Source organism: Pontibacter harenae (assembly GCF_020907245.1).
Classification (GTDB): Bacteria; Bacteroidota; Bacteroidia; order Cytophagales; family Hymenobacteraceae; genus Pontibacter; species Pontibacter harenae.
Window position 1 is genome coordinate 1 of sequence record NZ_JAJJWH010000005.1, and the last position, 57,408, is coordinate 57,408.

At 44.2% G+C, this 57,408-nt stretch carries 58 protein-coding genes (1 of these 58 only partly in view); 27 read left to right on the forward strand and 31 right to left on the reverse strand.

Translation table 11 applies throughout. The features are described 5' to 3' along the window. The first annotated feature begins 227 nt into the window (after positions 1-227). Positions 228-1,484 (forward strand): cation:proton antiporter, encoded by a 1,257-nt coding sequence (locus LN893_RS03980; RefSeq protein ID WP_229968506.1) that lies wholly within the window; start codon positions 228-230, stop codon positions 1,482-1,484. A 107-nt stretch (positions 1,485-1,591) separates the two neighbouring features. On the opposite strand, the gene LN893_RS03985 is transcribed toward LN893_RS03980, so the two are convergent. Next, entirely contained in the window at positions 1,592-2,446 is an 855-nt protein-coding gene (locus LN893_RS03985) for a PorV/PorQ family protein (protein WP_229968507.1), read from the reverse strand. 197 nt (positions 2,447-2,643) lie between these two features. Here LN893_RS03985 and LN893_RS03990 point away from each other — a divergent pair, with 197 nt between their 5' ends. The 4 genes from LN893_RS03990 to LN893_RS04005 all read left to right on the forward strand — a co-directional run bounded on the left by LN893_RS03990 (position 2,644) and on the right by LN893_RS04005 (position 5,210). Beyond that, complete coding sequence (locus tag LN893_RS03990; protein ID WP_229968508.1) at positions 2,644-3,270, forward strand: magnetosome magnetite crystal formation protein family; 627 nt, start codon at positions 2,644-2,646, stop codon at positions 3,268-3,270. 128 nt (positions 3,271-3,398) lie between these two features. After that, entirely contained in the window at positions 3,399-4,376 is a 978-nt protein-coding gene (locus tag LN893_RS03995) for a hypothetical protein (RefSeq protein ID WP_229968509.1), read from the forward strand. Between the two features lie 157 nt (positions 4,377-4,533). After that, on the forward strand, positions 4,534-4,755 hold the full coding sequence (yidD, locus tag LN893_RS04000; RefSeq protein WP_229968510.1) for a membrane protein insertion efficiency factor YidD: 222 nt from the start codon (positions 4,534-4,536) through the stop codon (positions 4,753-4,755). A gap of 176 nt (positions 4,756-4,931) precedes the next feature. Beyond that, the gene (locus LN893_RS04005) at positions 4,932-5,210 is read left to right on the forward strand and encodes a hypothetical protein (protein ID WP_229968511.1); all 279 of its coding nucleotides are present in this window, start codon (positions 4,932-4,934) and stop codon (positions 5,208-5,210) included. A 64-nt stretch (positions 5,211-5,274) separates the two neighbouring features. Here LN893_RS04005 and corA read toward each other — a convergent pair whose 3' ends face one another. Together corA and LN893_RS04015 are read right to left on the reverse strand one after the other, a co-directional pair. Beyond that, positions 5,275-6,405 (reverse strand): magnesium/cobalt transporter CorA, encoded by a 1,131-nt coding sequence (gene corA, locus LN893_RS04010; protein WP_229968512.1) that lies wholly within the window; start codon positions 6,403-6,405, stop codon positions 5,275-5,277. A 64-nt stretch (positions 6,406-6,469) separates the two neighbouring features. Further along, positions 6,470-7,072, reverse strand: coding sequence for an IMPACT family protein (locus LN893_RS04015; protein ID WP_229968513.1), 603 nt, complete (start codon positions 7,070-7,072; stop codon positions 6,470-6,472). 325 nt (positions 7,073-7,397) lie between these two features. On the opposite strand from LN893_RS04015, the gene LN893_RS04020 reads away from it, so the two are divergent. From LN893_RS04020 to LN893_RS04035, 4 genes are all read left to right on the forward strand, one after another. Then, the gene (locus LN893_RS04020; protein WP_229968514.1) at positions 7,398-7,796 is read left to right on the forward strand and encodes a sugar 3,4-ketoisomerase; all 399 of its coding nucleotides are present in this window, start codon (positions 7,398-7,400) and stop codon (positions 7,794-7,796) included. A 26-nt stretch (positions 7,797-7,822) separates the two neighbouring features. Continuing rightward, the gene (locus LN893_RS04025) at positions 7,823-8,938 is read left to right on the forward strand and encodes a DegT/DnrJ/EryC1/StrS family aminotransferase (RefSeq protein WP_229968515.1); all 1,116 of its coding nucleotides are present in this window, start codon (positions 7,823-7,825) and stop codon (positions 8,936-8,938) included. Positions 8,939-8,945: 7 nt separating this feature from the next. Continuing rightward, a complete protein-coding gene (locus tag LN893_RS04030) occupies positions 8,946-9,908 on the forward strand; it encodes a glycosyltransferase family 2 protein (RefSeq protein WP_229968516.1) in 963 nt (320 codons plus the stop codon). Between the two features lie 176 nt (positions 9,909-10,084). After that, the gene (locus LN893_RS04035) at positions 10,085-11,065 is read left to right on the forward strand and encodes an acyl-ACP desaturase (RefSeq protein WP_229968517.1); all 981 of its coding nucleotides are present in this window, start codon (positions 10,085-10,087) and stop codon (positions 11,063-11,065) included. 110 nt (positions 11,066-11,175) lie between these two features. Here the strand turns inward: LN893_RS04035 and LN893_RS04040 are convergent, their stop codons facing one another. Then, complete coding sequence (locus tag LN893_RS04040; RefSeq protein WP_229968518.1) at positions 11,176-11,457, reverse strand: DUF427 domain-containing protein; 282 nt, start codon at positions 11,455-11,457, stop codon at positions 11,176-11,178. 157 nt (positions 11,458-11,614) lie between these two features. On the opposite strand from LN893_RS04040, the gene LN893_RS04045 reads away from it, so the two are divergent. Continuing rightward, positions 11,615-12,712, forward strand: coding sequence for a vWA domain-containing protein (locus tag LN893_RS04045; RefSeq protein WP_229968519.1), 1,098 nt, complete (start codon positions 11,615-11,617; stop codon positions 12,710-12,712). A 159-nt stretch (positions 12,713-12,871) separates the two neighbouring features. Continuing rightward, positions 12,872-14,392, forward strand: a complete 1,521-nt coding sequence (locus LN893_RS04050) for a sigma 54-interacting transcriptional regulator (protein ID WP_229968520.1) — start codon at positions 12,872-12,874, stop codon at positions 14,390-14,392. A gap of 338 nt (positions 14,393-14,730) precedes the next feature. On the opposite strand, the gene LN893_RS04055 is transcribed toward LN893_RS04050, so the two are convergent. Next, positions 14,731-15,444, reverse strand: coding sequence for a class I SAM-dependent methyltransferase (locus LN893_RS04055; protein ID WP_229968521.1), 714 nt, complete (start codon positions 15,442-15,444; stop codon positions 14,731-14,733). A 469-nt stretch (positions 15,445-15,913) separates the two neighbouring features. Then, on the reverse strand, positions 15,914-16,066 hold the full coding sequence (locus tag LN893_RS20665) for a serine hydrolase (protein WP_369427653.1): 153 nt from the start codon (positions 16,064-16,066) through the stop codon (positions 15,914-15,916). 313 nt (positions 16,067-16,379) lie between these two features. Here LN893_RS20665 and LN893_RS04060 point away from each other — a divergent pair, with 313 nt between their 5' ends. Next, positions 16,380-17,114 (forward strand): hypothetical protein, encoded by a 735-nt coding sequence (locus LN893_RS04060; RefSeq protein WP_229968522.1) that lies wholly within the window; start codon positions 16,380-16,382, stop codon positions 17,112-17,114. Between the two features lie 9 nt (positions 17,115-17,123). On the opposite strand, the gene LN893_RS04065 is transcribed toward LN893_RS04060, so the two are convergent. The 6 genes from LN893_RS04065 to LN893_RS04090 all read right to left on the reverse strand — a co-directional run bounded on the left by LN893_RS04065 (position 17,124) and on the right by LN893_RS04090 (position 22,968). Next, positions 17,124-18,314: an NRAMP family divalent metal transporter gene (locus tag LN893_RS04065; protein ID WP_229968523.1), complete on the reverse strand. Its 1,191-nt coding sequence runs from the start codon at positions 18,312-18,314 to the stop codon at positions 17,124-17,126. Positions 18,315-18,317: 3 nt separating this feature from the next. Then, the gene (locus tag LN893_RS04070; RefSeq protein WP_229968524.1) at positions 18,318-19,085 is read right to left on the reverse strand and encodes a LamB/YcsF family protein; all 768 of its coding nucleotides are present in this window, start codon (positions 19,083-19,085) and stop codon (positions 18,318-18,320) included. A gap of 3 nt (positions 19,086-19,088) precedes the next feature. Continuing rightward, on the reverse strand, positions 19,089-20,093 hold the full coding sequence (locus LN893_RS04075; RefSeq protein ID WP_229968525.1) for a 5-oxoprolinase subunit C family protein: 1,005 nt from the start codon (positions 20,091-20,093) through the stop codon (positions 19,089-19,091). Continuing rightward, complete coding sequence (gene pxpB, locus LN893_RS04080) at positions 20,083-20,826, reverse strand: 5-oxoprolinase subunit PxpB (RefSeq protein WP_229968526.1); 744 nt, start codon at positions 20,824-20,826, stop codon at positions 20,083-20,085. The genes LN893_RS04075 and pxpB overlap by 11 nt, the downstream gene beginning before the upstream one ends. 100 nt (positions 20,827-20,926) lie before the next feature. Beyond that, complete coding sequence (locus tag LN893_RS04085) at positions 20,927-22,228, reverse strand: dicarboxylate/amino acid:cation symporter (protein WP_229968527.1); 1,302 nt, start codon at positions 22,226-22,228, stop codon at positions 20,927-20,929. Positions 22,229-22,509: 281 nt separating this feature from the next. Continuing rightward, on the reverse strand, positions 22,510-22,968 hold the full coding sequence (locus LN893_RS04090; protein ID WP_229968528.1) for a peptidylprolyl isomerase: 459 nt from the start codon (positions 22,966-22,968) through the stop codon (positions 22,510-22,512). Positions 22,969-23,133: 165 nt separating this feature from the next. On the opposite strand from LN893_RS04090, the gene LN893_RS04095 reads away from it, so the two are divergent. After that, a complete protein-coding gene (locus LN893_RS04095; RefSeq protein ID WP_229968529.1) occupies positions 23,134-23,793 on the forward strand; it encodes a fasciclin domain-containing protein in 660 nt (219 codons plus the stop codon). Between the two features lie 479 nt (positions 23,794-24,272). Here the strand turns inward: LN893_RS04095 and rsgA are convergent, their stop codons facing one another. Together rsgA and LN893_RS04105 are read right to left on the reverse strand one after the other, a co-directional pair. Continuing rightward, positions 24,273-25,196 (reverse strand): ribosome small subunit-dependent GTPase A, encoded by a 924-nt coding sequence (gene rsgA / locus LN893_RS04100; RefSeq protein WP_229968530.1) that lies wholly within the window; start codon positions 25,194-25,196, stop codon positions 24,273-24,275. Between the two features lie 59 nt (positions 25,197-25,255). Further along, on the reverse strand, positions 25,256-26,506 hold the full coding sequence (locus LN893_RS04105) for a 3-deoxy-D-manno-octulosonic acid transferase (protein ID WP_229968531.1): 1,251 nt from the start codon (positions 26,504-26,506) through the stop codon (positions 25,256-25,258). Between the two features lie 236 nt (positions 26,507-26,742). Here LN893_RS04105 and LN893_RS04110 point away from each other — a divergent pair, with 236 nt between their 5' ends. The 3 genes from LN893_RS04110 to LN893_RS04120 are packed head-to-tail and all read left to right on the forward strand — an operon-like array spanning position 26,743 to position 28,462. Then, positions 26,743-27,333, forward strand: coding sequence for a TlpA family protein disulfide reductase (locus LN893_RS04110; protein ID WP_229968532.1), 591 nt, complete (start codon positions 26,743-26,745; stop codon positions 27,331-27,333). 19 nt (positions 27,334-27,352) lie between these two features. Next, positions 27,353-27,940, forward strand: a complete 588-nt coding sequence (locus LN893_RS04115) for a hypothetical protein (protein ID WP_229968533.1) — start codon at positions 27,353-27,355, stop codon at positions 27,938-27,940. Positions 27,941-27,988: 48 nt separating this feature from the next. Then, entirely contained in the window at positions 27,989-28,462 is a 474-nt protein-coding gene (locus tag LN893_RS04120; protein WP_229968534.1) for a GNAT family N-acetyltransferase, read from the forward strand. Between the two features lie 123 nt (positions 28,463-28,585). On the opposite strand, the gene LN893_RS04125 is transcribed toward LN893_RS04120, so the two are convergent. The 4 genes from LN893_RS04125 to LN893_RS04140 form a co-directional block, all read right to left on the reverse strand. Beyond that, positions 28,586-29,227 carry a peroxiredoxin gene (locus tag LN893_RS04125; RefSeq protein WP_229968535.1) on the reverse strand — a complete coding sequence of 214 codons (642 nt, stop codon included), beginning with the start codon at positions 29,225-29,227 and terminating at the stop codon, positions 28,586-28,588. A gap of 31 nt (positions 29,228-29,258) precedes the next feature. Then, entirely contained in the window at positions 29,259-29,726 is a 468-nt protein-coding gene (locus LN893_RS04130) for a Fur family transcriptional regulator (RefSeq protein WP_229968536.1), read from the reverse strand. A gap of 292 nt (positions 29,727-30,018) precedes the next feature. Further along, positions 30,019-30,252, reverse strand: coding sequence for a hypothetical protein (locus LN893_RS04135; protein ID WP_229968537.1), 234 nt, complete (start codon positions 30,250-30,252; stop codon positions 30,019-30,021). 143 nt (positions 30,253-30,395) lie between these two features. Beyond that, the gene (locus tag LN893_RS04140; RefSeq protein WP_229968538.1) at positions 30,396-31,655 is read right to left on the reverse strand and encodes an aspartate kinase; all 1,260 of its coding nucleotides are present in this window, start codon (positions 31,653-31,655) and stop codon (positions 30,396-30,398) included. Positions 31,656-31,739: 84 nt separating this feature from the next. On the opposite strand from LN893_RS04140, the gene fbp reads away from it, so the two are divergent. Then, positions 31,740-32,759, forward strand: coding sequence for a class 1 fructose-bisphosphatase (gene fbp, locus LN893_RS04145; RefSeq protein ID WP_229968539.1), 1,020 nt, complete (start codon positions 31,740-31,742; stop codon positions 32,757-32,759). Here the strand turns inward: fbp and LN893_RS04150 are convergent. The 3 genes from LN893_RS04150 to yihA form a co-directional block, all read right to left on the reverse strand. Further along, entirely contained in the window at positions 32,756-33,064 is a 309-nt protein-coding gene (locus LN893_RS04150) for a hypothetical protein (protein ID WP_229968540.1), read from the reverse strand. The two genes, fbp and LN893_RS04150, sit on opposite strands and share 4 nt — an antisense overlap. A gap of 192 nt (positions 33,065-33,256) precedes the next feature. Next, positions 33,257-33,715 (reverse strand): DUF5606 family protein, encoded by a 459-nt coding sequence (locus LN893_RS04155; protein WP_229968541.1) that lies wholly within the window; start codon positions 33,713-33,715, stop codon positions 33,257-33,259. A gap of 53 nt (positions 33,716-33,768) precedes the next feature. Next, positions 33,769-34,371, reverse strand: coding sequence for a ribosome biogenesis GTP-binding protein YihA/YsxC (gene yihA / locus LN893_RS04160; RefSeq protein WP_229968542.1), 603 nt, complete (start codon positions 34,369-34,371; stop codon positions 33,769-33,771). Between the two features lie 164 nt (positions 34,372-34,535). Here yihA and LN893_RS04165 point away from each other — a divergent pair, with 164 nt between their 5' ends. The 6 genes from LN893_RS04165 to LN893_RS04190 all read left to right on the forward strand — a co-directional run bounded on the left by LN893_RS04165 (position 34,536) and on the right by LN893_RS04190 (position 40,804). After that, a complete protein-coding gene (locus LN893_RS04165; RefSeq protein ID WP_229968543.1) occupies positions 34,536-35,807 on the forward strand; it encodes a tetratricopeptide repeat protein in 1,272 nt (423 codons plus the stop codon). Positions 35,808-36,160: 353 nt separating this feature from the next. Further along, complete coding sequence (locus LN893_RS04170; RefSeq protein WP_229968544.1) at positions 36,161-38,116, forward strand: OmpA family protein; 1,956 nt, start codon at positions 36,161-36,163, stop codon at positions 38,114-38,116. Positions 38,117-38,271: 155 nt separating this feature from the next. Beyond that, positions 38,272-38,994, forward strand: a complete 723-nt coding sequence (gene ubiE / locus LN893_RS04175; RefSeq protein ID WP_229968545.1) for a bifunctional demethylmenaquinone methyltransferase/2-methoxy-6-polyprenyl-1,4-benzoquinol methylase UbiE — start codon at positions 38,272-38,274, stop codon at positions 38,992-38,994. Beyond that, positions 38,943-39,707, forward strand: a complete 765-nt coding sequence (gene porT / locus LN893_RS04180) for a type IX secretion/gliding motility protein PorT/SprT (protein WP_500797092.1) — start codon at positions 38,943-38,945, stop codon at positions 39,705-39,707. The genes ubiE and porT overlap by 52 nt, the downstream gene beginning before the upstream one ends. 9 nt (positions 39,708-39,716) lie before the next feature. After that, on the forward strand, positions 39,717-40,469 hold the full coding sequence (locus tag LN893_RS04185; protein ID WP_229968547.1) for an SDR family NAD(P)-dependent oxidoreductase: 753 nt from the start codon (positions 39,717-39,719) through the stop codon (positions 40,467-40,469). A 95-nt stretch (positions 40,470-40,564) separates the two neighbouring features. Then, positions 40,565-40,804, forward strand: coding sequence for a hypothetical protein (locus LN893_RS04190; RefSeq protein ID WP_229968548.1), 240 nt, complete (start codon positions 40,565-40,567; stop codon positions 40,802-40,804). 114 nt (positions 40,805-40,918) lie between these two features. Here LN893_RS04190 and LN893_RS04195 read toward each other — a convergent pair whose 3' ends face one another. The 4 genes from LN893_RS04195 to typA all read right to left on the reverse strand — a co-directional run bounded on the left by LN893_RS04195 (position 40,919) and on the right by typA (position 47,592). Further along, on the reverse strand, positions 40,919-42,466 hold the full coding sequence (locus LN893_RS04195) for a hypothetical protein (protein WP_229968549.1): 1,548 nt from the start codon (positions 42,464-42,466) through the stop codon (positions 40,919-40,921). Positions 42,467-42,618: 152 nt separating this feature from the next. Next, entirely contained in the window at positions 42,619-44,214 is a 1,596-nt protein-coding gene (locus LN893_RS04200; RefSeq protein WP_229968550.1) for a hypothetical protein, read from the reverse strand. A 676-nt stretch (positions 44,215-44,890) separates the two neighbouring features. Beyond that, positions 44,891-45,592: an acyltransferase family protein gene (locus tag LN893_RS04205; protein ID WP_229968551.1), complete on the reverse strand. Its 702-nt coding sequence runs from the start codon at positions 45,590-45,592 to the stop codon at positions 44,891-44,893. 197 nt (positions 45,593-45,789) lie between these two features. After that, entirely contained in the window at positions 45,790-47,592 is a 1,803-nt protein-coding gene (typA, locus tag LN893_RS04210) for a translational GTPase TypA (protein WP_229968552.1), read from the reverse strand. Between the two features lie 449 nt (positions 47,593-48,041). Here typA and LN893_RS04215 point away from each other — a divergent pair, with 449 nt between their 5' ends. The 3 genes from LN893_RS04215 to LN893_RS04225 all read left to right on the forward strand — a co-directional run bounded on the left by LN893_RS04215 (position 48,042) and on the right by LN893_RS04225 (position 49,849). After that, positions 48,042-48,818, forward strand: a complete 777-nt coding sequence (locus LN893_RS04215; protein WP_229968553.1) for a DUF3050 domain-containing protein — start codon at positions 48,042-48,044, stop codon at positions 48,816-48,818. A gap of 229 nt (positions 48,819-49,047) precedes the next feature. Further along, positions 49,048-49,311 (forward strand): hypothetical protein, encoded by a 264-nt coding sequence (locus LN893_RS04220; RefSeq protein WP_229968554.1) that lies wholly within the window; start codon positions 49,048-49,050, stop codon positions 49,309-49,311. A 187-nt stretch (positions 49,312-49,498) separates the two neighbouring features. Next, complete coding sequence (locus LN893_RS04225) at positions 49,499-49,849, forward strand: hypothetical protein (protein WP_229968555.1); 351 nt, start codon at positions 49,499-49,501, stop codon at positions 49,847-49,849. Between the two features lie 81 nt (positions 49,850-49,930). On the opposite strand, the gene LN893_RS04230 is transcribed toward LN893_RS04225, so the two are convergent. Next, positions 49,931-50,152, reverse strand: coding sequence for a hypothetical protein (locus LN893_RS04230; protein ID WP_229968556.1), 222 nt, complete (start codon positions 50,150-50,152; stop codon positions 49,931-49,933). Positions 50,153-50,381: 229 nt separating this feature from the next. Between LN893_RS04230 and metG the strand changes: the two genes are divergently transcribed. Beyond that, positions 50,382-52,421 carry a methionine--tRNA ligase gene (metG, locus tag LN893_RS04235; protein WP_229968557.1) on the forward strand — a complete coding sequence of 680 codons (2,040 nt, stop codon included), beginning with the start codon at positions 50,382-50,384 and terminating at the stop codon, positions 52,419-52,421. Between the two features lie 191 nt (positions 52,422-52,612). Here the strand turns inward: metG and LN893_RS04240 are convergent, their stop codons facing one another. From LN893_RS04240 to LN893_RS04260, 5 genes are all read right to left on the reverse strand, one after another. After that, positions 52,613-53,878 (reverse strand): MFS transporter, encoded by a 1,266-nt coding sequence (locus LN893_RS04240; protein ID WP_229968558.1) that lies wholly within the window; start codon positions 53,876-53,878, stop codon positions 52,613-52,615. Between the two features lie 179 nt (positions 53,879-54,057). Further along, positions 54,058-54,936, reverse strand: a complete 879-nt coding sequence (locus LN893_RS04245) for a hypothetical protein (RefSeq protein WP_229968559.1) — start codon at positions 54,934-54,936, stop codon at positions 54,058-54,060. Positions 54,937-54,999: 63 nt separating this feature from the next. Continuing rightward, positions 55,000-55,563: an aminoacyl-tRNA hydrolase gene (gene pth / locus LN893_RS04250; protein WP_229968648.1), complete on the reverse strand. Its 564-nt coding sequence runs from the start codon at positions 55,561-55,563 to the stop codon at positions 55,000-55,002. A gap of 256 nt (positions 55,564-55,819) precedes the next feature. Beyond that, positions 55,820-56,407 (reverse strand): 50S ribosomal protein L25/general stress protein Ctc, encoded by a 588-nt coding sequence (locus LN893_RS04255; RefSeq protein ID WP_229968560.1) that lies wholly within the window; start codon positions 56,405-56,407, stop codon positions 55,820-55,822. A gap of 124 nt (positions 56,408-56,531) precedes the next feature. Continuing rightward, positions 56,532-57,408, reverse strand: the 3' portion of a protein-coding gene (locus LN893_RS04260; RefSeq protein WP_229968561.1) for a ribose-phosphate pyrophosphokinase. The gene runs 59 nt beyond the window's last position; the window shows 877 of its 936 coding nt (coding positions 60-936); its start codon lies off the right edge, out of view; it ends in the stop codon at positions 56,532-56,534.

Below are 57,408 nucleotides of genomic sequence, written 5' to 3' on the forward strand. Positions count from 1 at the left end.
TATTTATTCCTACATCATACATTCTAAACCACAACCAAAAAAACTAACCAGCAAAGGACTAAACATCGTACCATAGGCGAAATGACTGTTGGTTGTCAGTTGCTGGTTATTTACAGTTAAGTGGCTGCATGGCTAAAAACTATCTAATATTTTAGCCACCTAACCTTTAGCAACAAACAATCATCTAATAACAGTTACAATACTATACTTTAGCTAAAAATTGTTACATGGAGCTATTTCACGTCTTATCAGCTATACTAGCAGTATCTGCTTTTTTTGCCTATATCAACCAGAAGTACATTAAATTGCCTGGTGCCATTGGGCTTTTGCTGGCGGGGCTTTTCGTGTCGCTGCTGGTTCAGGCAATTGGTATGATTTCGCCTGCTTTTATAGATGTGGTGCGCAATAACCTCGAATCTATTGACTTTGCTGACTTCTTGATGGAGTTTATGCTGAGCTTTCTGCTTTTTGCAGGCGCGTTGCATACTAATCTGAAAAAGCTGGCAGCGTCTAAGTGGCCTGTGCTGACATTTGCTACCGTTGGTGTGCTTATTTCTACTGCCGTAGTGGGTACATTATTTTATTACCTGCTGCAGCTAATGGGCATGACTATCGATTACATTTACTGCCTTATTTTCGGTGCACTTATTTCTCCTACCGATCCCATTGCGGTGCTCGGTATTTTAAAAAAGGCAGATATTCCTGAATCGCTGGAGGTGAAAATAACAGGTGAGTCTTTGTTTAACGACGGTGTGGGAGTAGTAGTATTCACATCGCTTTACCAGATTGCGCAACTTGGTACTGAAAACATAGAAGCCTCTTCTATAGGAATTCTTTTTCTAGAGGAAGTAGGCGGCGGCATAGCCTTAGGTTTAATTATAGGTTACTTGGCTTTCCGGCTGATGCGTAACATAGATCATTACCAGACGGAGGTGCTTATTTCGTTGGCTGTGGTAATGGGCGGCTATAGCCTGGCGCAGATGCTACACTTTTCAGGACCTTTGGCTATGGTAGTGGCAGGGCTCTTTATAGGTAACCAGGGTATAGAACAAGCTATGAGCAAGATTACCGCAGATTACCTGCACAAGTTCTGGGAAATGGTAGATGAGATTTTCAATGCCATTCTTTTTGTGCTGATTGGTCTGGAGTTGCTGTTAATTGAGTTTCATACCATTTACTTGCTCATCGGTCTTATTACCACAGCTATTGTACTGTTGGTGCGCTACTTTGCTTTGGCTATACCTTCTTATGCCCTGCGCCTGCACCGGACTTTTGCTCCCAACACTTTAGCCATCATGACGTGGGGTGGCCTGCGAGGAGGTATTTCTGTTGCATTGGCACTTTCGCTCACCCAGGATATGCAGCGGGAGGTAATTACAGCCATCACCTATATCGTGGTGCTGATCTCCTTAGTAGTGCAAGGGCTGTCGATTGATGCATTTATCAAGCGTTTGTCTCGGCGAAACATGAATATAGAAAGCTAGGCTAGGGCTACGGCGAACTAAAAATTAAGCAGTATAAATGAGGCTTATATTGCTTCAGAGAGCCTATTACTCATAGTTTCAATTCTAGGAATCTAGTTGGAAGAGTACTAGGGCAGAAAACGATAAGAAACTGCTACATGGTGGCTGGTGCCGAGCAACGTGGTAGAGCCAAAGGCATAATCTACCTGGAGTTGCCTTGCCTGAAAACCAGCTCCGAATGTAGCCCTGTTTGTAGTAGTGTTAAAGCCAGATCGGACAGCTAACTTTTCTGATAATAGCTGATATTCTATACCAGCTTTCAAAGCTGCTGGATGCTCTATGTGCTTTTCTGTTTCTATAGCCAGTAGCAACTTTTGGTACGGTTGGTATGAAAGTCCAGCTTTCATGATAGTAGGTAAACGCTCGTCTTCAAAAGAAGAAAGCTTTGCTTGGTTCAGGTTGTAAGCATAGGCACCAAAGTATAAACCAGGGGTAATCTCAGCCTGGCCACCTACTGATAGCGTAACTGCTTTTCGGCTGCCATAGCCACGCACCGACACCTGCCACACATCAACTTTAGCTCCAAGGCTAAACTGCCCTAATTTGTGGCCCACGCCCAAGCCCACATGTTGCTGACTATACAGTTCATCTCCAAATCTGCTCAGGCTTAAACCGTAGTTGCCATACTTGCTAGTGGGGTAAACTGCCTGCAATGCCACCGTGGTAAAGGCTCGTACTCCAAAACTGTTCTCGGCGTAAACGCCTAACTGCGGTAGCTCCAGGTTAGCAATTCCAGCTATATTGTTATTTAGTGCCCACACGTCGGGTATGGTAACAGATGCGTTACCCATGGCAGCGGCACGGGCACCGTAAGGCACATCTGCTTGCGCCAGCACCAGGTAGGGGAGAAGCAGCCAGAAATACAGGAAGATGTGTAAAGTTTTAGTTACCCCATCTGCTAAAGGTTTATGGTACTTTGCCAAAATGTAGTTGTACGTAAAGTTGCTGTTTTATTTACATTTCGGAGGTATAAAATTATGAACATGAATCAGATGTAGAACGAAAGGTGATTTTTAAGGCTTGTTAGCCTGTCTTCTGCACAGTTGCCGTTTTACTTTATGTACAGAATTGTTTAGCATTGCATACTGTTTGCACTTGCGTACATGTACATACTAACACCGTGACTTTAGCCGATAAAATTGTAGCAGATAGAAAAAGTAAAGGCTTTTTGCAGGAAGAGCTAGCTGAGCGCGCAAAGGTGAGTCTGAGGACCATCCAGCGAATAGAAAAAGGCGACAGCATACCCAGAGGGTATACTTTGCAAGCTATTGCAGGTGCTTTGGGTAAACCAACAGAAGAGTTTGCCTCCTTTGCTTTAGAGCAGCCTGTAGCTACAAACTCAAAAAAAATTACAGCAGCAACAAAAGGCACCACTGACGAAGAAACCGCTATTTACCTCCAACTTATAAACTTTTCCTCTTTAGCGTATCTGGTTTTTCCGTACCTAAATGTTGTGTTGCCTATTGTGCTATGGCGCAAAAAAAGGCAGGTACAGGAAGTAAACGAAGTGGGTAAAAAGATCATCAATTTCCAGATACTATGGACGGTGGCGCTGCATGTAGCTCTGTTGCTCATGCTACTGTTTCAGATGCTGATGACCTTCTATTTTAAAACAACACCTGGTTTTGGTTTGCTTACCGTATTCTTCATCATGTATTTACTTAATGCGCCAGCCATTGTTATTGCTTCTTCTAAACTGAAGAAAGGCAACTATGACATCTATCCGTTCAGGCTAAACATCTTTTAAAACTTTCCCCTAGTGCCAGTAAAAGGCTTTTGACGTAAGAATGTCATAGCAATGACGCAAGTGTGGCGTAGGCCAGAGACTTTGAGCTATGTAGTATTGCTGAAACAAAATCAAAGCAAAACTACACTATGAAACTTCTCCGAAACTTCTGCCTCGCTATTGGAGCGCTTCTTGTTTTAAGTAGCACAGGAGGATTCTTTTACGCCAAGTACAAATTCAAAGCACCACCCAACCAACTCGTTGTTCCAGATGGCGATTTTAGTTTTCCTTTTGAATGGGAAGCGAGCAACGAAGGCATGAAACTAGAACCGCATGCTGCTCTGCTGCTGCCTGTAACGATACCTGGCTGCATCAAAGTTTTTTATATGCAGTTTGATTTAGGAGCACCTTATTCTCTGTTTTATGAAGGGAAGCTGGAAAGCATTGCTGAAAAGGTGGCTGACTTACCCATACAAGAGGGGGAGAATGGACAGTACTTGAAAAATTTTAGCTTTATGCTAGGGGAGATGCCAGTTAAAGCGCAAGAAATTAAACTGCTCACGCATGGCAACTCAGAAATAGACTGGCAGAATGCAGCAAGCATAGAGGTTATTGGTACTATAGGCGCAGACCTGATCGAGAAGAAAGTGATGCTGCTAAACTATTCCCATAAATTTATGCAGCTAAGCGACGAGGTGCCTGCTTCTGTAGTGGCAAAAACCACGTTTACGCAGATGACTTTTGATGAGAGAAGAGTGATACTGCCAGCTGTAATCAATCATCAAGAAACGGAAGTACTATTCGACAGTGGCTCCAGTGCTTTTGAGTTGCTTACAGATAAAGCTACCTGGCAAGAGCTTGCGAGAAAAGGTGCAGCCGTGGAGGTAGCTGAGGCTAACTCCTGGGGTAACACACTTACGATACATAGTGTGGTGTCTGATCAGAATATTTCCTTTGGGGCAACGGAACTGCCGCTTCGGCAGGTGCATTACATAGAGGGCACATCTTTTATGCAGCAAGCACTGATGCAGTTCTCAGGTATGGCTGGCATGGTGGGCAACAAGCTTTTTCTGGATAAGGTGCTAGTACTAGATGCACAGCAGCTAAGGTTTGGGATTGTAGAGTAGGGACAGTTCCTAATTTAGATTATACCTGGAACAAGTGCTAAAGTAAAGCCCAAAGGATTCTTTTAGGCAGCTATCTTTGTTGTATCTTGTGTGAATAGCACAGAACTTGTGATATTAAAGGCCCAAAAGCTTACTAGCGCCGCTGTAAAACTGTACCATGACCTGGATTTTAAAGAAACTTATACTTGGCCTGATTTGGGTGTACCAGCGAATGATCTCGCCCATTACGCCTGCCATGTGCCGCTACACGCCTACGTGCTCACAGTATGCTGTGGAGGCTGTAAATAAGTATGGCCCTTCTAAAGGAGGCTGGATGGCGCTGAAGCGTATTGGCCGCTGCAACCCCTGGGGAGGGAGTGGGTATGACCCTGTGAAGTAACAGGTGCAAAAGATGCTTCAGGCTACTGCACACCTGAAGTTGCTGGCAGCCGTAAGAATGGTATGTTTAAAAACTAAAGTGCCTTTTAGTAAGATTGTACTATAAAAATGCTTAGACTGCACATTATCTAGCAATCAGCTAGTGCCAAAGTTTTTGAACCCACTAACGTTGGCACCATGGAAATACGTATTGAAGTGCCTTGCGAGTGTCTAGGTACTGCCTTTCAGGTAAGCGAAATTTTGCGTGTCGAGAGGCGTGCCCTATCCTTCTTTGATAACAAGGTCTTTAACCTGTACATTATTGTAAAGCGAGATGCGGAGGAGCTTTTCCATTTATTCAGCTTTCAGGATTATGGAAAAATGGAGACAGCATACCAGCAATTATCAGCTATTCTGAAAGCAGAATTAGCTGGAGAGAACACAATTCTGCTGAATCCAGAGTCTTTACTCTTCTGACACGCTCACTTTTAAAATTTTCTGTAACTTAACCTAGGCGTAAAGCTTAGGTTAAGTGCACATCTTACATACTACGGAACCAGCCCTTTCGGTAGAATAAATATAACTGAATCATTACCAGACTGAACATAACGAGCAGCAGCACAGGATAGCCATAAGGGTGGTAAAGCTCCGGCATGCTGTAGCGGAAAACCTCACCTGTTTCTGGATCTTCTCTGGAAAAGTTCATGCCGTATACGCCCGCTACAAAGCTTAAGGGAATAAAGATGCTGGAGATGATGGTGAGTACCTTCATGATCTCGTTCATGCGGTTGCTTACCGTAGACATGTAAAGTTCTACTAAGCTAGATGTCATATCTTTGTGGTTGTCGATCAGGTCTATCAGCTGAACGGTGTGGTCGTAGGCATCCCGGAAATAAACACGCAGGTCCTCTGGTATCACATCTTCGTCCATTCGCAGAAGCTCCGTCATCTTGTCTCGTTCGGGCCAGGCAATGCGGCGCATCTTCACGAGTTCGCTTTTAAGGTCTAGTACATGGGTTAGTATTCTTTTAGAAGGAGTCCTTAAAATCTTTTCCTCCAGCTCATCAATGTAGTTGCTGATGTCGGCTATCACAGGAAAATAATAATCCAGTACCACATCGAGCATAGCGTAGGCCATATACATAAGAGGGCGCTGTCTTATGATGCCTTTGCCGATACGAATACGCTCGCGTAGCGGATCTAGGCAGTCTTCGTAGTCGCTTTGCAACGTGAGCACATAGTTGGAGCCTGTAAACAAAGACAGCTGCACATCCAGAAGCGTGTGCTGTTCCGAAGACCAGCGCAGCATGCGGGTAACTATAAAAAGCCTGGTCTCGTCGAACTCCTCTACTTTTGGCCGTTGATAATCATTTACCACATCTTCCATCTGCAGCGGGTGTAGTCCGAAATCCTGGGTAATATGTTCCAGCAGCGAAAGGTCTCCGTATCCGCGAATGTCTATCCAGTGGCGGGCATCGGGGCGGGTGTTTACCTTCTTCAGCAGCGTTGCATAGTTTTCTACCTCCGACTCCTCAAAATAGTCATCGCTAAACGACATAAGGAAAAAGCGAGGGGCAAAGGCCTCGGCAGGCACAAACAAAGAACCTGGTTTAGCACCAGCCTTGCGTTCAAGAATCTTGTTTCGGATACGGGTTCGTTTGCGTTTGGGCATAGAATGAATGGCTAGCGTATAGCTACAAGTTACTAAATTATGGTAGGTGCAGCCATTCCTGCTGCTACTCCTTTACCAATACTGATACGGCCTCCAGGCTTTTCAGTTTTTCGCTTACTTCCTGCTGTAGCTGCTTTCGCACTTCTATGGTAAGGCGACAATCCAGTTCAAACTGCTGCTCACGCACATCCAGGTTATACTCTTTTACCAGGCTCATTACATCGTTCATCTGCGGGTAAGCATAATGCACCTGCAGTAATACAGTTTCGTGTTGTTCTACTACGGTGGCATTTGCCAGTGCATCGACTGTGGCTGTTTTGTAGGCGTTTATCAGGCCGCTCACACCTAGTTTGGTGCCTCCAAAATAGCGTATCACCACAACCAGTACATTACTTAAATCGGCAGAACGAATCTGGCCAAGTATAGGGTCGCCGGCAGAATGGTTAGGCTCTCCATCGTCGTTGGCCCTGAAGCGGCTTTTATCGGCTCCCAACGTATAGGCATAGCAATGGTGGCGGGCATCGTAGTACTGCTTCTTCAGTTCTGCTAGTATCTCTTTCACCTCATCTTCGGAGTACACAGGATAAGCTAGGGCTATAAACTTACTGCCTTTCTCTTTGTACAGGCCTTCGGCAGGAGAAACTATCGTACGGTAGGTGTCTTCCATTTAAGTCTTTTTTGTCGGGCTTTGCTGTATGAAAAGAAATAGCTAAGGCCATTTTAACCAAGCAGATGCTGGACTCTAATGTATTTAGAACTCACAAATTTAACCCAATATGCTGGCAAGGGCAAAGAACCATTACCTTAGCGGGTATGTTGGTGCTAGATAAATTGCTGCTTTGCCTTTATAGCGACTTAGTAATGAGGATGAAGGCTTTTAAATTTTAGCTGTTTTTCTTCAAATTTAATGTTCAAAGCAGGTCTCAAATAAAATATATACTTTTTTATATTTTATTTGAATCATTTTTGTGTAGAATCGTATAATTGAAATCTTGAAAAAAGTACCTTTTTTAATACAGTTCAGAACCATAGGTAGTCTGGCAGAAGGCTTTATATCTACCACACAGCAGGCAAGTGTGCTGCCCTTTAGCGTGAAGCGCGTTTTTTGGACATACCACACGCCAACAGAAGCCTCGAGGGGTAACCATGCCAACAAAGAGACAGAAGAGGTGTTGGTGGCTGTAAAAGGTAGCATAACTGTAAAGGCAGAAATGGCGCATCAGAAGTACGAATTTCTGTTAGATGCTCCAAACATTGGCTTGTATATACCTGCCATGTGCTGGACCAATCTTAAATTCTCAGACGATGCTATTGCTGTTTGTGTAGCCTCTACTGACTTTGCCGAGGACGACTATGTGCGCGATTATCAAGTTTTCAAGAGTTTATCCTAAGTCTAACATAATTTTAGAAGAGCCAGATGCAAAAGCCACTAATTCCATTTTTTGAGTTTAGGGACTGCCCTACTGGTATAGCCGAGGGAGTGGAGCAGGCAGTAATGCAGGCTGTCAGAGACAAATGCTACGTTTTGGGCCCAGAGGTTTCTTCTTTTGAAGAAGCTTTCTCCGAAGCAATGGGAGTAGGGTGTGCGGTAGGAGTTGGCAATGGGTTTGATGCTTTATACCTGGCGCTGACAGCTTTGGGAATAGGTGCTGGAGACGAGGTGATTGTACCTGCCAATACCTTTGTGGCTACAGCAAACGCTGTCGTGCAGGTAGGCGCCACCCCAGTGTTTGTGGATGTAGATCCTCTTACATACAACCTTACAGCCGACGGCATTGCTGCCAGCATAACAGAAAAAACCAAAGCCATTATACCAGTGCATTTGTATGGACAGGTGTGCGATATGGAGGAAATTCTGAAATTAGCTAAAGATGCTAACCTGAAAGTGATCGAAGATGCTGCGCAGGCACACGGTGCTAGCTACCAAGGAAAGAAGGCTGGCACAATGGGCGATGCAGGCGCTTTTAGTTTTTATCCCACCAAAAACCTTGGAGCTTTGGGCGATGCCGGAGCCTTCGTAACAAATGATAACGACCTGGCCAGGTTCGTACGCAAGTACCGAAACTACGGTGAAATAAGTAAGTACCATAACCTGGATATAGGTATAAATTCAAGGCTGGATAGCATACAGGCAGCGGTGCTGGAGCTGAAGCTCAAACACCTGAATCGGCTAAACGCTGAGCGTTTAAAACTGGCGGAAGTATATCTGAAAGAATTAGATGGTGTTGGAGATCTTATCCTGCCTCAAACTGCATCAGGCTGTGACCATGTGTACCATATTTTTTGTGTGCGCACAAAATTCAGAGAAGAACTAAAACACTGGCTGGAGGTAATCGAAATACAGACTGCTACGCATTATCCTGTGCCTGTGCACTTGCAAGCAGCCTATAGCTATTTGGGCTACAAAAAAGGAGATTTGCCTGTGGCAGAAGAGCTGGCGGAAACAAGCCTGAGCCTGCCGCTTTTCCCTGGCCTGAAAGAGAACGAGCAGCGGCTGATTATAGAAGCTATTAAACGCTACTTCAGCAGATAATTACTGTATGCCCCAACCCTTAGTCTCGGTTGTTTGTCTTTGCTATAATCATGAACGGTTTTTAGCCGAAGCACTTGATTCGGTGCTGGCACAAACCTATCCGAACCTGGAGATTGTGGTGGTGGATGACAGAAGCACAGACGGCAGCGCAGCCATAATCCAGCAATATGTACGGCTACATCCGCAGCTAAAATTTATACAGCCTGCTGTAAATGTGGGCAACTGTGCCGCTTTTAACATGGGCTGGCGTGCCTCCCAAGGAGACTTCATCATAGATTTTGCCACCGACGATGTACTGTTGCCAAACAGAATTGCGGAACAAGTGGCAGCTTTTCAGAAACTCGACAGCAGCTATGGTGTTATGTATACTGATGCTGCCTATATCGACGATGATTCGAATCCTATTGGCTTTCATTACAAACGCAATCCGCAAGGTGAGCTGCTTTCTTATGCGCCTTCGGGCGATGTTTTTAAAGACTTGTTGGGGAAGTATATTATTTGCCCACCTACTATGATGATGCGGCGCGAAGTGTTCGAAGACTTGAATGGGTACGATGAAACACTTGCCTATGAAGACTTTGATTTCTGGGTGCGATCCTCTAGAAAGTACAAATACTTTTACTTAGATAAGGTGACAACAAAGCGACGCGTGCACACTACATCTTTATCGAAAGGATTTTATAAAACAAGCAACAGGTTGCTGGCCTCTACGGTAAAAGTATGTGCGAAAGCAGCCGAACTGGTGCAATCCCCTGCAGAGGAGGCTGCACTTGAAAAGCGCCTAAAGTACGAAGCCCGACACGCTTATTTAACGGGAAACTATAAAGAGGCGCACCAACTGCTGTTGCTGCTCAAAAAACAATCTGGACTGTCTCCTGTTTACAAACTAATTTACCAGTTAAATAAGTATAAAATTGATTTGAGCGTATTTCGTACTTGGTATTACAGGTACAAATATGAAAAATCATAAAAGAATCATTCTATAGTTTAGATATCTCTAAGGTTCATGCTAAACTATTTTCATATTTTTCGTAAATAATAGTTACTTGGTGGCGTTTTTAGCATAATATCGTAAGATTTGTATGTTTGCACCATCATTTTATTCCCTATAAGTAAGTATATTTGACCTTTAATCAACTTAAGTATATGTTATCAACAGCATTAGCCTCTCGCACAGAAGTAATAAAATGGATGGAAAGTTTTGTAGGAGAAAAGATGTCCGAATTTATGAAGACTGTGGAAGAAAGCTGGCAACCTGCTGATTTTTTACCTGATTCTACGTTGGACAACTTTTTCGACGAAGTGAAGAATCTGCGTGAGCGCGCACAGGACCTTTCCTACGATTTACTCGCAGTATTGGTAGGTGATACCATTACAGAAGAGGCATTGCCAACGTATGAAAGCTGGCTGATGACTATTAAAGGTTTGCCACAGGAAGAAGAGAGCCCATGGATGAAGTGGAATCGTGCCTGGACAGCAGAAGAAAACCGCCACGGCGATTTGCTGAACCGTTACCTATATTTGTCTGGCCGCATTAACATGCGCGAAATGGAGGCCTCTACACAATACCTGATCGCAGACGGTTTCGATTTGCAGACAGATAACGACCCTTACCGCTCGTTTGTGTATACCAGCTACCAAGAAACTGCTACTAACATATCGCACCGCCGCGTGGCACAAATTGCCAAAAAACAAGGCGATACTTTGTTGGCAAAGCTTTGTGGTAACGTAGCAGCAGATGAGGCGCGCCATGCAAAAGCTTATAAGTCTTTTGTAGGCAAAATATTCGAAGCAGACCCGAATGAAATGATGCTGGCCTTCGAAGACATGATGCGCAAGAAAATTGTAATGCCAGCACATTATATGCGTGAGCTTGGTGTGGAAATTGGCAAAACCTTTGGGCACTTTACTGATGCAGCACAGCGCATTGGAGTTTACACTTCTGCAGATTATACCGATATTCTGGAAGACTTGATAGAAGATTGGAAAATTGATTCGGTAACTGGCCTGAACGATACTGGCGAACGTGCCCGTGATTATATAATGGCGTTGCCAAACCGCTTACGCCGTGTGGCGGAACGTATGAAAGCACCGCAGTTGGAATATAAATTCCGCTGGATTAGCTAATAATTTTGGATTAGACATAGACCAAAAGCAAAAGAGGGAGGCAATTGCCTCCCTCTTTTGTGTTATATAATTATGTAACAGCTTAAAATATTGAACTGTAGCATTTGGCTTTACTCCTGCACCGTCACACCTTTCCAAAAAGCAATATGTCCTCTTATTTCAGAGGCAGCATCTTTAGGGTCTGGGTAATACCAGGCGGCATCTAGGTTTACTTCACCGTTTACCTGCACATGGTAATAAGACGCTTCGCCCTTCCATGGGCAGGTGGTGTGGGTTCTGCTTTCCTGCAGGTATTCCTGCTTTACAGTGTTGGCTGGAAAGTAATGGTTGCCTTCCACTTCCACGGTGCGGTCGCTGTCGGCGATGACGATGTCGTTCCAAATTGCTTTCATAGTTTGTATCTTTATGATTCTACCCTTAACTTAAGGTACTGTCACTTTCTATGAATAGTTTTTGTTAAAAAGAAAATATAAAAGCGGTAGCTGCGTACAAACTGAAATGAGTTGTAACAATGGTGCCGCAGCTTTGTTAAAATAAAAAAGATAAAATATGGCAATAGGATATAGATTTGCGGAGTATGTGCCGCCACAGGAGGAGGAGCCAAATTTTGAATCGCTGCTGAAGATATTTCTGCAGTTGGTAACCATGACCTCAGGAGATGTGTCGGAAGCTCTGTCGTGGATGAACTCGCTGGATAAGCAGTATAATATTACAGGCGAGAACTATGGCATGGGCGATTTTATAGATGATCTGAAAAAGAACGGTTATCTGCAGGAAAACCCAACGGAAGGTGGCTTACAGATTACGGCCAAAAGCGAGCAGAATATCCGTAGAAGTGCACTGGAGGAAATATTCGGTAAGCTGAAGAAAGGCGGAAAAGGCAGCCATGCCACTCCGCACACAGGCGTCGGCGACGAAGCCAGTACCGACCGCCGCGAGTACCGTTTTGGCGATTCGCTGGAGCAAATTTCCATGACGGATTCGATCCGAAACGCACAGGTAAACCACGGTTTGGGAGAGTTCAGGATGACGGAGCAGGATCTGGAGGTGACGGAGACGGAGCATAAAACACAGGCCGCTACGGTGCTGATGATCGATATTTCGCACTCCATGATTCTGTATGGCGAAGACCGTATCACGCCTGCCAAAAAAGTAGCTATGGCGCTGGCCGAGCTGGTAAAGCAGAAATACCCGAAAGATTCGCTGGATGTGATTGTGTTTGGCAACGATGCCTGGCAGATTGAGATAAAAGACTTGCCCTACCTGCAGGTGGGCCCGTACCACACCAATACTGTTGCGGGTCTGGAGTTGGCTATGGACATCCTGCGAAAGCGCAAAACTCCCAATAAGCAGATTTTTATGATCACCGACGGGAAACCAACTTGTCTGAAAGAAGGCTTGCGCTACTATAAAAACAGCTTCGGACTGGACAGGAAAGTGGTCAATAAAACGCTGAACCTAGCTGCGCAGTGTCGCCGCATCAAAATTCCAATTACAACATTTATGATTGCCACAGACCCATATCTGCAGGAGTTTGTAGAGGAATTTACGAAGGTAAACAACGGCCAGGCATACTATAGCGGCTTGCAAGGCCTTGGCCACCTCGTGTTCCGCGACTACCGCCAAAACCGCAGAAAAATGTTTTAAAGATGGGAGGATGTGGAAATTTGAAGATTTGAAAATTTGAAAGTGGTAGTATTTTATTTCCTTCCTCGGAGGGAGTGGGTTAACTTATATCTTCAGATATCTCATCTAAAATTCCAGTTTAGAAATCAACAAACAATAATTAGCAACTGATAAGCAAATATGAACTATAAAGATATTCCAGCTGAGAAGCTACTACAGATAAAGACCCTTGGGCAATTAAAAGCAGCTGGCTACGAGCCGCAGAGCGTAAAGCATGAGTTACGATCTAACCTGATCACAAAACTCCAAAACAAGGAAGAGGTTTTTCCTGGCATTTGGGGTTATGAGGAAACCGTAATTCCTGATATGCAGCGGGCTATACTTTCGATGCACCACATTAACCTGCTGGGTTTGCGTGGGCAGGCCAAAACACGTATCGCGCGCCAGCTGGTAGACCTGCTGGATGAGTACATACCTGTGGTAAAAGGCTCTGAACTGAACGATGATCCGATGCAGCCGCTGTCGCGCTTTGCAAAGGACCAGGTGGAAGAGCACGGCGACGATACGGCTATTTCCTGGCTGCACCGCGACGAGCGCTATACCGAAAAGCTGGCCACGCCTGACGTATCGGTAGCGGACCTAATTGGCGATGCCGACCCTATAAAAGCAGCTACTATGAAACTGCCATATTCTGATGAAAGAGTAATTCACTTCGGCCTGATACCGCGTTCGCACCGTGGCATTTTCGTGATAAACGAACTTCCCGATCTGCAGGCGAGAATACAGGTGTCGCTGTTTAATATTTTGCAGGAAGGCGATATCCAGATTCGTGGTTTTAAAGTGCGTATGCCGCTAGATATACAGTTTGTTTTCACGGCAAACCCTGAGGATTACACGAACCGTGGTTCCATTGTAACGCCGCTGAAAGACCGTATCGACTCGCAGATTATTACGCACTATCCGAAGTCTATCGAGATTGGTAAGAAGATCACGAGCCAGGAGGCAAAACTGAAGAAAGAGCAGAAGCAACTGGTAAAAACGAACAACATTATTGCCGACCTGGTAGAGCAAATTGCTTTCGAAGCGCGTGAAAGTGAGTATGTGGATGCAAAAAGTGGTGTGTCGGCTCGTTTAACCATCTCTGCCTTTGAGAGCTTGGTAAGTGCTGCCGAACGCCGTGCTTTGATCAACGGTGAGAAATCTACTTATGTGCGCGTGTCGGATTTTCTGAACACCATACCTGCCGTAACGGGTAAGGTAGAACTGGTATACGAAGGAGAGCAGGAGGGAGCAGGCCATGTGGCGCAGGTGCTAATGGGCAAAGCTATCCGTACGCAGTTCCTGCAGTACTTCCCAGACCCAGACAAGATCAAAAAAGCGAAAAAGCAGAAAAGCCCTTACAAAGCCATTACCGATTGGTTTGGCGATGGCAATACACTGGATGTGCTGAACGATTCTTCGGATGCAGACTATAAGAAGGCGCTGAATAAAGTGCCAGGCTTGGCCGAACTCGTAGCAACGCACCAACCTGATGCCAAAGGAGAGGAGAAGCTGTTTATGATGGAGTTTGCCCTGCACGGCTTAGCCGAACACAGCCAGATCAGCAAAAACCGCCTCAGCACAGGCTTACAGTTCAAAGACATCCTCAGCGGCATGTTCTCCATGCCAAGCTTCGGCGACGAGGATGATGACAACTACTAAAGATTGAAGACACAGGACAAAAGATGCAAGATTTTTGATTCCTGAGTTATAAAAGAAAAGGCAGAAGCTTGACGCTTCTGCCTTTTCTTTTATAGTGTAACCTCATGCTTCAAGTTTTCAACTTGGAGCTTTTCATGGGGCAAGTTTTCAACTTGCGTGACCCATTTTATGCTGAATTATACTTTCGCAAGTTTTCAACTTGCGGTAGGTTGAGTGGCAGTTACTACTTTTTCGTAGAACTACTAGTGGCTTTGAAATGAATGATAAGTGCGCTCTATGCCTCACTTCTAATTCTTAATTTCTAATTTTTAATTTAGCGCAGCACTAAGGTGGTTGGGTTACTTTATAAGAATAGCCGTTTGGTAAAAATTGTTTACGCTGCCAAGCACTTCATACTCAATGTAAAACGAGGCTACCCATTCCGAGAAAGCCTTGAACTCGTGCATCGGCACGTTAAACTCATCGAACAGAATAAGGTCGCCTTTGTTTAGGAAAGGTGTGATGGTGGTAAGTACAAAGAGCGTAGCGGAGTAAATGTCAGCATCCATGTGGATAACCTTTCGCTTCTGCGGCTGGTACGTTTTCAGGAAAGGAATGAGCGTTTGCTGGAACAGGCCCTGGTAAAAAGTATGGCGGTTACCCTCCAGCTGCGGCGGCACGTTACCGTTCGACATAGCTCCTGCTTTGAAAGGCCCCCAGGCTTCGGGCAGTCCTGTGAACGTATCGAAACCATAGAAACGGGCATCTGGGTGCTGAATCTTATCCACCCACCAGCGGAAGGAAACGCCTTTGGAAACGCCAAATTCAAGGTAATCTATAGGTGCATCCAGCTTTTGGGTTTCTATCAGGTATTCGTATAGCTTAAAGCGCTTCGGGTAGTTAAACTCGGAAGTATAAAAATCGCAAAAGCCGATGTCAGTATGCTGGCTGATCCACTTCGACAGTTTAGCTGATTGCGCCAGAAACTCAAATGTTTTGTAAGGTATAAACCGATCTGTCCGAAACTTTAGGAATAAGCCTTTTGCTTTACGGATGTACTGAATACTTTTCATTAACCTTTCCTGATAAAATGCTTTGATGGGCAGTTGTCCCACTTATCTTTCTACAGACCTGCTTTAGAAATGGAGTGGGTTATCCTGCCCAACAAAGATGGGTAATTTTCGGCTAAGGCTAATCTGATTCTAAAATAAATGCTTTTACAAAATAGGATTTTAATCTTACTTTACTCTGTCTTTGGCTGAGAATTGAATAAATCGTACACCTTACTCAAAAACACCAGATACAATGGATCGTGTTTGAACATATTCATGTAAAAGAGAACAATCAAATCATTTTGCGGATCGATGATATATTCTGTACCCAACAGACCACTCCAGGCATAGGCAGTGTTTGAGACAGCTGGAACGGGCTTCTTTAATTCGTTATACAATTAAAAACCCAAACCAAATTTAAAGCCTTTTCCTCCTAAGTTCTGTTCTGGTAAATGGTTCACCGTAGTCATCATTTCAACTGTTTCAGGCTTCAAAATACGATTTCCATTGAATTCACTTTTGTTACAACTTGGTTAGGAATTTCAGGAAAGTATTTTGATACAGGGTCGTCTATCACTACCAATCCCTTTTCTACCAGTGTCATGAATGCAACCGTAGTTATAGCTTTAGTTTGCGAAAACAGTACATATTAGTCATCGGTTGTAGCAGGAGTTTGGTTTTCAACATCCTTTAGGCCAAAAGCCTTTATTATATACTACATTTCCTCCTTTGGCAACAAAAGCGGTAACACTGTTCAATTTTTTTTCTTCCACAAAGGATTGTAGCAAAGAATCTATACTTGCTATTTTTTTGTATCTACATCAAGTTCTTCTAGTTGGCCATTCTGGTTAAAACTTTTAGGAAGGGCATCTTCTTTCATTGAAGTAACTATATAGATTATCTCTTATAGGAGATAATAAGAAACCAAACAGCAACAGAACGAGTAGCTATACTCTATGGAATACGTTTCGCTTTGGCCGATCCTGCTGTTGGCGCTCATCCATTTTTTCGGAAACCGCCTAACCTTTCTGTCGGCCATGCCCAGAAGCGTGTGGTTGTCGGGAGCAGGCGGTGTGTCGGTGGCTTATGTGTTTCTGCACCTGTTTCCTGAGTTGGATGAAGGGCAGGAGCATGTGGAAACGCTTGCCTGGGCTGAGGGTTTTCTGCGCCACCACGTGTACCTGGTAGCTTTAACTGGGCTGGCGGTTTTCTATGGGCTTGAAAGGCTGGTGATTTCTTCTAAAAATGAAGCAATAGCAGATGAGGAAGACGATGGAGAGAAACCTTCTTTTGGTGCTTTCCTGGTTCATATAGGTTCTTTTGCATTTTATAATGCCTTGATAGGCTACTTGCTGTTTCAGCGAGAGGAGGGGCCAGTGGAGGAAATGGCTCTTTTTTCTATCGCGATGGCCTTGCATTTTATTGTAAACGATGTAGGCTTGCTCACGTATCATAAAGATAACTACGAACGCTTTGGAAGGTGGGTGTTGGTAGTGGCTTTGGTTTTAGGCTGGGGAGTTGGCTATGTACTGGAGGTATCGGAAACTATAGTAGTGCTGGTGATGGCTTTTATAGGAGGCGGCGTTATCTTAAACATCATGAAAGAAGAACTTCCCGAAGAGCGCAAAAGCCGCTTCTGGGCTTTTGGCCTTGGTGTAGCAGCTTACTCTGTACTGCTGCTGTCCATTTAGCGCAAAGCATCAGGTAAACAGCTGGGGCAACTGCTGTAGTAAGGTATAGCCTCCGAGCCAGGCCATAACCAGTACCACCAGCACGCCAAAAACCGTTAGCCAGAGAGGGTGTTTATAGTTGCCTACCAAGTCTTTTTTATAAGCAGCAACTAGAATAGTACCTAATGTAATGGGCAGAATCAGGCCGTTAAGTGCACCAGCCAAAATAAGCAAATGTACTGGTCGGCCTATGGTGACGAAGATGGCCGTGGAAATAGCTATGAAGGCAATAATTACCCAGTTTTCATAGTGAGCTACCTTTTTGCTAAATGATTTCATGAAAGAGACAGACGTATAAGCTGACCCGATAACCGAAGTAACAGCTGCTGATAGCATTACCACACCAAAAAGCTTGTATCCTATATTGCCAGCCGCCAGTTGAAAAACAGAGGCTGGCGGATTGGCAGCATCTAAAACATAGCCTTGACTAACAACGCCCAATGCTGCTAAAAAAAGAAAAACACGAATAACAGATGCCACCGTAATACCCGACACTGCACTTGTGTTTACCTCGGGCAGTGCATCCTTGCCTTTTATGCCAGCATCTAACAAACGATGACCACCAGCAAAAGTAATGTAGCCTCCTACTGTTCCCCCCACCAACGTTACAATGGCGATGATGTCAATTTCGTCGGGTATGAACGTTTTATGAACAGCTTCTGCCAGAGGTGGCTTCGAGGTAACCGCCACATAAACAATCAGCAGAATCATCAGGAAGCCCATGACCTGGGCGAAACGGTCCATTACTTTGCCTGCTTCTTTTACCAGAAATACCGCTATGGCAATGGCAGCAGCCACCACAGCACCTGCCTTAGCAGACAGACCGAACAGCACATTGAACCCCAAACCTGCGCCGCCCACATTCCCAATGTTAAAAGCCAAGCCCCCTAGCACAATCAGCACCGTTATAAAAAGCCCCAGTCCTGGCAGCACGATGTTGGCAATATCTTGGGCACGTTTTTCTGAAACAGCAATTACACGCCACACATTAAGCTGTACGCCAATGTCTAGTATAATGGAGATGAGTATTACAAAGCCGAAGCTGGCGGCCATAGCCTGTGTAAAAACCGTCGTCTGTGTTAAAAAGCCAGGACCAACGGCAGACGTAGCCATTAAAAAAGCGGCGCCTAAAAGCACGCTCCAGTTTCTTTTCTGCTTCATAAGTTAGCGTGCTGCAGCCTGTATCATTATACTTTCTTTTTGAAGAACTTCCTGTATCTGTTGGGCAAAAGAAAGGGCGTGAGGGCCGTCGCCATGTATACAAACCGTATCTGCTTTTATAGAAATATCCTGCCCTTGCTGTGTCTTCACCTTGCCTTCCTTCACCATACGCAGCACCTGGTTTAGGGCTTGGGTATGGTCTGCTATCAGGGCATTAGGCTGGCTTCTGGGGGTGAGGGTGCCGTTCGGTTGGTAGGTGCGGTCGGCAAATACTTCGTTGGCTGTACCGATGCCGAGCTTTTCACCTGCTTTAATAAGCGCACTTCCTGCTAAACCATATAAAATAGCTTCTGGAATTACTTTATAAACAGCCTCTGCTATGGCCTCGGCCAGTTTTTCGTTTACAGCAGCCATGTTGTACAGAGCGCCGTGTGGCTTTACGTGGTGCAAGGTGCCACCTGCTGCTTTCACAAAAGCTGATAGTGCGCCAACCTGATACACTGTTATGTCAAAAGCCTCTGAAGGTGTTATGGCTATTTCGCGTCGGCCGAAGCCTACAAGGTCGGGGAGGCCAGGATGAGCACCTATGGCTACATTTTTTTCCAGCGCCAGTTTTACCGTCTTTCGCATTACGGCAGGGTCGCCAGCATGAAAGCCGCAGGCAATGTTAGCCGAGTTCACAAAGTCAAGTATAGCTTCATCGTTGCTCAAGGTATAAGCTCCAAAACTTTCTCCTAAGTCACAGTTTAAATCAACTTTAAAAGTATACATGCTTTACTTCACCTTGATCTGAATGGATTGCTTTAGCTGAAGCAGCTGGTGCTCCTGTTCCAAATATAACTGTTGTGCCTCATCAATGGAAACTTCCGTGAAACGAATGCCTCTGCCTGGCACCACCTGCGCCAGCTTCGGCAGATCGGCGGTAATAACCTGTGCTATGCGTGGGTAGCCTCCTGTAGTCTGGTGGTCGGCCATAAGTATGATGGGCTGGCCTTGAGGAGGTACCTGCACCGTTCCAAAAGTAACAGCACTGGAAACAAGTTCTTTTGCTTCCTCCAAGGCCAAAGCCAATCCTGCTAAACTGTAGCCCATCCGGTCCGACTGCTGTGTTACCTGGAAAATGTTGTTCCAGATATTACTCTTGCTCGTGGCGGTGAACAACTCGTATTCAGGGCCTTTTACAGCACGAATTACAGGGTCCTTTTCATAGCTCGGAAGATAGGCAGGATCAGGAGCCCAGCTTGCCTGCACAAAATTGTCAGCAGTCTGTTTCAGGTTAAGCTCGTCGAGTACAGAGCTGGCGGTAACATTTATGCCTTTGCAGGGAATATTATCGCCTTCTTGTAAGGCTTTACCATGCATGCCGCCTATACCCGCACGTAAGTACGTAGAGTAGCTGCCCAAAGCCTTTTGAAGCTGGAAGCCTCCGCAAACGGCCAAATAAGTTCTGCAGCCAAGTTTTGGTGTGCCGAATTTTAGAACGCTTCCTTTCTTTACAAAAATGGGCCGCCATAGCTTTAGCTTCTTGTTATCTATGGTAGGAGAAAGGTCTGCGCCTGTTATGGAGATTAACTGATCTTCCTGAAAGAAAATCTCTGGCCCTTTAAGCGTTATTTCTAACGCTGCCTCATCCTCCTGGTTACCGGTCAGCAAGTTGGCTAGGCGGAGGGCAACGCGGTCCATTGCTCCGCTTACAATTACACCGTCTTTCTGGAAGCCGTATCTGCCTGTGTCTTGTATGGTGGTGAGTAAACCTGGTTTAAGAATTTTAAGACCCATGCTGTTGCTCCTTTCTCTGCTTATATTCTTCCTCCGAAATAGATGTAAAGCGTACCATGTCTCCTGCATGCAGCAGACTCGGAGACTCTCTTTTAGGATGGAAAAGAAGCAGGGGTGTTTGTCCGATTAATTGCCAGCCTCCAGGAGTTTCGATAGGGTAAATACCTGTCTGCTTGCCTGCGATGCCTACCGAACCTTGTGGTGTAACAGCTCTAGGGGCGTCTCTGCGTGGTGCGGCTATTTTTTCGCTCATGCCCCCCATATACGGAAAACCAGGGGCAAAGCCAATCATGTATACCAGGTACTCCTGTTCTGTATGTATAGCAATCACTTCTTCAGGAGATAAACTATTATGCTTCGCCACAAACTCCAGGTCTGGTCCATAAGCACCTCCGTAGCAAACAGGAACTTCTATGGTTTGAGGAGCTGGTGCCGTAATATGCGCGTCTGCTATGTTAGGTAATAACTGTTGAATATAACTGGATAACTTATCGTAGGCACTTATGCCTTTTTGAGTGGGTATAAGAGCAGGGTTATAGTAAATGGTAACGGTGGTAAAAGCTGGTACCTGCTCAATCATGCCATCGAACGGGTACTGTGCCAGGTAAGCCGAAAAGTCTCTGATGCGCTGGTGTACACTGCGGTTTATTTCTCCTCCAAACTCCACCACAATGGCTTTATCTCCGAGCGGATAAAGTTTAACAGCCTGTAAGTTTTCCGGAGTGATTGCCATATTTTCAGGAGTTCAGGTTTGCTATTCGTTTTAACAAAAAACACAAGAGAAATTGCTTCGCTTGTGTTTTTCTTATGTGGTAGAGCGTGTTGAGTTGCGTCTATACGTCGGTAGCCGCTGGCGGATGCAGTTGCCCCTCCGTCTGCGCGACCATCATAGATACGGTAGCATCGCCTGTTACGTTTACAACGGTGCGGCACATGTCCAGGAGGCGATCGGGAGCCAGTATAAGCGCGATACCTTCAATTGGTATACCTGCCTGCTGCAGCACAATTACGAGCATAACCACACCAGCTCCAGGTACAGCGGCGGCACCTATCGAGGCCAAAGTAGCTGTGAGCACAATCCCTAGCTGTGCGCTCAAATCAAGATCTATACCGTAAGCCTGTGCTATAAAAACAGCTGCTACTGCCTGGTAAAGGCTTGTGCCATCCATGTTGATAGTGGCGCCAAGCGGCAGCACAAAGCTGGTAATCTCTCTCGATATGCCGAGGTTCTTTTCGCAGCGCTCCATAGTTACAGGCAAAGTGGCTGCGCTGGAAGAGGTGGAGAAAGCCAACATTTGGGCAGGAAACATTCCCTTAAAAAATACGCCGTACTTCGTTTTACCCACAGTTTTCACTAAAAAAGGATAAACCACAAAAACCATGAACGCAAGTCCTACCAGCACCACTATGCAGTAATAACCCAGCACCAGCAGAAGCTCTACAGCAGAACTTGGGTTATCGCCTGCAAATTCTACCACCAAACCAGCCAGGAGAGCAAATACCCCATAAGGAGCCGCCAGCATTATAATATCAACTATTTTCAGAATGATGAGGTTTAGCCCTTCAAAAAAAGCATTGACGGGTGCAGCTTTATCAGGAGGAATCATGATGAGGGCGATGCCAAACAATAGGGCAAAAAAGATAACCTGCAGCATGGCACCGTTGTTCGTGAGCGAAGAGAAGATATTACTTGGAACTATGTCTATTAAAGGCTGCAGCGGCCCTTGCTGCTCCACGGAGGCTGCGTCGGTAGACCGTTGTGTAGTGGTAGCGGCAAACTGCTCTTTAAACTCCTCACGCTTTTCTGCAGAAAAGGCATTTCCAGGCTTAAACGTATTTACGAGCAACAGACCCAGCACAACGGCAATAACGGTAGTCATCAGGTAAATGCCTATGGTTTTGGAGCCGATGCGGGAAAGGCGACTAATGTCGCTCAAGCTTGCTACACCTGTAATGAGTGAGACCAGCACCAGCGGAACAGCAATAAGCTTAAGAAGATTGATAAAGATGGTGCCGAAAGGCTTAATCCAGTCGATGGTAGCATCTACCAGACCTACAGAACTGGCAAAAAATCCCCATAATACACCCAAGGCCATTCCGATCAGGATTTGCCAGTGCAACGCTAATTTTCTCATATGTAGCCAAATGGGCACTAGCATGGTTGCTGGCCCGTTTTATTTAACGATAGTACGGTTTCTGTGGAGCCTGGTACAACAAAAAAGCCTGGGCTGGCGAAGCAGGATGCCCATTTTGGAACCGAACAGCTCTAGGTAAAAATACGCATAAAAACCGAGGATGCAGTTGGAGTGTTGGAAATATAAAGGTACTTCTATGAAAAATGCAGGCAATCTGTATGGTTGTACATAAAAAGAGCCGCTGTTTAGGCGGCTCTTTTATGTTTTATACTTTAGGTAGCTTACGCTTCGTTCACTACAATTTTCTGAATCCTGTCGTTCGCTTTGATTTGGTCTATTACATCTAAACCTTCAACCACTTTACCAAAAACAGTGTGGTTACGGTCTAGGTGAGCTGTGTTTTTACGGCTGTGTACAATAAAAAACTGTGATCCGCCTGTGTTTCTGCCAGCATGCGCCATAGAAAGCACACCACGGTCGTGGTACTGGTTCTCGCCTGTAAGTTCGCAATCTATCTTGTAACCTGGTCCGCCTGTGCCTGGCACGCCTTTAGCGCCTTCGCGTGAGTTAGGGCAACCGCCTTGTATCACAAAGTCAGGAATTACACGGTGAAACGTAAGGCCATCGTAAAAGCCTTTTTTAGAAAGGTCTACAAAGTTTTGTACTGTTTTGGGAGCATCATTTTCGAAGAATTCGACCTTCATTACTCCTTTGTCTGTATGGATTTCTGCTGTTCTCATGAACTGTATATTTTGTTGTATGGTATAATCTATAACAAAAGTACACATTTTATAGTTTAAGAACCCTACAAGGGCATGTTATGAATACGGTGGTGGATACACAACTACCAATTTTAGCGGCACTTGTCGGTTTTTTTGATGTACAAACTCTCAATCATCCTAACTATGAAAATAACTAAAGTTTTAGTGTTTGGTGTATGCTTTTCGCTGAGTGGCTTGCTTTACAGCTGCGGTACCAACGAAGAAAATGCTGACAACGAAGCACAGCGAGAAACAGGCTCGTCAAATCTGCGGACTGATAATCAGGTGAACCCAGGTTCGGCTTATGATCCAGGAAGTATTTATGCCGATGATATTCCAGAGAATGGTATTGGCGATAACGTTATTGTGCCGTCACGAAAGCTGATGGAGAACATTGCGTCTACTCCCAGGCTTACCACTTTTACTTCTGTGCTAAAGCAGGCAGGGTTAGTTAACTCTCTGAACGGCACTGGTCCTTACACAGTGTTTGCCCCTACCAATGATGCTTTCGAAGCGATGGAGGGTAATTCTTTGAAGGATTTGGTGCAGGAGGATAACAGGCAGCAGCTAACGCAGGTGCTTAATAACCATATTGTATCGGGGCAGATTACGGCTGCTGATTTGCAGGATGGTGCTATGTTGAAGACCGTAGGTGGCCAGCAACTGCGAGTTACAAAACAAGGCGATCGGGTATTGATAAATGGTGCGACGGTAGAAATGCTAGACGGCGTTAGTGGCAACGGTGTTATTCATGTAATAGACCGCGTGCTACAGGCAGGAAACACAACTACAACGGTGCGTTAATTACGAAATATTTATAGTTGAAAAATAAAAGAGGCACCAATAAGTTTGGTGCCTCTTTTATTTTGTATTAACCAGCTTCCACTTTGGTTGGTATCCTCATTGACTGTCATCTTACAGTGATCTTGGTTGAAGGGAGGTGAAGAGCCAGCTAGAAAGTTTGAGTTTACATAGCTCCCCTTATGGCAACTGGCGAGTAAGCATGTTTTATAGTTTAAGTCTCTGTTCTTTTTGTCTTGATACAAGTAACCACCCCGCCTGCGGCACCCCTCCTTGAAAAAGTAGGGACTCAAAAAGATCAAGACGCTCCAAATCGAGGGCCCCCTACCCACACTCCCTGAACGCTCAAACAGTGTAGCGTCCGAACGTGCACCTAGCAAGGCAACCTTATTTTCTCGAAGTATATGAGCTTGTTCCTGTTATTACTGATGTGCTGTGATGTTCTGGAGTGAAGGGGTTACTTTGTAGGACCTAATTAAGTATCACTTCCTGTTGTCATCCCCATGCATCATGCTGAGGTAGCTTTCATAGCGCGTAAGAGAAATATCGTTGTGGCGAACTGCCTCTACTACAGCGCAGCCAGGCTCGTTAAAGTGGGTGCAGTTATTAAAGCGGCACTGGTTAAGCCGTTCGCGCATCTCTGGAAAATAATGGCTCAGCTCTGTTTTCGGGATATCCACAATGCCCAGTTCTTTTATACCCGGCGTATCAATAATGTAGGTGTCTTCGTCTACAGAGAACATTTCTGCAAACGTAGTGGTATGCACACCTTTATCGGAGAAAGCAGATATTTCGGAGGTTTTAAGCGCGAGGTCTGGTACTATTAAATTAATCAAAGTAGATTTACCAACACCTGAATGCCCCGAGAACAGGGTGGTTTTGCCTTTCAGCAATTGTTTTACTTCTTCCATACCTTCACCGCTAACGGCAGAAACCGTTAAGCTGCTGTAGCCGATTTGCTCATACATGTAGCTGATCTGGCGTTGGTAGTCACGCATTTCATCATCGTACAAGTCGGTTTTATTGTAGATGAGCGTCGTTGGAATGTCGTATGCCTCAGCCGTTACTAAAAAACGGTCGATAAAGCCAAATGAAGTTCGTGGAGACACTAGTGTAACTACTAGCAGTGCCTGGTCTAGGTTGGCGGCAATAATATGAGAATAAGCTGTTTTATGTGTCGATTGGCGGATAATATAATTTTCGCGCTTCTCAATTTTGTGTATAACGGCAGTGTCTTCTCCAGTATCTTCTACATCAAATTCTACTCGGTCGCCAACAGCCAAGGGGTTGCTTACTTTCTTGCCCTCTAGCTTGAACTTACCGCGTAAGCGCGCACGGTGCAGTGTTCCTGCCTCGTCACGAACGAGGTACCAAGATCCCGTCGATTTTACAACTACTCCTTTCATGCAAGCGGTATAAAGTGTAGTTTGGGTGATTTACCCAAAACCACAAATAAGATTATAGTTTAACTGTTTGGTAGCAGGCGCTTTAAATCGGCTATAATTTTAGCGGTGGCACCTGCCTGCTTTTGTACGTAATGTTTTTCTGTGTTGGTTATGTTGCGGTGCAGTTCAGGGTTTTGCAATACGCGTTCGAATGCTGTCAGCATTGCTGCTGCGCCGTCTACAGGGAAGGCACAACCATTCTCTACAAGATCTTTCGCCTCCTGAAACTTCTCATAACTTGGGCCAAAAAATAGTGGCAAGCCAAATACGGCTGCTTCTAATGTATTGTGCAAGCCTTTGCCAAATGCTCCGCCTACATAAGCAAAAGTGCCGTAGCTATACAGCGACGACAGCATGCCGATGTTATCAATCACAAGCACATTATAAGTTGCCGCATCTTCTAAAGTAGCCTTCGAAAAACGAATAGTACTGTTGCCTAGTTCTTGCACCAGGCTTTGGATGCTGCTTTCTTGTATCTCGTGCGGAGCAATAATAAACTTCAGTTGCGACTTGTACTTCTGAATGAGTGGCATCAGCACTTCTATATCGGCGGGCCAGCTGCTACCCACCATAAATACCTGCTGCTGTTGCACAAAAGCCTCTACTAAAGGTATGCGCTTTACGCTGGCAGCTGTCTGTAGTACTCTATCGAAACGGGTATCACCCGCCACAGTTGTGTTGCTGATGCCTATACTTTGTAACAGCAGAGCAGAGCTGTTGTTTTGGGTGTAAATGTGGGTGAACCGACGCAGTATATTTCTGTTAAAGCCGCCGTAAGGTTTAAAATAAACCTGGTGGGGGCGGAAAATAGCCGATATAGAAAGCGTAGAAATCTGACGTTGCTGCAGCGCCTGCAGATAGTAGTGCCAGAATTCGTACTTCACAAAAAACGCCACCTTAGGCTGTACTATGTCCAGAAATTGCTGGGCATTTGCAGCACTATCGAGCGGGAGGTAAAAGATATACTCTGCCCCGTTGTAGTTTTTGCGCACCTCGTAGCCAGAAGGGGAGAAGAAGGTGACTAGTATTTTGTAGTTCGGAAAGGCTTCTCGAAAAGCCTCAATTACAGGTCTGCCCTGTTCAAACTCACCCAACGAGGCACAATGGAACCACGCTACTGGCGCTTGATTAGTATGAAAAGCCTTTTGTAGCCGATCAAACTGCTGCTCCCGCCCCGCACGCATTTGCTTTGCCTTCTGGTTAAAAGGTGCTGCCAGCGCCAAGGCTGCTTCGTAAGCTTTCAAGCCGATATCGTACAGAAGTTTTGGCAAAAAGAGTAGCGCTTTAGTTTGTGGTACAAATATACGGCATTGAAATTTGCCAACGGAGCTTTAGTTGAAAAGCAATGTGGCTTTTGCTGCTTGAGCCTTTTTTATACTTGAGGATAAGCTGGTTGTGGCGCTTGCGAAGCTGTGGATATTTGGTATATTGGGTAAGATATCTGTAAAGAATATTCAGTCATCAGAATTTGAAATAATCTATTGAAGTTAAACTCATTAAACAACATATGAAAACAGCATACACCTTTTTTATCTGCTGCTTGCTGGCGGCGATACAGGCACAAGGGCAGTCTTATCTAGCGCAGCATGCCAAATGTTCTGAATCGTTCAAAGATGCTGCAATTGCAACCCCAAACCAGGCTGCTGAATTTAATGCTTGTATGGAAGGTGCGGATGCTCCTGATTTTAAAGTTACGACCCTAAGCGGAGAGGAACTGGAGTTGTCTAAGCTGAGAGGTAAGGTAGTGGTTTTAAACTTTTGGTCTACTACGTGCAAACCCTGCATAGAGGAAATGCCTGCATTGAATGAACTGGTAAAAGCATACAGCGAGAAAGATGTTGTTTTCCTTTCATTGGCACCAGAGAACGCAGCAACTTTGAAGAAATTCTTCAAACGGTTTCCCTTCGATTATACTCCAGCAGCAAACACAGACAATATAAAATCTGAAGTATTTAAGCTACAAAGTGTGGTGCCGTATTCTGTTATTATTGATAAGCAGGGAAAGATAAAGAAGATGTGGTTTGGAGCCTTTCCTGAACGGGGGAAGGTTTTTAACCTGTACACTCCTCTAATTGATGCGTGTTTAGCCAAAAACTAAAGCTTATCAGATATAAAGAATGAGAAGAGTTGTCGTCCTGCTGTTTCTTTTAACCAACCTTGTAAAATTAGCAAGCGGACAAGCTACAGCTGTGTTTGACAATAAGCTGTATACGGAAAGGCTTGCCTTATGCGATCTTACATCAAAGTTCATCGGTACTGATAAAGACTTTAACTATCACCATTTTGGCCCTTCATTTTATAGTGTCTCAACTTACGGAAATAGAGGCGGGCTTTATGGTAGATGGGCTTTCGTGGTAAGGAATGATAGCCTAAACCAAATTAGCTTCACATCCCTGGATTTACCCATCACTGCTGAGGCCTATGATGAACTTGCCAAACAAACAGAGGATTTAATTGAAATTTTCACGGCAAAATATGGCCAGCCAGCAAAGGCAACTTCAACTAAAAAGAATGCTTATCAAAAAGATAAAAAGCCTATGGTTGGAGCCATCAATAAAGCAATGTGGCTTATTGACGGGCAAAAACTAAAAGTAGAGTTTTTTGTGGATGGAGAGCACGGAGATTATCATTACACGTTGCGTATACTTAGATTTGAAGACTATTATAGCAACATGAAACTACCTGCCTGGTGGGATGGGTATTAAACAAGCTGCTTATCCACTTATTAGTATAAAATATCATCAACCATAGCGATGCTGCAACTAACCAGAACAGATTCTAAAAACGAGGACTTTATTAGCCTTGTGCGTTTGCTGGATGCTGACCTCAGCGAGAGGGACGGCGAAGACCATGCGTTTTATGCGCAGTTTAATAAAATTGACGCCATCAATACTGCCATTGTAGCTTACCAGGATGGTGTGCCTGTGGGCTGCGGGGCTGTGAAGAAGTATAGCGATGAGACAGGTGAAGTGAAAAGAATGTATGTTCAGCCAGCGTATCGTGGACAGGGAGTTGCTACAGCCGTTTTGAAGGAACTGGAGTTGTGGGCTGCGGAGTTAGGTTATGCACACTTGATTTTGGAGACAGGAAAAGCACAGCCTGAAGCCATTGCGCTTTACACGAAGTGTGACTACCAAACGATACCGAACTATGGGCAGTACGAAGGGGTGGAGAACAGTGTGTGTATGCAGAAGCTACTGCCAGTAAGTACAAGCAGTGCTGTATAATGTATTCGAGCTGGTTCAAGATTAACCAAAACGGCTTCAGCATTAGGAAACTAATAACGATTAATAACAGAAAAGCCCCTGCCAAAGCAGGGGCTTTTCTGTTATGCTATAAACAGGTGCTGCTTAGTGGCTGCCTCTGTTTGCAAGGTAGTTAGATACGCCTTCTTTAGTAGCTTGCATAGCTTCTTTACCTTCTTCCCAGTTTGCAGGGCAAACTTCACCTTTTTCTTCGAAGTACTGCAGGGCATCTACCATACGTAATGCTTCGTCGATGCTACGGCCAAGTGGAAGGTCGTTGATAACCTGGTGACGTACTACACCTTCTTTGTCGATTAGGAACAAGCCGCGGTAAGCAACTGGCTCGCCAACGAAAGTTACTTCACCTTCTTCAGTGTACTCATAGTGGCCAGCCAACACATCGTAGTTCTGAGCGATAGTTTTAGCAGCGTCAGCTACAAGTGGGTAAGTTACACCCTGAATACCACCTTGGTCTTGTGGTGTGTTTAACCATGCAAAGTGCGTAACGTGTGTATCTGTTGAAACACCCACTACAGCTACATTCTTACGCTCAAAATCAGCTAATCTGTCCTGGAACGCTAAGATCTCAGTTGGGCACACAAACGTGAAGTCCATTGGCCAGAAGAACAACACTACGTGCTGCTTGCCAAGGTATTGCTCTAATGAAAAGTTTTCTTCAAATTCTTCGCCGTTTACAACAGCTGTAGCCTTAAATGAAGGCGCTTTTTTACCTACTAATACTGCCATTTTCAATAGTTATTAAGTTAGAAAATCTATTTTAATTTACTGGTTTAATACTTATTTGTTTGTCTGGTTCAACCTTATTGCCCGTCAACTGCACTGCAAAGCTCTTAATCTCGAAGTTCTCCACGTTACGCTTACTAAAGAAATCCTGCAGGAGCTGCTCTAGTTCAGCATCTTCGTAATCAATGATTTCTTTGGTGTTGCTGCAGTAAATGTGGCTGTGCGACACTGTGTTTGCGTCGTAACGTTTGCCGCCCTCCTCAGAAAGTACGCGTCTTATAAGTGCAGCCTCTACAAAGCTATCAAGCGTTTTATATACGGTGCCTAAAGAGATACTTGGGTTGGCTGGCTTTAAAAGCTGAAAGACATCTTCTGCCGTAGGATGGTGACCATGCAAAGCCTCTAATGCTTCGAATATAACAATGCGCTGATGGGTAGCCTTCAGGCCTCCATCAATGATGCACTGCTTTAATCCTGCTCTATTTAAACTTTGCTGTTCCAACTAATCCTAAATAAGAATTTTTCTTCACTGAGAATTTATGCTGCAAAGGTAAGGCTTAAGTACAGACAGTGCAAGGGCTTTAAGGTAATACAAAAAAGTTGATCTAAATTCGGGTACAAAGACACCAAGTATTATGCTACTGCTTAAGCTTTTCTGAATTGGAGAGACAGTAAAAGAAATTTGATGTAGAAAAAGTTACAGTGTCTAACGGGAGACCTACTTTGCCTGTGAAAATGCTTTGCTGAAATGAGTAATAACGGTGTTGTTTTTCAGTTAGGAAGTTCTCTTTTGGTTACATAGAAGAGGCCTCGCTGTAGGTGTCTTCTTTTACCATCTGAAAGTACAGCTGCTGAAGTTGAATACTATCTTTCAAGTCAGGTTGAAAATTCTGTGCTTTGGTATAAGGCTGGCTACTGGCATGCAGTACAGGTTCAGGTGTGCGAAGTAATACACCAATAAACAGCATTACAAACAGAGTGGATAGCTTTAGAAGGAATTTTGAGTCTACTTTTTCTGCAGTTTGCATGGCCATAATTTGCACTACTTTTTAGATGGAAGAATGGTTTTGCGTAATGCCTTTATACGCTGCAAAGATATTTAATACTTTTAATATATCAAGTATTTCTATAATTAAACAATTTGTTTTCTCCTGTTGTAGCGTTTTAAAGTTTATTTGCAGACAAAATGTAGCGTACTGCGCGTGCGCTGCTCTAATAATACTTCTTTGCCTTCCATAGCCTTTTGGGTACTTAAAGTTTCATAGTTTTTGATGGTGTACAAGCGAAGTCCTGTGTTATAATGAATCACAAACAGGTCTTGTAGTGTTTGTATAAGCTTTTGGAGGTGCTCTTGGTGCAGGTCTATACAGATGGAGAATGAGATGGCAGAATTTTGCATCAGGTTTATTTTTATACGAAGTTCGGACAAGGCGTTAAATATAGTGCCCATGTTTCTCTCCGACACAAAAGCAAAGTCTTTGGCTCCAAATGAAATAAGGCATTGGTTTTCTTTTATAATGTATGCTGGCGCAATTTTATCGTTTGTGCAGTCGCAAATTTTGGTACCAGCGCCTGCAGGGTTTATAAAGGATTTTACGTAAAGCGGAATCAGTTTATTTGCCAGCGGCTTTATCGTCTTTGGGTGAATAACAGAGGCACCGTAATAAGCCATCTCCACCGTTTCCTGGTAAGAAATTTGGTCGTAGCGAATAGTATCGCTAAAGTGTTTCGGGTCTGCGTTGAGTAAGCCATCCACATCTTTCCATATATACATGCTTTCTGCATCAAGACAATGTGCAAAAATAGCAGCGCTATAGTCTGAGCCTTCTCGCCCGAGGGTGGTGGTTAAGCCATTGTTCGTGCCTCCTAAAAACCCTTGTGTTACGATTGGCCGCTGTGCAAGTAGGCTAGGTAAGTCGCGCTTTATAATGCGTTCGGTCCAGACCCAATCTACCCTGGCTTCTCGCCAGGTGGTATCTGTTTGTATGTACTTGCGGCTATCTACCCAAGTGTTTGGTAGCCCTTGTGTTTGCAGAAAGTGGTGCAGTATAGTGGATGAGAAAAGCTCACCAAAACTGACTACCTGGTCATAAAGCAAGTCATAGGAAACGTCTGTCAAGAAACTCTGCAACAGGTGCTGTAGCTTTGAGAAGAGTTGCTCAAGTTCCTCGTATACAGGATGGCTCTGTTGCGGAAATAGCTCCTGTACTATTTCTTGGTGATAGGTGTAACTGTTTTGTAAATCTGTTCTGTAGTCGCTTTTGCTGTAAGCTAGCTCCAGTACTTGTTCCAGCGCATTGGTTGTTTTGCCCATTGCCGACACTACCAGTAGCAGTTGGTCGGATGCACTATGTTCTTTCACAATCTTATAAAGATTATGAAACGCCTGAGCATCTTTAACAGAAGCGCCACCAAATTTAAATACTTTCATTTTTTTGTTATATAACTTCTGAAAAGATTTGTTTTGTGTTAAGAAATGATTTAATTGTACAGGTGATCAATCCTTTTCAATCTCATGAATGATAATTTAGCGCTGCCAGTAGGCACCACCCTCGACAGATTTATAATGAGAAAGCAGGAAGAGTTTCCTTATGCCACAGGAGAGCTCTCGCAGTTATTACGTGATATAGCACTGGCAGGTAAAATTGTCAATCGGGAAATTAACCGCGCAGGTTTAATAGGCATTGCTGGTGCCTTTGGCCAACAGAACGTACAGGGCGAAGAGCAGCAGAAGCTAGATGTAATTGCCAATATCCGTTTTATTCGTGCGCTGCGCAACGGGGGGGAGGTATGTACTGTTGTTTCGGAAGAGGAAGACGATGTAATTCATACAGGGAATAAGAATGGCAAGTACATCGTAGCCATCGATCCGCTGGACGGATCCTCTAACATTGATGTAAATGTGGCTATAGGTACTATTTTCTCGGTATACAGGCGCGTTTCTGAAATGGGCACCGAGGGTACGTTAGAAGATTGCCTGCAAAAAGGAACACGGCAGGTAGCGGCTGGCTACCTTATCTATGGTTCATCTACTATGTTGGTATACACCACAGGCCACGGCGTAAACGGCTTTACCTATGAACCATCATTAGGCGAGTTTTTCTTGTCGCACCCAAATATTACCATCCCTAAAAACGGTAGCATTTATTCCTGTAACGAAGGCAACCTGAACAGCTTTCATGATGGCGTGAAAAACTATATTAGTCTCTGCAAGGAAAACAACTATGCTGCACGGTATATTGGTTCTTTGGTGGCAGATTTTCACCGCAACATGCTGAAAGGTGGCGTTTATATTTATCCTGCAACAGCTAAGGCGCCAAATGGTAAACTCCGCCTGATTTATGAGTGTAATGCCCTGGCCTTTATAGTAGAGCAGGCTGGCGGAAAGGCTTCAGATGGCAGTAAGAGAATAATGGATTTGGAGCCCACAGAGCTACACCAGCGGTGCCCGCTCGTTATTGGTTCTTCTGAAATGGTAGCGAAAGTAGAAGAATACTTAAAAGCGGAAGTAGGCATAAATTCTTTCTCTGTTTAGTTATTGCTGTACCTAAAGCGGATTTGTGCCTTCTGTAGCTCTCTTTTTATGATGAGGCGGGTGATACGTTCGGCAATAACTTCCTCTGAGTTAGCTGTTAACGCTTCCTTTACTTTACGCTCATCTACGTCTACACGGTATAGTATGTGAAGCAGGCGTGGTAAATCATGTTGTAAGAGGTGGTGTACAACATCAGATAATTGATACAGCAACTCTTCCAGGCTTTTAGTGTGGCGCACTTCTACATTAAATATCTTCTGTAGATGGTTAGATGCACTCGATAGTAGGGCTGGTGTATACTGCATAATCTTAATTTTGTATTGCCAGGATAACAAGGTATAAAGTACACAACCCGACAGTAACCCAACTTTTGGCCTACTGTCGGGTTGTGTACTTTATAGATAACTCAAGTCGAGGCTTACACAGTTTTGAAATGCTTCAGGATTTTGAAGGCGCAAAAACTAAGTATTTCAAAAACCTTGACTGAGCCTTTCTTTTTATTCTGCGTTGTCTTCCTTCGTTTCTTCTGCTGCGTCGTCGGCACTAGCTTCTGATGTTCCTTCGGTAAAACCAACGTGCTTGTTTACAATGGTGTACCAGTTAGCCAATTTTTTCATGTCAGACACATAAACACGGTCCTCGTCAAAATCTGGCAGCACATCTCTCATAAATTCTTTGTACTCATCGTTGCTTGGCTTCTCACTCAGGGGCAGGTCGTCGCCGTACTTCTGATGAATCATATCGAACACTTCGGCAAGCGGAACAGTTGCTTCTTCGTCGGTGGTGTAAATAGAGATTTCGTCTAGAAGCGACATACGATGACGCGCCTGTGCCACAATGCGCTGCGGATCGTCAGAAAGGCTTTCTACGATAACTCCAGTACGTGTAGGCTTTACTACTTTGTAAAGTCCGTTCATGCCAGAAATGGCAGCAACTTGTCTTAAATCAATAGGCATAATAAAGTATAAGCTGTGTTTGATATTATTTAAAATAAGGCGGACGACAGGTGTTAAGGCTTAACCTGAGCGTTCACACTGTCTATAAAGTTAAGTATCTCGTCTCTTCCTGTTCGGCCTACAGCCGATGTCTGGAATATCTGCGGCAATTCGTCCCATGACTCTTTTAACTTACGTCGGTACATGGCTATAGTTGAGTCTGTTTTGGCAGCCGACTGCTTGTCCGTTTTAGTGAAAACCAGTACAAAAGGAATGCCCATCTCACCTAACATCTGAATAAAATCAAGATCGGGCTGTAGGGGTTCGTGCCTAGAGTCGATTAGTATAAAGACACAGGTCAAGTTCTCGCGCTTCAGAAAATAAGCTCTGATCATTTTGCGCCAGTCTTCTCTCGATTTCTTACTTACCTTGGCATAGCCATAGCCAGGCAAATCGACCAGGTACCACGCATCGTTTATCAGGAAGTGGTTAATGAGCTGTGTTTTTCCTGGCGAAGACGAAGTTTTAGCCAGGTTTTTTTGCTCCGTAAGCATGTTAATGAGCGAAGATTTGCCCACATTTGAGCGTCCGATAAAAGCATATTCAGGTTTATCGGGTGCAGGGCACTTCTCCACGAGCGTGTTGCTCATCAAAAACTTAGCTTCTTTTATAACCATAGCATGTTACCTGTTGTGCCGCATGCAGATTAAAACTAATTTTAGATGCGGACTTGAATTTTTTTGATCCAAAAAGCTTTACGTAAGCCTTGGTTCCTCAAAGTTACCACATATTTTCTAAACTACGGGGCAGGAGTGATTAAGTATAACGGCATGTTAGCTGTATGAGTATATTTTTTAGCAGTAAGCTTGGCGCCAGATTGGGCGCAACGGCTGTCTTATTGATGTTATTTTGTAGTGCCATTACAATAGATGGTGCAAACAGCCGCTTACTAAAGAAGGCTAAAAAAGCCATGGAGCAAGATGATTTTGCCATAGCAGTAGTTCTTTTATCAGAAGTACTGGATCAAACCCCATCAAACCTAAACGCTACCTTTAATTTAGGATACTGCTACCTGGAATTGCATCAGCCCGAAAAAGCCAAGCTATATTTACAACAAGTGTACCTGCAGAACCCGATGCTAGATGAGCAGTTGGGTTTTTATCTGGCAGAAGCACATCAGCAAAATTATGAGTTTAACGAAGCGCGTGCGTTGTACCAGCAAGAACTGGCGAGGGTGCCTAAGTTAAATCAGTTTTACATTAGCCTGCTGCGTAAGCGCATGGAAGAGTGCAGAGCTGGTGTGATCTTAATGTCTGAGCCCGCTGTCGCTGATATTCATAATGCAGGTGAAGCTATAAATTCGTCGTTTTCAGATTATGTGCCCGTGCTGCTAGGCCAGGATTCAGTTTTGCTTTTTACTTCAAAGCGCCCGTCAGCTAAGAATTCTAAAGTAGGTGAAGAGCAAGTATGGGTATCGAAGTGGGAGCCAGGGGGCTGGCAGTTGTCTTCGCTGTTTTACACTGAAAAAAGCAGTTTGAAAAATCATGCCGTGGTGTCTGCTTCACCAAGTGGGAGAGAGCTTTTTCTGTATGCAGCAGAAGGTGGCGGCAAGCTTTATCGTGCCTTTATAGAGGGGGCGGGTAGTTGGGCAAAGCCAGAACTATTAGGTAATCCCTTCAACCTTGGTTCAAAAGAGTTGTCGGTGCATGTGACGGATGATGGACGCTTTGCCTTTTTTTCAAGCGATAGGGTTGGCGGTTATGGCGGCATGGACCTTTACATGTGCTACAAACAAGCAGACGGTACATGGAGTGAGGCGCTAAATTTAGGCCCTTCCGTAAATACAGAATTCGATGAGGATGCTGCTTTCGTGGATACTAAGACAAACACCCTTTACTTCAGCTCGACAGGTCACAACAGTATTGGCGGGTACGATATTTTTAAATCTACCATAGAAGGAGCCACTTGGACACAAGCTGAAAATTTAGGGTTACCTATCAACTCTCCTTTCGATGATATTTACTTTGTGCTGGCCCATGACCGATCCACAGCCTACTTTTCTTCAGACAGAACGGGAGGATTTGGTGCAAAAGATGTTTATGTTGCACAGTAGCGTAAGTAAAACCATTTTAATACAAAATATACTGACGCTGAGACGCCTAATAGTATAGGACCTTTTTTCTGAAAAATAAAAAATACCTGAATAATATCACATGTTAACATTATAATATTAATATATTTGCCAATTCTTTCGTAATGCAGTTCTTGTTAGTTGGCGGTTGAGCAGAGGTACACCTGCTACGAAATGAAACTCTTGGTGCTTTAGATTAACCTAAGGCCCAAAATCAAGTAAAAGAGCTATTCAACATATATACTGAATATAATAATATTCGTATAGAGGCAAAGCCTGCGTACTTTGATGGCTTATTTTTACTATGACTAAAGAGTACAACTAACAATTTACATATGAACCATTTAGCCAAACAGTTCTCAAAGTTGTTATTATTGTTGGCAATAGTAGGATTTTGTGCTACTGAAGCATCTGCTCAGAGCACCAGAAAACTATTGCGTAGCGGTAATAAATTCTTTGATAGAGAAAATTATCGTGCTGCCATTCCTTTTTACGAGCAGGTGCTGGCAAACGATCCTGCCAATGCGAAAGCATTATATTTTGCAGGTATCAGTTACATGACTTTCGATAAAGAGAAAGCCGCTGATTACATCTATCGTGCCCGCGAAGCAAAGCCAAACCTTGATAGTGAAATGCAGTATTGGATGGGACGCATAGACCATATAAATTATCGTTTCGATAGTGCCATTAAAAATTTCCAGGCTTATCAGAAAGAGATTCCTAGAAGAAATGAGGAACGCCGTGAAGAAGTAGCTATGCTGATACAACATGCCCGTAACGCGAAGCGTGAGGTGGCAAATCCGAAGGATGTTTTTGTTAACAACCTTGGAGGTAGTATTAACACAGCATACTCAGAACATAGCCCTGTTATTTCTTCTCAAGATAATTACCTGCTTTTTACATCAAGAAGCGCTGGCTCTGGTAAAAAAGAAGCGCGTGATGGCGAGTACTTTGAAGATATTTATGAAGCTACAAGAACAGGAGAAGAAGAGTGGACACAGCCTAAGTCTCTTGCAGGAGTATTAGAAAGTGGCGGCCATGATGCTTCTATTCAGCTTTTTGATAACGACTCTAAAATGCTGCTGTATCGTTCTGTAAACAACGGAGATATCATGGTGTCTGAACGTAATGCCGAAGGTAACTGGACAGCGCCAAAAAGTATCAGCGACAGAATCAATACACGTGATTTCGAATCTGATGCCTACATTACACCAGATAACCAAACGATATTCTTCTCAACCAGCCATTACTCTGAGTATGGCGACCTAGATATTTATGTAGCTCGTCGCCAAGCAAACGGGGAATGGGGTACTCCAAGAAGCATCGGTTCTACCATCAATACAAGATACGACGATGACAGCCCTTACCTTGCCAGCGACGGTACTTTGTACTTTAGCTCCAGAGGCCACAACACCATGGGCGGTTATGATATTTTTATGGCGAAATACGACTCTGTTGCCAGACGTTGGAGTCGACCTGTAAACATGGGCTCTCCTATAAACACGCCAGACGATGATACTTATTACCGTTTAAGCCCAGATGGAAGCTATGCTTACCTTTCTTCTTACAGAATTGGTGGCTACGGAGAAAAGGATATCTATACCATCAACTACATCAGGCAAGCTGGAGTAGCTGGCCAGTTGTTCTCACAATTAGATAGCCTTGCTATACCAGGAGTAGAATTGATCTTCAACTCTACGCAGGCAGACAAGCGTCCTGTATCTTATCGTGATGTAACAAAGCCAGGATCTGCAGATTATCAAGTGAATGTGCTTTCTGGGCGTACCTACCAGGTGCAGTTCTCCAAAGACAACAAAGTAATCGCTACGCAGCAGCTTGAGGTGCCTACAGTACTTAACGATACCACTACGATCACGCAAAACTTTTACATCGATTATGTAGATTCAGCTAGTGTTGCCCGTGTTGCTCAAATGAGAAATATCTATTTTGATACTGACCAGCACAACCTGCGCCCAGAGACTATTGCAGAGTTGGATAGCATTGCGCAGATCATGAAGGCTAACCCAGGTATCAACATCAGCATTGAAGGCCACGCCGATTCTCGTGCAACGGATGAGTATAACATCCAGCTTGGCCAGAGCAGAGCAGATGCTGCTTATGACTACCTGGTAAAGCAGGGCATTTCGCCTAGACGCATGGTAACAGTAAGCTACGGTGAGCGCAGACCAGCAGTGCCGAACACTTCTGCCGAGAACATGCAACTGAACAGGAGAACAGAATTCAAGGTGCTTCCAAGACAGCAGGAGAACATGAACTCTGATCAGCAGTAAAAGAAAAGAAGCAGTACTGGTTGCTTCTTAAGCTATAGCTGAAAGCGGGCTGGGTATCTTACCTAGCCCGCTTTTTTTTTATATATTCGAAACATTAGCTGTGGTTTGTGGTTTAGGAACCGTAATTTTGCCAGCGATTTACATTAAAAAGACTCATGGCGGTAGTACCTTATAAAGACCAGAACGGGGATAAGAAGTCGCAGGTAGCGCAGATGTTTAACAACATTGCAGGGAACTATGATTTCCTTAATCATTTCCTGAGCGCTGGTATAGACATTATCTGGAGAAAAAAAGCTGTTAGCCTGCTGGCGCCAGAAAAGCCAAAGAAGGTGCTGGATATAGCTACGGGTACTGCAGATTTTGCCATAGAGACACTACGTTTAAAACCTGAAAAAATAACTGGCGTAGACATCTCGGAAGGTATGCTGGCTGTTGGTCGGGATAAAATCGCGAAAAAGGGGCTTTCGGATAAAATTGAGCTCGTTTTAGGAGATTCAGAAAACCTGCCATTCGAGGACAACTCTTTTGATGCCATTACAGTTGCTTTTGGTGTTAGGAACTTTGAGAACCTGAGCAAAGGCCTTTCTGAAATGAATCGTGTGCTGAAGCCTGGTGGAACAGCCGTGATATTGGAGTTCTCTAAGCCGCGCAGTTTCCCGATGAAACACCTGTATCAATTTTATTTCAAGAATATACTACCATTGGTAGGTAGATTCGTTTCTAAAGACCGCGCCGCCTACACATACCTTCCAGAGTCGGTGCAGGCATTTCCTGACGGAAATGATTTTCTTACAATTTTTAAAAACGTTGGATTCAAAGAGACGAAATGGCATTCACTCACTTTTGGAATAAGCTCTATTTACATAGGCAAAAAATAACTTCCCTTTTTGTTTTGCTCTTTCTGTTTATGGCAGGAAGCAGTGCGCTTGCACAGAAACGTGTAGCACAGTTGAATAAGCCTAACTACGATGAAAGGCCTGTTCATTATGGATTCTATCTGGCACTGCCACTAACAAGGTATAACATTGAGCATTCACAAGAGTATGCGGATCAGTTAGCTGATCCTGATTTACCACATATGTCTGTGAATGCAAGAACGTCTCCTGGCTTTTATACAGGGCTTGTACTTAATGTGCGCCTTGCGCAGTACCTTGATGCCCGTTTTGTGCCAGGTGTAGGCTTTTACGGCCGCTCTATAGAGTATAAGAATGCCCTGCAAGACGATGGCTCTCGTGGAGACGCAACGCAGACCATCAGCTCTACCATGGTAGAACTACCCCTCCTGCTAAAGTATAAGGCCAAGCGGCGCACCAACTTCCGTATGTATATGGTAGGCGGTTTAAAACCAGGTATAGACTTGAGCAGCAGAAAAAACCAAAGAGAGGGCGAAACCTTGCGAGCAGAGAAGTTCGACTTGGCTGTGGAATACGGAGTGGGGGTAGATATCTTTTATCCGTTCTTTAAATTTGCCCCAGAGTTGCGCTTTTCGCATGGCCTGCTGAACCAGCATATCCTGGACGATAACATCTACAGCACCAGTTTGCAGCGCATGACAAACCATAATGTATCATTAATCCTCTTCTTCGAATAAATTTATAGGATGCCTAAAATAGCGTTAGTAACAGGAGCAACTTCAGGTATAGGCAAGGCAACAGCCATAGCATTGGCCAAAGCAGGTTACGCTATAATTGCCACTGGCCGCAGAGCTGAACGTCTGGAGGAACTTAAACAGCAAATAAAAGAAGTACCAGTTTATAATTTGCAGTTTGATGTTCGGGATAAAGAAGCGGTGAAGCAAGCCATTGCCTCTTTGCCTGATGAATGGAAGCAAGTAGAGGTGTTGGTAAATAATGCTGGTAACGCCCATGGTCTATCGCCGATTCAGGATGGCTCTCTTGAAGATTGGGATGCGATGCTGGATATTAACGTGAAAGGTTTATTGTATGTAAGCCATGAGGTGTTGCCGCTTATGCAGAAGCATCAGAAAGGGCATATCATTAATATCGGCTCTATTGCTGGTAAAGAAGTATATGCTAATGGAAATGTATACTGCGCCTCTAAACATGCTGTGGATGCCATTTCTAAAGCTATGCGTATAGACCTGGTGCAGCAAGGTATAAAGGTGTCGGAGGTGAATCCTGGCATGGTAGAGACAGAGTTTTCTGAAGTTCGTTTTAAAGGCGATACAGAGCGTGCAGCAGCAGTCTACAATGGCTTTGAGCCTCTAAAAGCAGAAGACATTGCTGATCTGATCTCATTCATTGTAACACGCCCAGCCCACGTCAACCTGGCGGAAGTGTTGATTTTGCCTACAGCCCAGGCTTCGGCTACTGTGGTAAACAAGCAATCTTAGATAAAGACTTTCATAACCCCTCTGCTTTTACCTCGTACCTAAAATAGAAGGTTTGCTATAATGCAAGCGTATTTTTAACGAAAAAGAACAGAGCTATGAAAAATAAGGATAAACCAACTCCAGATACGAACTCCCAGCCTATGCCAGAGGAGTATTCAAACACTGCTAACCATAAGGGTGCTATAGATTTAGGTACAGATGGTACTAAAGCGACAGCCTCTCAGCAGCAGGGTCAGGGTGCCTGGGCCTCTAAAGACCATGAAAACACTGGCGACCGTAACGGCAGTAGGAAAAGCAGTGGCGGCCAGGGTGGTAACAGCAAAACTGGTGAGTAATTAAAATTTATAAACAATTAAAAGCGGGGATGGACATTATGTCCATCCCCGCTTTTGGTTTAAACGGTAGCTGTTCCTATGGAGCTGTAGCTAGCGTTTTCATACAGTAGAGCATTAATCCAGATAGTAACGGAGTAGCCAGCCTTGGGCATCAAATTCTTTGGCTCGCAAGTCATCGTCTATGTCAACGGAGACTGATTTTGTAACATCGTATGTGTTGCGATATTGGGTGTCGTTTATCTTCACACGTTTGCCAGCTTTTTTGTTTTCTTCGGCTATTGTATAGGTGTCTTCGCCTGCGCCACCCCATAGCAGGATCTTTATTTTAGGCTTCACGGAGCCAGTTACTATAAAATGGTCATCGCCGCCGAGCCCATACAGCTGAATCTTATCCGTTACTCTGGCAGAGTAAACTTTGTCAGACAGGAGAAGGCGTTCTTCACCTTCTTTTGAAATTTTATACTTTCGTACGCGCACCTCTTCTCGCGAGAGTACCTCTATCAGGAATTTTTCATGTTTATCGGAGCCTACCACATAAACCTTATCCGACAGTTCGTTGTAGTAATCTTTTGCTACTCTGTTAAGCTGATCTCTCCTCGACTTAAGTTTAGCTATGATGGGGCCTGCTGATAACTTGTAAATAGTATCAGGCATGGACCGAAAAGCTTTTTCAATGACCTCGTCTGTAAGTTCGTGCTTTACACTGTCGGCAATTTCCTGCCATTCTGAGAACTCCAAATCTCCAAGTATAATCTCATCCAGGTTTCTGCCGCTTCGGTTTAAGTCTTTTACATCGGTGAGGTTATGCCTGTAGGTATGATACTGACTTTTGAAGCCTAACTTCATGAAAAGCCATGGTATAGGAGCATCATTGAGCTTATAATAAACATTGTCGCGGTCGCGAGGCACTGGTTTATAGGTGAGGCCTTTTTCTTTCTCAAACTTTGCCCAGCGCCAGTTGTCTTCGTGGCGGCTCCAGTCTCCGATGAGCATATCGAACAGACGGGCGCGTAAGAACATGCGTTCATCTATTCCGTTATCATTGTGTGCCAGCCGATGCTCTAGCATTGAGCGAGTGCTTTTTACATCTGGTGCATATCCCATTCTCGGGTTGTCAGACTGGTCGCCATTAGGCCTTCGTTCCAGAATTGCGAGCATGCCGCCAATATTCTTTTCAAACTCTCCTAGCCTGGCATCGTGCGGTACATACACCAACTCTGGTACTACGTGGTAAATACCGATAGCTTCTGCCATGCCATGAATGGTAAGTGCAGCGTAAGGATGTGTGGCAGATGTGGCATCTCTTACAATGTCAGCAATATAACTTTGCTGTAGCCACTCAGGCAAAGAGGAGGCAGGTTCTTTATCAACAGATCGCAATACATACTCGGTGCCTGTAGAATCTTCGAGGCGAAGGTTAATAGTTTGTCTGCTGCCACCTTGTTTAATTGGTGAAAGTCCACCCTTAGCTGTGCCTATATCCAGTACATTCACTTCAACGGGAGTGGTCCAGGTGGGGCGGTAATGTTTGCCGTAGAAGAACGTGTGCAGCTTGCTACGATTATAATGTGTGCCAGCGGCTATTACTATGGTACTATCGGCATAGTTTGGTGTAGTGGCTATGGTGGTTGTGGGCGGCGGAACCTGCTGTACAGTGTGCACAAAGCTTTTACTGCAGCCGAACAAAATAATACAGCACGGCAGGAGTAAAAGCTTTATGAATGTTTTTATGTTAACAACAGTAGGCATCCAGGTTTTATCTGTAAGACATTGAAATTTTCTTTTGAGGAATGATCGTGCAGGAAGCAGGTATATCAGAAGCCTTCGCGATCAAAAGCATGCACGCGCACATCGTGCGTACGTTTGTCTTTGGTATCGGGACCTGCTTTTAGTTCTGTCCCGTTTATTGTGTCGTATACCCAGGTTTTCTTACCCCAACCCCTTACGCGTGATTCGTCTTTTATTTCATCTTCTCCACGACCTCCATAAATCTTTATTTTTATGCCTTTTTTTACATTACCACTAATTTCAAACTTATCGTCTCCTGCTAAGCCGTGCAGCGTGATCAGGTCTGTTTCGGAGCGGAAAAAAGTACGGTGATAAACTACTTTGTCGTCGGATTTTCGGCGTACCGTTACTTCTGTTTCTTCATCGTTCAAGCGCTTTACCTCAAACGCTTCTTCCTGCTCAGTACCTACTACCAATACTTCCTTGGCCAATATTTCATAAAACTCAGCGGCAGCTTCGCGAAGGTGATTGCGGCGGTTAATAAGTTTTCGCTTTGTGGTCTCGCCAACCAATTTGTAAACAGAATCTGGGTACTGAGATACAGCTTCTTCTATTACTTCGTCTGTAATTACTTTTTGAAGTTCCTGGGCCAGAGAGTCAAACTGATGACGCGTCAGTTCAGATAGTGCACGTTTGTCAATAAATTCTGAATTGATGGTAAGTGCAAACACGTCGTTGAACTCATCATCGAAAGACTCAAACTTACGGATGGCCCAGTTGCGGCTAAATATCCAAGGAATAATGCCATCCTGGAACCTATAAAAGGCGTTGTCACGATCTTTGGGAATGGGACGGTAAACACGTTCGCCATTCTCAAGGTTGTACTGCGCCCATTCCCACTGCCCCTCATGGCGGTCCCAGTCATGAATAAGTATATCTAAGAGGCGCGCCTTTCCGAAAGCCAGTTGGTCTATAAACACATCATCTCTGGAGTAGCGGTTGTTCAGGACAGTTCCAGAACCATCTATGTCAACAGCATCTCCCATAAGTGGAGTTATCGTGTTCTCGTCGTTCAGTTTCTCTTCAAGTAAATACACGCGGTCGCTGTATTCTTCTTTGTACTCACCCAGGTTGCTGTCGTTTGGCGGCAGATATACTATTCTTGGAGAAGAGTGTGGTATGCTAGCTGCTCTGGCTAAAGGCGGTACAGCAAGGGCCGCATAAGGGTTTATAGCCGATATCTGATCGCGGATTACGTTTACAACAAAAGTCTTTTGCCAAAACTTAGGCAATATGCCTTTGGGATCTTTATCGAGTGAGCGCAATGCATAGGTAAAGTTATCTTTGTCGATAAGGGTGAGGCTGTTGGTTTGCTGGCCTCCTCCTTGTTTCTCGATGCTAAGCCCGCCGTGTACCTTGGCTATATCTAGTACAGGCACGGTGACAGGAGCATCCCAGAGTGGGCGGTGATGCTGGCCCCAGAAAAGGCGGTGTATGAACCCTCGCTTGTAATGCGCTCCTGCTTTTACAGTCACACTGTCAACTGTTTTGGGTGCAGTTAGAAGCTGTTGATAAACGGCATTATCAACGACAGGAGTTTTAGCAAAAAAGTTTTTTCTGGCACAGCCAGTGGAAAGTATAATTAATAACCATAATTGTATTTTCCAAAGGTTTTTCTTCATATAGGTCAAGTCATTCGAATATGACCTTATCTAACGTAAAACAGCTATAATGTTTTCATAGTGGGTGCCACTATATATTTAGTAAGGGTTTGTAACAGCAACGTAGGATAGAATTATTACAGTAATTAAGCCCAGTGCTTTTCTAATTACTGTTGCAGAGTTAATTATACACATTCAAAAGGTCAAGCTCGAGAATTATTCCGTAATTTATTTTAATACAACTTTTTAGAATAAGGAATAACTATTTTTTTATTTGTGTTCAGGCATGTTTATTAGCCTTCGTTACTATGTGGTAATCGAAGTAATTTCTAAATTTCAAGAATTTCTTTTCAAAAAGATGATAACTGATAAGGCAAACTACCAGGGTAATTGTGGTAAGTATTAGTGTTGTTAAATATCCTGCTGCAACTCGAGGAAAGTACTCCTGTAGGTGGAACTGCAAAGATTCTTTTCCGAGTATAAAAATTGGCCAGTGATATATGTAAAGGCCAAAGGAGTATTTGCCAAGGAAGCGAAACAATTGAATGTGCGTTAGCTTCTGCAGTAGATTGTGAGGGTGCCCTGACAAAACCACTATCAAAGTACTACTAAAAAATACAGCGATAACAGTATAGCCGCCAATGACTAAATATGGGTTTAAGTAATAAAATCCTCCAAGTACAATACAAATTACGATCTATGCTCCCGAGGCATACAAGAACGGAACTGCCCATTTATGTAGCGTCATGGGATTCGACCTTAACATTACGGCTGTGATACTTCCTAAACATAACGCGTCCATACGCGAGAAGAGTAACACATAATAGCCAATATTGTTGTTAAGGAATAAACCTGCTCTGACAACAATAGCAACAACTACTGCAGTGAAAAGAAATATTAGCAGTTTCTTTTGCTGAAATAGAGACACAATTAAGGGAAGCACTAGGTAAAACTGCTCTTCCACAGCAACAGACCACAGATGATTTAGTTGGTTTGTGCCTGAAGGAAAAGATTTTAGTGTTGTAGTTAGAAAGTTTTGAAAAAAGAAAAAGTAACTGTAATGAGGAAGCGGAGTGCCAAAAGTTAAACTATAAATGATGGCACAAGTTAAGAGTAAGTAATAGAGTGGTAATATTCGCAGTGCCCTTTTGATGAAGAATGATTTAAAGTATATAGGAGAACCCTTTGTTTCTATGAGAATACCAGTAAGTAAAAAACCAGACAGCACAAAAAAAAGATCAACCCCTACCCAACCTATCGGAAAATAGCTACTACAGTGATAAATAAGAACAGAAGCAATGGCTAGCCCTCTCAATCCATCTAGAGCAAGTATCTTTGAAGTAGAGTCTGGAGTTGGTAGTTCAAGTTTTGGAAATAAGGCTTCCTTTAATTTAAACATAAAAAAGGCTTCAATAATATGCTGAGTTAAGTTGTTACAAGAATAGCAATTTCGCATAAATAATAGTCATCAACTTGGCACAACATCTTGCTTTTTTCCCAAAAATAAAATGGTAGGCACGGCAGTTTCATATAAATAAAACGGCCAGCTGTATTTAACAGCTGGCCGTTTTATTTATATGAATTAACGCTTAATCCTTAGTCAGCTCTCGACATGCGGTTACGCTCGTTCTCGTCGAGGTAAATCTTACGCATACGGATGCTTTTTGGCGTTACTTCAAGAAGTTCGTCCTTTTGGATGTATTCCATGGCTTCTTCCAGAGAGAAGTTTTTAGCAGGAGCGATTTTCACGTTGTTATCAGAGCCAGAAGCACGCATGTTTGTTAGCTTCTTACCCTTCTGAATGTTTACTGTAATATCGTTCTGACGGCTGTGCTCTCCAATTACCTGGCCCATGTATACTTCTACACCTGGATCTACGAAGAACACACCACGATCCTGCAGCTTATCAATAGAATAAGCAGTACCAGCACCTGTCTCCATAGAGATGATAGAACCATTGTTACGGCCTGGGATGTTGCCTTTAAATGGCTCATAAGCCATAAAACGGTGGTTCATGATAGCCTCACCAGCTGTAGCAGTCAATACGTTGTTACGCAGACCAATCAAACCACGTGCTGGAATGTTAAACTCCAGGTGCTGAAGGTCGCCTTTCGGCTCCATGATTGTAAGCTCGCCTTTACGCTGCGTTACCAATTCAATTACTTTACCAGCAGTTTCTTCTGGCACGTCCACTACCATGTGCTCAATTGGCTCATGACGAACGCCATCAATTTCTTTGAAAATTACCTGAGGCTGGCCAACTTGTAGCTCATAACCCTCACGACGCATTGTTTCTATCAATACTGACAAGTGTAGGATACCACGACCAAACACAAGGAAAGTATCTTCACGGTCTGTTTCCTGCACACGCAGTGCAAGGTTTTTCTCAGTCTCTTTGTATAAACGATCGCGCAGGTGGCGTGATGTCACAAACTTACCCTCTTTACCGAAGAAAGGAGAGTTGTTGATTGTGAACAACATGTTCATCGTCGGCTCATCGATAGAGATACGAGCTAATGGCTCAGGGTTCTCAGCATCAGCTATTGTATCGCCAATGTCAAAGCCCTCTATACCTGTTACCGCACAAATTTCACCTGCTGATACTTCAGAAACACTCTTTCTGCCAAGGCCTTCGAAAATCTGGATCTCACCGATTTTACCTTTCTTGATACTGCCGTCTGCTTTGCACAAGCTAATTGGCATACCTTCTTTTAGGGTACCACGGTGCACGCGTCCGATAGCGATACGACCTACGAAAGAAGAATAGTCAAGAGAAGTAATCTGCATTTGCGGAGTACCTTCACGGAACGGTGCAGGAGGAATCACTTCGATAATGGCATCAAGCAGTGGCGTGATGTTATCTGTTGGCTGCTGCCAATCAGTGCTCATCCAGCCGTTTTTAGAAGAACCATACAGCGTTACAAAGTCAAGCTGCTCTTCAGATGCCTCTAGGTTAAACATCAGGTCAAATACCTGCTCGTGTACCTCGTCTGGACGGCAGTTTTCTTTATCTACTTTGTTTACAACAACAATAGGCTTTAGGCCCAGCTGAATAGCCTTACCTAATACAAAGCGAGTCTGAGGCATGGCACCTTCAAAAGCATCTACAAGAAGTAGTACGCCGTCGGCCATTTTCAGTACACGCTCCACCTCACCACCAAAGTCGGCGTGGCCAGGAGTATCGATGATGTTGATTTTAACGTCTTTGTAACGAACCGACACGTTCTTAGAAACGATCGTGATACCACGTTCGCGCTCCAGGTCGTTGTTGTCCAGGATTAGGTCGTCAAACTGCTGGTGCTCAGCAAACAGCTTAGAAGCGTGGATGATCTTGTCCACGAGCGTTGTCTTGCCGTGGTCTACGTGTGCGATGATCGCGATATTTCGAATATTTTGCATTGAATTGGTTTTTCGAGCCGCAAAGGTACTAAAAAGGCTTTATATATTTAAGTAGTTTGCTCGAAATAAACAGGTTATGATATTATTAAGTTCTTTTAAGCCAACTTATTGAGACTGTGGCTTGTGGGGAAAACATAAAAAGGCTGCTGTTTGGTTCTTTATAATGGCATTATTTTTAAGCAACACTATTTTAATGACGCTACATAAGCGGAAATATGCCTTCTTTTCAGGAATACGAAACATAAATCAGCTTCGTTTGTTGTTCGGTTTTGTCTGCACATCAGCGTGCTGCATATTTTTTGTTGATACTGATTTTGTGAACGGTTTTGTAAATCAGTGCAAAGACAGTATAATTAGTTTTTCTTTTAGCAAAGGATAGCTTTAGCCAATTAGGCAGGTTAAATATTAGTTGCCTAACATGTCTAAAGCGACTATTTACTTACCTTATTATGAATCATAGAATAGAAGCGCTTCAACACGCGCTTAAAGAGCATCGGCAGCGTTTGCTGAAGCACAACATTTACCAATCGTTAGAGACACTGGATGACTTGAAAGTGTTTATGGAGCACCATGTGTTTGCTGTTTGGGATTTTATGAGCCTGCTGAAAGCACTGCAGCGTGAACTTACTTGTGTAACGTTGCCGTGGGTGCCTAAAGGCAGCGCTGTTACACGCCGACTGATAAACGAGATTGTGCTGGAAGAGGAAACAGATGTAGACCAGGAGGGGCAGCCAGTTAGCCATTTCGAGCTTTACCTGCAGGCCATGAGCGAAGCAGGTGCCGATAAGTATAAAATTAGCGAGCTGCTAGAATATGTGCAGGAGGGCAAGAGTGTGGGTGCTGTCTTGGATCTGACGCAGGTGGACCAATCGGTGAAAGAATTTGTACACAACACTTTCCGCATTATAAATGAAGGTCAGGCACATGCCATTGCTGCTGCCTTTACTTTTGGCCGCGAAGACCTTATTCCTGATATGTTCCGCCACCTGATTGCTGATCTAAACGAACGTTTCCCTGGAAAGCTGGACACTTTTATCTATTACCTGGACCGCCATGTGCAGCTAGATGAGGAGGTGCATACGCCGCTTGCGCTGCAAATGGTGGACGAACTCTGTGGCGATGATGATGAGAAGTGGCAGGAGGCTCTAGATGCAGCAAAAGTTTGTATCGAGCAGCGCATTAAACTGTGGGATGGTATTCGTAGTCTGCTCCCTTCAGAAGCTTAGTTATTTGTGATTCTTCAATTATTGTTCGCTGTAGTCATTTCATATTTTGGAAAGTTCTCTGCTAGTGCTTTTAGTTTACCGAGGCTCTAGCCTTAGTGTAAAGATTAAGCTTAACTTACAAAGCATGAATCGTCTTTATAAGAGCGACAAGGAAACGAAAAACGGACAACTATCAACGAATAGCGAATCTCTGCCGTATCTTTTATCCTAAACCTATAATGATAAAACTATGGAAGAATTACATTCAGAAGCAGATAACATAGAATTCTTAGCACAAAGCATTCTTCATGCCTTCAAAGACATGGAAGTGCAGGAAGGGCAGGTGCTGCAGTATAGCCAGCTGTACCCATACCTGCAGGAGCATTATCCGAAGTATAAAGACGTACAGAAAGAGGCTGAGCATCACTTGTCTAAATCTGCACTTATCAATCCTGCACCAGATGGCCTTATGCTGACGCAAGTAGGGGCGAGAAGAATATATGAGGGGAAATAAGTAACATTTACCTAGAAGATAAGAGGCGGTAGACAAATAAAGTCTGCCGCCTCTTATCTTTTGTAGTAAGATGAGACTAGCAGTATTAAAAGCTTTCTTTTGCTTTAGCTAAATTATACTTTTCTACCGTATACTAATGTATAATGTCTCTATACAGAGGGAAGATATAACGGAAGAAAGGTGAAACATGGAGAAGTACTTTAAATATATACTTGTTATTTTACTAGGAGGAGCGATAGGATGCACATCGCTTTCTGAGGGGCTGGACGATAGTTTGGCAGAGCGCCCACTGGCAAATGAAAGAGTTAGATATGCTGGAAATCCCAATGCTAGCTTAAGAGAGCGAATGAATGAGCAGGCAAGCGAAATAAACCGCAAACGGAACATTGAGCAGTTCGACCAGAATAAACCTGCCATGACACCTCCCAGGCTCCGACCGCAGCGGCTGCCTTCTGCACCCATAGATTCTACCAGACATAATGTGCAGTGGCCAATTCTTTATAACATTGAGCCCATAAGAGTGGGGCCTGTGCAATAGGAGTAACAGGCAATAGTTGAAAGCAAAAGGCGTAGCTTTATACTTAGAGCCACGCCTTTTGCATATTATATCGGAGCATTGTCAATCTTTATCATCGGCGTCTACCACCTCTAAATCTCCTTCGCCCTGATGCAGTTCATCGGGCTCCAGGTTCACGGTCACTTCATTTTCGGGCGGAGTCATTTCAGATTCTCTGTCTGCACTTTTAGGTGCAGTTCTCCCGCTCAACTCCTGATCTTTGCCTTCCTTACCCAACTTGTCGGTGTTGTCTCTTTTCGTGTCTGAATTATCTCTGTTCTGCATGTCTAGGATGATTTATAGTTGATGTATTGTCTACTCGGTGTTTGTGTCACAACTTATACTTTTAGGTATCAAACATTGCTAAACTTTCGTCTTAACTTAACAGTTGCTGTTTCTTTTACGGGGCAAAAGCATAAAAGGGAGCGCTTTATTTCTGCTTTTTATCTGATAGCCTTGGCGGTGGCGGCGCATTACGGTAGCTATTTGTATATTTGCCTTTTTAAGACCTGACATGACAAAAACTCCAAAACGCTATACCATTACAGCGGCACTTCCTTACGCTAACGGGCCTGTACACATCGGGCACTTGGCTGGGGTTTACTTGCCTGCTGATATTTATGTGCGCTACCTGCGCTCTCAGAACCGCGATGTAAAATTTGTTTGTGGTTCTGACGAACACGGAGTGCCGATCACTATAAGAGCAAAGAAAGAGGGAATTACGCCTCAACAGGCCGTAGATAAATACCATGTGTTGATAAAGCAATCTTTCGAGGATTTCAATATCTCTTTTGATATCTATAGCCGCACGTCTTCAGATACACACCGTGAAATAGCCTCTGGCTTTTTTAAGAAGCTGTATGACGAAGGTAAGTTTGTAGAGCAGACCTCTGAGCAGTATTATGACGAGAAGGCACAGCAGTTTTTGGCCGACCGCTATATTGTTGGCACTTGCCCTAAATGTGGTAACGAGAATGCCTACGGCGACCAATGCGAGTCTTGCGGTACTTCTTTGAATGCCACTGACCTTATTAACCCAAAAAGCACCCTGAGTGGCGCAGTGCCTGTAATGCGCGAAACAAAACACTGGTACCTGCCTCTAAACGAGTATGAACCATGGCTGCGCGAATGGATTATTGATGGCCATAAGCAAGATTGGAAAACCAACGTGTACGGGCAGTGCAAAAGCTGGATTGACCAGGGCTTGCAGCCACGCGCCGTTACCCGCGACCTTGATTGGGGCGTACCTGTGCCTGTTGAGGGAGCAGAAGGCAAAGTATTGTATGTGTGGTTTGATGCGCCTATAGGTTACATATCGGCTACCAAAGACCTTACACCTGAGTGGGAAACTTACTGGAAAGATCCTGAGTCGAAGCTGGTGCACTTTATTGGCAAAGACAACATTGTGTTCCACTGCATAATTTTCCCGAGCATGCTGAAGGCGCACGGAGATTATGTATTGCCAGATAATGTGCCTGCTAACGAGTTCCTGAACCTGGAAGGCGACAAGATATCTACTTCCCGTAACTGGGCCGTGTGGCTGCACGAGTACCTGCAAGACTTTGAAGGTAAAGGCGACGTGCTGCGGTATGTGCTTTGTGCTAATGCTCCAGAGAACAAGGATAATGACTTTACATGGAAAGATTTCCAGGCCCGCAATAACAATGAGTTATTAGCTATACTCGGTAACTTCATTAACCGTGCGGTGGTGCTTACGCAGAAGTATTACGAAGGAGCTGTACCAACACGCGGTGAACTGACGGATTATGACAAAGAGGTGCTGGCTCAACTAGAGAAGTTTCCTGCTAGCATTGCCGATCTGATAGAGCGCTACCGTTTCCGCGATGCTTTAAGCGAGCTGATGAACCTGGCTAGGTTAGGCAACAAGTATCTAGCAGACACAGAGCCTTGGAAACTGATCAAGACGGATGCTGAGCGAGTGAAGACCATCATGAACATAGCACTGCAGATTTCGGCTAGCCTGAACATTCTGATGGAACCGTTCCTGCCGACAGCGGCTCAGAAACTATCTAACATGCTGAACAAGCCAATAGGTAAGTGGGCAGAGGCTGGAGCAGCCGACTTGCTATCTGATGGGCACGTAATAGGTACACCAGAACTGATGTTCGAAAAGATAGAAGATGCAGCAGTAGATGCGCAGGTACAGAAGCTATTGGATACTAAAAAAGCTAACGACGCAGCGAACGCTGTGGTAGAACCAGCCAAAGAAGATATTACTTTCGATGATTTCACAAAGATGGACATCCGCGTGGGGACCATATTGGAAGCAGAGAAAGTGGCTAAAACCAAAAAACTGCTGAAACTGAAAATTGATACAGGTATAGACCAGCGTACGGTGGTAAGCGGTATAGCTGAGTTCTTTAATCCAGAAGATATTATTGGACAGCAGGTGAGCATACTAGTAAACCTGGCGCCACGCGATATTCGAGGTATTACAAGCCAAGGTATGATTTTGATGGCTGAGGATGCCGATGGTTCGCTGGCCTTCGTACAGCCTGGTAAAAAGCTAAAGAATGGCAGTGTCGTTAGATAAACTCTTAACGCTTTTATTCCTATAACAGAAGAGCCGCAACAGCTAAAGTTGCGGCTCTTCTGTTATAGCTAATAGCTCCTTTGCGATCTGCAAAAGCAGGATAAGTATATCATCATGCAGCTTACCTCCTCAAATTTCTCTTTCAAAGGCCTCAACTCCAGAGGGAAAGTTTGGAGTTGAGTCAAATTAAACTACGTTGTTGTCAGCTCTGATGCCTCGGCTGTAATGTTAGTTTTCTGCTCCAGCCTTTCCCGCTCCATTAGCTGAATAACCAAGTATAAACCGACAGCCGTTACGACAGCCATTCCTCCCAAGACCCACCAAAGCGTATCAAAGCCATAGCCAGATACAATGCTGGTGCCTAAATAAGGTGCTACTACATGTGCTGCCGCATAAGAAATTGTGTAAAGACCCATATAGGCACCTCGGTTGCTTTCCACAGAACGCTCTACGGACATGGTAGCCATAAAAGGCATTGCTAAGATTTCTGCAACGCTTAGGAGCAGCATGGCTACAAAGAGCACGCTTGTGTGCTGGAAAAGGTTTAGGAGTACAAAGGAGAACCCTAAAATTAGCACGCCAGCTGGTATAAGAACTGCTTTTCTTGCTCTTTCTCCCAACAGGTATACTACAATCATTTCTAGTAGGAAAACCGTAAGGCCGTTTAGTCCTAGCAGCAAACCAATATTACCTTCTGATAAAGTATAAACCTGACGGTAGTACAACGGTAGGGTAGAAATGAACTGAAAGAAAATAATAGCGAACGCACAACACAGCAGCGCGAAGAGCAGATACAGCTTATCGGAATAAGGGGAACGTATGGCGGCAACAATTGCTTTGTCAGTTGATTGATAACGTTGCGGACGGTGCCCTTGCTGGTTTCTGAAGTAAAAATAGAAGAAAATACCTGCTGCTATACAAGTAGCTCCATCCGCAATAAAGAGCCAATGATAGGAGACAGCTGCTAGCAAACCACCCAACGCAGGACCAATAGAAAAACCAAGGTTTAGGGCCATGCGGTTAAGGGAGAAAGCACGTGTTACGTTATCAGGCTTGGCATAATAGGCAATAGAGGCAGAGTTAGCAGGGCGAAGGCAGTCGTTTACCAAACTAAGTATAAAGACACCAGCCGCCAGATATTCGAACTGCCGTGCGTGTAGCAACAGAAAATATAAGCTGCCACCTAAGGTCAGGCTGAAGAACTGCACTTTGAAATGGCCTACTCTATCCGTGAGCCAACCGCCTAAAAAGGAGCCGCAAACAGAGCCTAAGCCATAAATGCTTAATATAAGTCCTGCTTCTTTTAAAGTATAACCCAACATTTCGGTAAGGTACACGCCCAGGAAAGGCGTTACCATGGCGCCGCTTCTGTTAATGAACATCACCAGCGACATCATCCAGGCAGGCTTTGATAAGCCACCAAAGGCGTTGCGGTAAAGGAGAAGTACACGTTTCATAGTTTTAGAGTAGGTAGTGCTGCGCCAAATAACAACTAGAAATCAAGATTTAGAACAACGCTTAAAAAGCCAATTCATTTAATTCTTAAACTTACTCTGATTGTAAGAATGCAGTTGTAGGTGCAGTAGCTAGTACATTGTGCAGCGGAAGAGTTGTAGTAATGTCTGTAGTGATAGGTTTACTTTTCTACTTCTACAAACGCTGTAGGCCTGATAGGGAAGAGGTTATCAACAAACTTCATAAGCCGCAGGCGCGTGTTCTTTACTCGTTTTCTGATAGGAAGGCTGGAGAAGTCGAAAGCAGCCAGTCGGGTGATATCCTGCTCTAGTGTATATTGCTTAAGTACCGTCTCTAGAAAAAAGTTGGAGATGGTTTCATTCCATTCTTCTTTTGTCGCCCAATAATGGCCGACCCAGTTGCTGGCTGGCTGAATGGTGTAAAAGTAGCCTAGTGCGATAGAAACTGCATATTGCTCTAGCATAAAACTGGTTACACCACCTTTCAGCATCTCATCGCACACCTGTAGTGCCAGTTGTATTGCCTCCAGGTTATGCTGTGCAGGAATAGCAATAACGCCAGAGTTCCACATGGTGTGTGCCTCTGTAATGTGTATGCCTGCAAAGCTTTTGCCCTTAACCTTTTGCCACATGCTTTTTACACGTTTACTTTTCTGCTCGTGCAGCTTGCCCTCTTCTTCATGCATTAGGGCGATGCTCTGAGAAAGGAGCTGTGCAAAACTTAGCTCCTTGCGGTAAAGAAAGGTATCAGAGTCGAGGTAAACTACAGGCCGCTTACCATTTGCCTGAATAAAGTGCTCCAGCGCCTTTATCTTGATTCTGTATAGGTAATTATACTCGCCTTTCCAATCCTCTAGCAGGTCTTTGGTTAGCGGTATGATATTCACTAGGCCGCCAAGGTAAGTGTAAAACTCAGCGTGATCTGTGTATATGTTGATGGAAGTGATGTGCTCCCGCTGCTTTAAAAAAGACAGAATACAGAAATTCGCCTGGTAATGGTTCTTGATGTTTGGCCCGAATGTCAGGAAAAGTAAATCCATGTCTTTGATGGCAGCTTAATTATTCCTGCCTTGCTCAGGCAGAAGAACTTCGAAAGTAAGGGATTATTTCGTATTAAACTGGTTCATGGTACGTTCCAGCCCAATGGTACCAAAGGAAATAACAGCATCAGCAGACTTCTCTATCAGTGTTTGTAACTCAGCTTTTTCATCGTCAGAGAAAGTACTCAGCACATAATCTACTTGCTTTCCCTTGCTAAAATCGTCCCCTACACCAAATCGTAGGCGTGGGTAATTGTTATGCCCCAGTGTCTGCTCAATGTGCTTTAAACCATTGTGGCCGCCCGCGCTGCCTTTCATCCGTATGCGCAGCTTTCCGAAAGGTATGGCAATATCATCTGTAATTATCAGCATTTGCTCTGGTGATAGCTTCAGGCTGTTCAGGTAGTGCCCAACCGCTTTTCCGCTCAGGTTCATGTAAGTGGTTGGCTTTACCAGTACAAACGTTCTGCCTTTCGATTTAATCTCGGTTACGAAAGCATGGCGGCTTACATCAAACTTTCCATCAAACTTCTGTGCCAGGTAGTCTAGCACCATAAAGCCAATATTATGGCGCGTTTCAGCATATTCAGGGCCGATGTTGCCGAGGCCCACAATCAGGTATTTCATGGTTGTATCTTCGGGGTTGGCAGGCTGGTTTTTTGCCAAGCCAAACCAACGTTTTATAGTTTGCAGCATTTTTTTAGACGTAAGACAAAAGGCGTTAAATTCTAGACTTCTTTCTAAACTATAAAGTTGCTGTAGTTCTGTAACAACAAAGCAGCCTTATGTCCTTAGTCATGCTACTTGCGTCTGTAAAGAAAATAAAAAAATCCTGCCCCGCTTGTAGCAGGACAGGATTTTAAAGCTTTTAAAGCTGGAAAGATTACTTCTTACCGCCGCGAGCTTCTTCCATCTGTGCACTCTTAAGAGCACGTGGAATAGTAACTGTCGCTACTGGAGCAAGTGGGTTCGTCAAGATTTCGTAGTCACCCTGCTTAATCTTGCTTACTTTGATTGATTTTCCAAGTTCCAGGTCAGAGATATCAACCTCAATTGCATCTGGAAGGTTAGCTGGAAGTGCTTTGATTTTTAGTTTACGTAGCTTAGTAACAAGCTTACCACCAAGAATTACACCTGGAGAGTTACCTACGAATTTCACAGGAACTTCGATTTTTACTGGCTTGTCTTCCTGTAATAAAAGGAAATCTACGTGCAGTAGCATTTCGTTCACTGGGTGGAACTGTACATCCTGCATAACGGCTCTATAATGTGTGCCTTCTATATTCAGATCTACTTCGTATACTTCTGGAGAATAAACTAAGTCTCTGAACAGGATAGCTGGTGCATAGAAGTGAACTTGCTCAGCGCCGCCATAAAGTACTCCTGGTACAAAAGACTCATTGCGCAGTTCTTTTGACTGCTGCTTACCGAGATTTGCTCTTTTAAACCCTATAATCTCTAAAGTTTTCATAAAATGAAATTGTTAAATGTTTTGAGGACGCAAAGGTAAGGATTTTTTGTTATTGTTGATTGCTAGTTTGTCAATTGTTTTTTATGAAACTGTGAAAAAACAGCTGACAATCAATTAACAACAGTTAGATAAACAGAGAGCTGATAGACTCATGCGTTACGACACTATTAATAGCCCTGGCAAAAAGATTGGAGAAAGAAAGTACCTTTATCTTAGCGCTCTCTTGCTTCAGTGGAATCGTATCTGATACAATAAGCTCTTCGAGTGCAGAATTTTCTATGCGCTCGTAAGCAGGACCAGACAAAATAGGGTGTGTAGCGATGGCTCGTACCGTTTTGGCGCCTTTGTCTTTCAGCAACCCAGCAGCCTTTGTAATGGTGCCTGCTGTGTCTACCATGTCATCTACTAGCACTACGTCCATGCCTTCTACATCTCCGATCACCTGCATAGAGGCAATCTCGTTAGCGCGTTTGCGGTGTTTGTCGCAAACTACCATTTCGGCACCAAAGTTTTGGGCAAAGGCTCTTGTTCTTACCACACCGCCCACGTCTGGGGAGGCGAAGATCAGGTCGTTGCCCAGGTTAAGGCTGCGCAGGTATGGCACAAATATGGCAGATCCGTTTAAGTGGTCTACAGGTATGTCAAAAAAGCCCTGAATCTGGCCTGCATGTAAGTCGCAGGTCATCAGGCGGTCGGCACCAACAGACTGTATGGCATTAGCCACTACTTTTGCGCCTATAGATACACGGGGCTTGTCTTTTCTGTCTTGGCGGGCATAGCCATAGTAGGGCATTACTACAATTACTTTGTGAGCCGATGCACGCTTGGCTGCATCTATCATCAGCATTAACTCCATCAGGTTGTCGGCTGGCGGAAAGGTAGATTGTACCAGAAATACCTCAGCTCCACGAATAGACTCATTGAAGTGTACGCCTATCTCACTGTCGCTAAAATGAGATATAGTTAAATCGCCTAGCGGCTGACCATAATCGGATGCAATT

Coding starts and splice junctions, on each gene's coding strand:
- LN893_RS03980 (WP_229968506.1), top strand. CDS start 228: ATGGAGCTATTTCACGTCTTATCAGCTATACTAGCAGTATCTGCTTTT.
- LN893_RS03995 (WP_229968509.1), top strand. CDS start 3,399: ATGAAACTTCTCCGAAACTTCTGCCTCGCTATTGGAGCGCTTCTTGTT.
- yidD (WP_229968510.1), top strand. CDS start 4,534: ATGACCTGGATTTTAAAGAAACTTATACTTGGCCTGATTTGGGTGTAC.
- LN893_RS04005 (WP_229968511.1), top strand. CDS start 4,932: ATGGAAATACGTATTGAAGTGCCTTGCGAGTGTCTAGGTACTGCCTTT.
- corA (WP_229968512.1), bottom strand. CDS start 6,405: ATGCCCAAACGCAAACGAACCCGTATCCGAAACAAGATTCTTGAACGC.
- LN893_RS04015 (WP_229968513.1), bottom strand. CDS start 7,072: ATGGAAGACACCTACCGTACGATAGTTTCTCCTGCCGAAGGCCTGTAC.
- LN893_RS04025 (WP_229968515.1), top strand. CDS start 7,823: ATGCAAAAGCCACTAATTCCATTTTTTGAGTTTAGGGACTGCCCTACT.
- LN893_RS04030 (WP_229968516.1), top strand. CDS start 8,946: ATGCCCCAACCCTTAGTCTCGGTTGTTTGTCTTTGCTATAATCATGAA.
- LN893_RS04035 (WP_229968517.1), top strand. CDS start 10,085: ATGTTATCAACAGCATTAGCCTCTCGCACAGAAGTAATAAAATGGATG.
- LN893_RS04040 (WP_229968518.1), bottom strand. CDS start 11,457: ATGAAAGCAATTTGGAACGACATCGTCATCGCCGACAGCGACCGCACC.
- LN893_RS04045 (WP_229968519.1), top strand. CDS start 11,615: ATGGCAATAGGATATAGATTTGCGGAGTATGTGCCGCCACAGGAGGAG.
- LN893_RS04050 (WP_229968520.1), top strand. CDS start 12,872: ATGAACTATAAAGATATTCCAGCTGAGAAGCTACTACAGATAAAGACC.
- LN893_RS04055 (WP_229968521.1), bottom strand. CDS start 15,444: ATGAAAAGTATTCAGTACATCCGTAAAGCAAAAGGCTTATTCCTAAAG.
- LN893_RS04060 (WP_229968522.1), top strand. CDS start 16,380: ATGGAATACGTTTCGCTTTGGCCGATCCTGCTGTTGGCGCTCATCCAT.
- LN893_RS04065 (WP_229968523.1), bottom strand. CDS start 18,314: ATGAAGCAGAAAAGAAACTGGAGCGTGCTTTTAGGCGCCGCTTTTTTA.
- LN893_RS04070 (WP_229968524.1), bottom strand. CDS start 19,085: ATGTATACTTTTAAAGTTGATTTAAACTGTGACTTAGGAGAAAGTTTT.
- LN893_RS04075 (WP_229968525.1), bottom strand. CDS start 20,093: ATGGGTCTTAAAATTCTTAAACCAGGTTTACTCACCACCATACAAGAC.
- pxpB (WP_229968526.1), bottom strand. CDS start 20,826: ATGGCAATCACTCCGGAAAACTTACAGGCTGTTAAACTTTATCCGCTC.
- LN893_RS04085 (WP_229968527.1), bottom strand. CDS start 22,228: ATGAGAAAATTAGCGTTGCACTGGCAAATCCTGATCGGAATGGCCTTG.
- LN893_RS04090 (WP_229968528.1), bottom strand. CDS start 22,968: ATGAGAACAGCAGAAATCCATACAGACAAAGGAGTAATGAAGGTCGAA.
- LN893_RS04095 (WP_229968529.1), top strand. CDS start 23,134: ATGAAAATAACTAAAGTTTTAGTGTTTGGTGTATGCTTTTCGCTGAGT.
- rsgA (WP_229968530.1), bottom strand. CDS start 25,196: ATGAAAGGAGTAGTTGTAAAATCGACGGGATCTTGGTACCTCGTTCGT.
- LN893_RS04110 (WP_229968532.1), top strand. CDS start 26,743: ATGAAAACAGCATACACCTTTTTTATCTGCTGCTTGCTGGCGGCGATA.
- LN893_RS04115 (WP_229968533.1), top strand. CDS start 27,353: ATGAGAAGAGTTGTCGTCCTGCTGTTTCTTTTAACCAACCTTGTAAAA.
- LN893_RS04120 (WP_229968534.1), top strand. CDS start 27,989: ATGCTGCAACTAACCAGAACAGATTCTAAAAACGAGGACTTTATTAGC.
- LN893_RS04125 (WP_229968535.1), bottom strand. CDS start 29,227: ATGGCAGTATTAGTAGGTAAAAAAGCGCCTTCATTTAAGGCTACAGCT.
- LN893_RS04135 (WP_229968537.1), bottom strand. CDS start 30,252: ATGCAAACTGCAGAAAAAGTAGACTCAAAATTCCTTCTAAAGCTATCC.
- LN893_RS04140 (WP_229968538.1), bottom strand. CDS start 31,655: ATGAAAGTATTTAAATTTGGTGGCGCTTCTGTTAAAGATGCTCAGGCG.
- fbp (WP_229968539.1), top strand. CDS start 31,740: ATGAATGATAATTTAGCGCTGCCAGTAGGCACCACCCTCGACAGATTT.
- LN893_RS04150 (WP_229968540.1), bottom strand. CDS start 33,064: ATGCAGTATACACCAGCCCTACTATCGAGTGCATCTAACCATCTACAG.
- LN893_RS04155 (WP_229968541.1), bottom strand. CDS start 33,715: ATGCCTATTGATTTAAGACAAGTTGCTGCCATTTCTGGCATGAACGGA.
- yihA (WP_229968542.1), bottom strand. CDS start 34,371: ATGGTTATAAAAGAAGCTAAGTTTTTGATGAGCAACACGCTCGTGGAG.
- LN893_RS04165 (WP_229968543.1), top strand. CDS start 34,536: ATGAGTATATTTTTTAGCAGTAAGCTTGGCGCCAGATTGGGCGCAACG.
- LN893_RS04170 (WP_229968544.1), top strand. CDS start 36,161: ATGAACCATTTAGCCAAACAGTTCTCAAAGTTGTTATTATTGTTGGCA.
- ubiE (WP_229968545.1), top strand. CDS start 38,272: ATGGCGGTAGTACCTTATAAAGACCAGAACGGGGATAAGAAGTCGCAG.
- porT (WP_500797092.1), top strand. CDS start 38,943: ATGGCATTCACTCACTTTTGGAATAAGCTCTATTTACATAGGCAAAAA.
- LN893_RS04185 (WP_229968547.1), top strand. CDS start 39,717: ATGCCTAAAATAGCGTTAGTAACAGGAGCAACTTCAGGTATAGGCAAG.
- LN893_RS04190 (WP_229968548.1), top strand. CDS start 40,565: ATGAAAAATAAGGATAAACCAACTCCAGATACGAACTCCCAGCCTATG.
- LN893_RS04200 (WP_229968550.1), bottom strand. CDS start 44,214: ATGAAGAAAAACCTTTGGAAAATACAATTATGGTTATTAATTATACTT.
- LN893_RS04205 (WP_229968551.1), bottom strand. CDS start 45,592: ATGTTTAAATTAAAGGAAGCCTTATTTCCAAAACTTGAACTACCAACT.
- typA (WP_229968552.1), bottom strand. CDS start 47,592: ATGCAAAATATTCGAAATATCGCGATCATCGCACACGTAGACCACGGC.
- LN893_RS04215 (WP_229968553.1), top strand. CDS start 48,042: ATGAATCATAGAATAGAAGCGCTTCAACACGCGCTTAAAGAGCATCGG.
- LN893_RS04220 (WP_229968554.1), top strand. CDS start 49,048: ATGGAAGAATTACATTCAGAAGCAGATAACATAGAATTCTTAGCACAA.
- LN893_RS04225 (WP_229968555.1), top strand. CDS start 49,499: ATGGAGAAGTACTTTAAATATATACTTGTTATTTTACTAGGAGGAGCG.
- LN893_RS04230 (WP_229968556.1), bottom strand. CDS start 50,152: ATGCAGAACAGAGATAATTCAGACACGAAAAGAGACAACACCGACAAG.
- metG (WP_229968557.1), top strand. CDS start 50,382: ATGACAAAAACTCCAAAACGCTATACCATTACAGCGGCACTTCCTTAC.
- LN893_RS04240 (WP_229968558.1), bottom strand. CDS start 53,878: ATGAAACGTGTACTTCTCCTTTACCGCAACGCCTTTGGTGGCTTATCA.
- LN893_RS04245 (WP_229968559.1), bottom strand. CDS start 54,936: ATGGATTTACTTTTCCTGACATTCGGGCCAAACATCAAGAACCATTAC.
- pth (WP_229968648.1), bottom strand. CDS start 55,563: ATGAAATACCTGATTGTGGGCCTCGGCAACATCGGCCCTGAATATGCT.
- LN893_RS04255 (WP_229968560.1), bottom strand. CDS start 56,407: ATGAAAACTTTAGAGATTATAGGGTTTAAAAGAGCAAATCTCGGTAAG.